Origin of the sequence: Brucella rhizosphaerae (assembly GCF_002252475.1) — a bacterium.
Lineage (GTDB): Bacteria > Pseudomonadota > Alphaproteobacteria > Rhizobiales > Rhizobiaceae > Brucella > Brucella rhizosphaerae.
The window spans coordinates 113,458-170,845 of sequence record NZ_NNRK01000029.1 but is presented as its reverse complement, the minus strand read 5'-3'; the positions used below and the strand labels follow the sequence as shown (position 1 = coordinate 170,845).

Below are 57,388 nucleotides of genomic sequence, written 5' to 3'. Positions count from 1 at the left end.
CATCACCGAGCTGAAGCCTCGCATCACCGTATTCGGTGTCGGCGGTGGCGGCGGCAACGCGGTAAACAACATGATCAATGCCGGTCTGCGCGGCGTGGATTTTGTCGTTGCCAACACCGACGCACAGGCTCTGACGATGTCGAAGTCTGAACGCATGATCCAGCTTGGCGCTGCTGTCACCGAAGGCCTCGGCGCTGGCTCCCAGCCAGAAGTAGGCCGTGCGGCTGCTGAAGAATGCATCGACGAAATCGTCGATCATCTCAATGGCACGCATATGTGCTTCGTCACTGCCGGCATGGGCGGCGGCACCGGTACTGGTGCGGCTCCTGTTGTGGCACGCGCTGCACGCGAACGCGGTATCCTCACCGTTGGCGTTGTTACTAAGCCTTTCCACTTTGAAGGTGCTCGCCGCATGAAGACGGCTGAGTACGGTATCGAAGAACTGCAGAAGAACGTCGATACTCTGATCGTCATTCCGAACCAGAACCTCTTCCGTATTGCCAACGACAAGACCACCTTCGCCGATGCATTCGCAATGGCTGATCAGGTGCTCTATTCCGGTGTTGCCTGCATCACCGATCTGATGGTCAAGGAAGGCCTCATCAACCTCGATTTCGCTGACGTTCGTTCGGTCATGCGCGAAATGGGCAAGGCAATGATGGGCACTGGTGAAGCTTCGGGCGAAGGTCGTGCGATGGCTGCTGCTGAAGCTGCGATTGCTAACCCACTGCTCGACGAAACTTCGATGCGCGGTGCAAAGGGTCTCCTGATCTCGATCACCGGTGGTCGTGACATGACCCTCTTTGAAGTCGATGAAGCTGCAACCCGTATCCGCGAAGAAGTTGATCCGGAAGCCAACATCATTCTCGGCGCGACCTTCGACGAAGGCCTCGAAGGCGTCATCCGTGTATCCGTTGTTGCGACCGGCATCGACAAGCAGATTGGAGATGCGGCCCCGGCGCCGCTGGAATTTCGCCAGCCAGTAAAGCCAGCTGCACAACAGGCAAAGCCGATGGCTCCGCATGGCGCTCTGCGTCTTCCGGTTACTGAACAGCCGCGTCAGGCTGAGACAGCTGCTCCTGCTGCTCAGTCGATCGAAAGCGAAATGCCAGCTGCCACTGCTGCTCCTGCAGCATCGGCTGCTCCGGATTTCCGTCCGCAGAGCCGCATTTTCCAGGCTCCTGCTGCTGATAGCTTTGAACGCGCACCTGTTGCCCGTCCGGCCGCTCCTCAGCCGCAGATGATCAACAATCAGGCAGCTGCTCATGCAGTGCAGCCGCAGGCATATCAGCAGCCACAGCAGATGCACGCAGAACCGGCTCCACAGCCACGTCCTGCTCCGCGTATGCCAGCGGTGTCTGACTTTCCCCCAGTCGCTCAGGCAGAAATCAATGCACGTCGTGCTGCGCCTCAGCAGCCTGTTCAGGAAGAACGCGGACCGATGAGCCTTCTCAAGCGCCTGACACATGGTCTGTCGTCGCGCCGTGAAGAAGAGCAGCCAGCAGCTCGTCTGGAGCCTGCACAGCATCGTGAGCCTTCGATGCGTCAGCCAGAACAGCGCCGCCCAATGCAGCAGGACAGCTCGATCTATGCTCCACGTCGTGGCCAGCTTGACGATCAGGGCCGCCCGCAGCCACGTGCGGCTTCGGAAGAAGATCAGCTCGAAATCCCGGCATTCCTGCGCCGTCAGTCGAACTAATCATCTGATCTGACTTTCAAACTGAGAAAGCCGTGGGGTTATTCCCACGGCTTTTTTCGTTAAAATCTGTCACGGTCTGCAAGGGCTGAGCCACTCCCTTCAAATCATTGTTTTTAAAGCGTGTTGCCGTCCGCACGCCGGTTCCTTCTTTTGCGCGAGATGTATTAGGGGTTTTCGTTATATTTTGTAAGAAAGCGTGATTTTGAACGGCTGCCGAGCATCACTATTTTCTCAAGGATTGCATGATAGCGTTTGCATAGGGATGTGAGCTGTTTTTCGTGTATTCATCGCTATTTTCGCCATATCTATCTTATTATAGAAATGCATGACGGAAGCTGGCGATTGCTGGAAGCGCACCCCGAAAAGTGTGAAACGGTTTTCGGATAGGGTGCGCGTTGAAATAAAATATTTGAGCGCCAATCTGATCGAAATGCGCTCTAACGCAGGCACTGCACGCCCGGCAGGCGCGCCTCGTGAGAGGTCCGGCTCTTGCCCCTTATGATAATGAGATTGGACTGGTTTTGAGCGTTTATCAAAAAACAATCGGTCGCGCGGTTACGCTGTCTGGCGTTGGTGTCCACGGCGGATCGCCTGCATCGGTGACGTTTCAGCCGGCTGATGCTGATGCGGGAATCATTTTCCAGCGCTCGGACCTCGGTACAGCTTCACGCGATATCCGCGCCCATGTCTCGGAAATTGGTGCGACGGATTTGTCCACAGCACTGGGACCGCAGGAAGCACGCGTCAACACTGTGGAGCACTTGATGGCAGCGGTTGCTGCTGTTGGCATCGACAATCTTATTGTTGAAGTAGATGGGCCCGAAATTCCGATTCTCGATGGAACATCTGCAAGCTTTATCGAGGCTTTCGATGAAGCTGGCATTGTGATTCAGGAAGCAAAGCGCCGCTTTATTCGAATCCTGAAGACCGTGCGCGTGGAAGCGGGCGGCTCATGGGGTGAATTCCAGCCTTATTCGGGTACGCGTTTTGAGGTCGAGATTGACTTTGAATGCCCGCTGATTGGTCGACAGAAGTTTGCTGCCGACATGTCTGAAGAAGCCTTCCGTAATGAAATATCGACGGCTCGGACTTTTGGCTTCATGAAGGATGTTGAACGCCTTTGGGCAGCCGGTCTGGCACTGGGCTCTTCGCTCGACAATTCACTTGTGATTGGCGACGATAATTCGGTGATCAATCCAGGCGGCTTACGTTTCAAGGATGAATTCGTGCGTCACAAGACGCTGGATGCAGTAGGCGACATATCGCTTGCCGGTTTGCCGTTTATTGGTTGCTTCCGTTCTTATCGCGGTGGTCACAAGCTGAATGCGGAAACCGTGAAAGCACTTCTCGCCGATAAGTCGAATTACGATATCGTTGAATCGAGTGGCGTGCGCCGCAATGCCGACAGCTCGGATTTCGTTGTTGCCCGGCCAAATATTTCCGCGCCTTGGGCACTTTGAAGTACCTACAGAATACTCGCGCGTTTATGGCCATAATTGGGCCGTGATCGCCGGGTCTTCTGCGCCTTGAGTCGGCGTATGCATTGTGGACTGACAGCCAAGCCTCTGCATTGGATGAGGAAAAGCCATTGGTTTGCATAGATATAGCTTCAGGCGAAGGTATTCATGCCTTATGCGCGCCAAATTCGGACGATTGATCAGCTAGACGATTGCCGATTTAGCCAGCATGTGGTTTATGAACTGCCAAAACAGCCTCGGCTATGTTTACCTATGCGCTGATGCTGATGTATTGGGAAGAATGGGGAAAGCCGTGAACTTGAAGAGTTCACGTTGCTCCAGACAGAAAAGACGTTGCCAGATGGCCGGAGACCGCATGACGAGTTCGAAATTCCCGGTGAAGACGAAAACCGCGCTGCTTGCCAGCGCTCTTGCCGTTTTTGTTCCGCTTGCGGGATGTGCCAGCAAAAACGACGATATCGATCTGTCCAAGTATGTAGAGACGATCGATCCGGCGGACAAGCTTTACAACGAAGGTCTTGCTAACCTCGATGCAGGCCGTCTCGGCGAAGCTGCGAAGAAGTTTGCGGCCGTTGATCGTCAGCATCCCTACACCGAATGGGCACGCAAGTCGCTTGTTATGGCTGCCTTCACGAATTACCGTCAGGGTAATTACGAAGAAGCCATCAGCATGGCCAAGCGTTATAATACGCTTTATCCGACTTCGCCTGAATCGGCTTACGCTTATTACATCATCGGACTGAGCTATTTCCGCCAGATCCCCGATGTGACCCGTGATCAGGCAGCGAGCCGTCGCGCAATTGCCGCGATGCAGGAAGTGGTCGATCGCTTCCCAACATCCGAATATGTTGACGATGCCAAGACCAAAATCCGTGTGGCTCGCGACCAGCTTGCCGGCAAGGAAATGCAGGTCGGACGTTATTATCTTGAGCGCAAGGAATATCTTGCATCGATCAAGCGCTTCCGTCTGGTTGTTGAAGAATATTCCAACACCCGTCAGGTGGAAGAAGCGCTGGCGCGTCTGGTTGAAGCCTATTATGCGCTTGGCCTGACACCAGAAGCGCAGATGGCAGCGTCGGTATTGGGTAAAAACTTCCCCGACAGCCGCTGGTATAAGGATTCTTACAAGCTCTTGCAGAGTGGTGGCCTTGAGCCACGTGAGAATGGCGGTTCGTGGCTTGCTAAGGCCTCGTCACTTATCACGGGTGGCGGCGCCTAAGCCGATACCCGCATGCTGTCGCACCTGTCGATCCGAGATATTGTCCTGATTGAAAGGCTCGACATCGAGTTCAAGACCGGCTTGTCCGTACTTACGGGCGAGACCGGCGCTGGCAAGTCAATCCTGCTTGATTCGTTGTCGCTTGCGCTTGGCGCACGCGGCGACTCTTCTCTGGTGCGTCATGGCGCAGATCAGGGGCAGGTGACTGCGGTGTTCGATGTGCCTGGCGCACATCCTGCCCGGAGCTTTCTCCGCGAAAATGGTTTTGAGGATGACGGTGACGTCATCTTGCGTCGTCTCCAGATGGGGGATGGTCGCACCCGCGTTTTCATCAACGATCAGGCTGCAAGTGTTGCGTTGCTGCGCGAGCTGGGCAAACGTCTCGTGGAAATTCACGGTCAGCATGATGATCGTGCGCTGATTGATACCGATCTTCATCGCACATTGCTGGATGCTTTTGGCGGGCTTGATGCAGAGACTGTTGTCGTTCGCGAGCGCTACAAGGCATGGCGCGACGCGGAAAACGCCTTGTCGAAACATCGTGCGCGCGTCGAACAGGCGGAACGTGAAGGGGATTACCTGCGTTCATCGGTTGCAGAACTGACCAAGCTTGATCCGCAGCCGGGCGAGGAAGAAGAGCTCGCCGAGCGCCGTGCGACGATGATGAAATCGGAAAAGATTGCAGGCGATGTGAATGAAGCTGGTGAGCTTCTGTCAGGCAATGGTTCGCCGGTGCCGACACTTGCGAGCCTTGTGCGCCGTCTGGAGCGTAAAATTCCGGAAGCACCACATCTGCTGGAGCCGGTATGTAAGGCGATTGACGAAGCGCTCAACAGTTTGGCGCTGGCGCAGGATGGCATCGACCACGCCATGCGCGAGATTGATTTTGACCCACGCGTGCTGGAACAGGTCGAAGAGCGACTTTTTGCTCTCAGAGCAGCTGCCCGCAAATATTCTGTTGCGGTTGAGGGCTTGCCTGCATTGCGCGACAAGATGGATGCTGATCTCGCCGATCTTGATGCGGGTGCGGAAAGGCTGATCCAGCTCGAGGCACAGGCAACCGAAACGCGTGCTTCTTATGATACGGCAGCGAAGGCTCTCTCTGAACGCCGTAAAGACACGGCCGATCATCTGAAAACCGCTGTCATGGCGGAGCTTCCGGCACTTAAGCTGGAACGTGCTGAATTCATCGTGGAAATGACCACCGATACCAATGCGCGGGCCGCCGAAGGCATCGATACGGTTGAATATTGGGTTCGAACCAATCCTGGCACCCGTGCAGGCCCGATGATGAAGGTTGCTTCTGGTGGCGAACTTTCACGTTTCCTGCTGGCGCTTAAAGTAGCGCTCGCTGATCGTGGCTCTGCGCCAACGCTTGTATTTGATGAAATTGATACGGGCGTGGGTGGAGCGGTTGCCGATGCGATCGGTCAGCGTCTGGCGCGGCTCTCGTCGCGGGTTCAGGTGCTGTCCGTTACCCATGCGCCGCAGGTTGCAGCGCGGGCATCGACGCATTTCCTGATTGCAAAATCAGCAACAAATGAAGACCGCATGTCGACCTCGATCCGTTCGATTGGTGTGGGTGAACGGCAGGAAGAAATCGCGCGTATGCTGGCCGGTGCCAGTATCACTGATGAAGCACGCGCCGCTGCTGAGCGTTTGCTGGCTGAGAACAGCGCATTGGCTGATTAATACGCTGTCAGCAGTCTGTGTGCTGAATGCTGTTTTCGTAGGCGCAGACCCATTTCTTGGTTATGTTGGGCGAAATTGAATCAGCAGGTTTAGCCACGCATATGTCCGATATTTCCGTTGAAAAACTGACCGACCCTGAAGCCCTCGCGGAACTTGAGCGGCTGGCGCGTGAAATTGCGCATCATGATGAGCTTTATCACGCCAATGACCGGCCAGAGATTTCGGATGCTGACTATGATGCACTGAAGCGGCGCAATGATGCCATCGAAGAGCGTTTTCCGCATTTGGTGCGCACAGATAGCCCTTCATTGCGGGTTGGTACTGCGCCAGTTTCTAAATTCGCACAGATTGTCCATGCGCGGCCAATGCTTTCACTCGGCAATGCTTTTTCGGATGATGATGTGCGTGACTTCGTGGGGAGCGTCTATCGCTTTCTTGGACAATTACCCGACAATTCCATTGCTTTCACAGCTGAGCCGAAGATCGACGGGCTTTCCATGTCGATCCGCTATGAAAATGGCGTTCTGGTGAGTGCCGCCACGCGTGGCGATGGGACGACCGGCGAAAACGTAACGGCAAATATCCGCACTATCGGCGAGATTCCGAACAAGCTTCCGGCGGGTGTTCCGGCGGTCGTGGAAGTGCGCGGCGAAGTCTATATGGCGAAGAGCGACTTTCTTGCGCTCAACGAGCAGATGCTTGCTGAAGGCAAACAGACTTACGTCAATCCGCGCAACACCGCAGCAGGATCGCTTCGTCAGTTGGACGCCAAGGTGACGGCGAGCCGCAAGCTTAAGTTCTTCGCATATGCCTGGGGTGAGATGTCAGACATGCCTGCCGATACACAATACGGCATGGTCGAGGTGTTTCGTGAGTGGGGGTTCCCAGTTAATCCCCTGACAAAGCGGTTGCAGAGTGCGGAAGAGTTGATTGAACATTATCGCGCAATTGGTCTTGAGCGTGCCAAGCTCGACTATGACATCGATGGTGTCGTCTACAAGGTAGATCGGCTTGATCTGCAAACACGGCTCGGTTTCCGTTCTCGCAGCCCGCGCTGGGCTATTGCACACAAGTTTCCCGCAGAGCAGGCGATGACGATTCTGCGTGGCATCGACATTCAGGTTGGACGCACTGGTGCGCTTACGCCTGTTGCACGTCTTGAGCCGATTACCGTTGGCGGTGTGGTTGTCACCAATGCGACGTTACATAATGAAGATTACATCAAGGGGATTGGTCTCAAAGGGGAACGTATCCGCGAGGACGAACACGATATTCGCATCGGCGATACGGTAATCGTGCAGCGTGCAGGTGATGTCATTCCGCAGATTGTCGATGTCGTGCTGGAGAAACGCCCTGTTGATGCTACGCCATTTAATTTTCCGCACGAATGTCCGGTCTGTGGCAGCCATGCAGTGCGCGAAGAAGGCGAGGCGGTTTATCGCTGTACCGGCGGTCTGACTTGTGCTGCGCAAGCCGTTGAGCGCATTCGCCATTTTGTTTCGCGCAATGCGTTTGATATCGAGGGTCTGGGCGAAAAGCAGGTCGAGTTCTTCTTCCATGCAGACGATGACAGCCTCAAGATCAAGTCGCCTGCAGATATTTTCACGCTGCAAAAGCGGCAGGCTGAATCACCCTTTAAGAAGCTTGAGAACATTGATGGCTTTGGTGCCACTTCGGTCAAGAAGCTCTATGATGCGATCAATGATCGGCGTGAAATTGCGCTACATCGCTTTCTGTTCGGGCTTGGTATCCGCCATGTTGGCGAAGTGAATGCCAAGCGCTTTGCGAAGGCTTATCTCACCTATGATAAGTTTGCTGAGGCGGCGACAACTGCTGTTCCACCGAAAGAAGGCGACCGCACCGACAAAGGCAATGATGCTTGGCAGGATCTGATTGCAGCTGAGGGCATTGGCGCGATTGTTGCGGAAGCTGTAGTCGATTTTTATGCTGAGCCACATAATATTGAGGTATTGAACGCACTTCTTGCTGAGGTAAAGCCGCTTGATGAAGTGGCGCGGGTTGCAACCGGCTCGCCAGTTGAGGGCAAGACGGTGGTATTTACCGGTAGCCTTGAACGTATGTCGCGCGACGAGGCGAAAGCCATGGCCGAGCGCTATGGTGCCAAGACGGCAGGCTCTGTTTCCAAAAAGACGGATCTGGTCGTGGCTGGACCGGGGGCTGGTTCGAAGCTTGCGAAAGCATCCGAGCTTGGCATCGAAGTGATTGATGAAGATGCGTGGCTTCAACTGGTTGGAGAAGGCTGATGGCTCCATTCAAAGGTTTCGGCGACAAGGCTATTCCCTTTCTGAAGGCGCTTGATTTTCATCAGAACCGCGAGTGGTTTGTTGAAAACAAGGACCTGTTTGAAGAGCATCTAAAGGAACCGCTTGGCGATCTGGTAGAGGAGCTGACAGCGCGGTTCGAAAAGGCGAGATTGCCGTTCAAGGGTGATCGTGTGAAAGCCCAGTTCCGTATCAAGCGGGACACACGGTTTTCCAAGGATAAAGCGCCTTATAACCGGCACTTGTCTGCATTGCTTTCAAACTCTGGCACCAAATGGGACGAGAGCGGCTGCTTCTATGTCTGCATAGGCCTGCCGGGTGTGCGTGATTGCTATGCAGGCGTGGCTTGGTGGGGGCCAAAGAAGGAAGTCCTGCAAGCCATACGCGAAGCAATTGTCGAGAAGCCGGACGAGTATCGCGCTGTCGTGGCAAAGCTCAGGAAAAGCGGTTTGCAGATCAGTGATTATGATCGGTTGAAGCGCACGCCGCGCGGTTTTGAAAGCGTGACGGAGCCGGATCTGCTCGATGCGGTTCGTAACCGGCATTTTGCCGTGCGCATGGAAATCGATCCGGAAACCATTGCCCGGGCAGACCTTTCTGATCGACTGGTGAAGTTTGCTGAGCAGTCGCGCCCACTGATAGACTGGGTGAAAAAGATCGAAGGCACGGTTCCGCAAACATCAGAATAATGCATTGATCCATCATGCATTCTTATAGGTGATGCTGAAATGCAGCTTATAACCGGCAATTTGTTGCGTGGGATTCATATAATATGATTTTTCGCGAAAACTGATTTCAACTTGGATCAAAATTTCCTAAGCACTCCCTGAGTGAGGAGTGTTTTTCGTGGATCAGGGTTTTCGGCCAGCATCGGCTTCAGTGCGCAGCGATTTTTGGGTCGGCGTCAAACGCGGCGTGCCTATTGTTGCAGCCGGTGCCCCATTCGGCTTGTTATTTGGCGCTGTAGCTCTCGATAACGGACTGTCGATCGTCGAAGCCGTGTTTATGAGTGCGATGCTCTATGCGGGCGCGAGCCAGATGGTAGGGCTTGATCTTTTCGGCCAGAACATCGCACCGTGGATGATTGTCCTATCGATCTTTGCGGTCAATTTTCGCCATGTTCTTTATTCTGCGACAGTCGGGCGGCGCATCCGCCATTTTACATTCATGCAGAAAGCGGCGGCCTTCTTTCTACTGGTTGATCCACAATATGCCGAGGTTGAAATCCGCGCCGAGGCTGGCAAGAAAATAAGCTTTGCCTGGTATATGGGCTTGGGCCTCACGATCTATGTCTGCTGGCTGCTCGAAACGCTCATTGGGGCGCTCTTTGGCAATCTGATTTCTGATCCCTATGCGCTCGGCATCGACTTTCTGCTGCCAATCTATTTTCTTGGTATGGTGATGAGCTTCCGCCATCGTGAACATTGGTGGCCAGTGGTTATCGTCAGCGCGATTTGTGCGGTCGTTGCCTATAAACTTGTTGGCTCGCCGTGGCATGTGACGCTGGGTGCCGTAGGTGGCGTTGTGCTTGCAGCCATCCTCGCAAAGCCGCAAACAGGGGAGGCTTAAAATCATGTCCACGACGATCTGGATCATTCTTGCGGGAGCGGTTTGCACCTATCTCACCCGCGTTGGCGGACACCTGATTTTATCCCGGTTTGAGCGTGTGCATTATCGCGTCGAGGCGGCATTGAATGCAGTGCCTGCGGCAGTTCTTACGGCAATCGTTGCAGCACCTGCATCGGATCACGGCTGGCGCGAACTGCTCGTGCTCGTCTTCTGTGTTTTGCTGTCATTACGTGTCGGCATGATGACGATGTTTTTTGCAGGCGCAGCGCTTTTGATCGCGCTACGCCATTTCTTTCCGGCTTAACTTTAAAGAGCAGCCGTTGCCGCCTCCAGCCACTTGGCCTGAGCACCATCGAGATGACCGATAAGCTTCTCACGCACGCTTGCGTGATAGGCGTTCAGCCAATCAAGCTCTTCCTGAGTGAGCAGTGACTTGTCGATCAGACGACGGTCGATCGGGCAGAAGGTGAGCGTTTCAAAGCTCATCATCGGCAGCTCACCGCCCGACGGCACTTCCGCTTCCTTTACGACAATCAGGTTTTCGATGCGGATACCGTAAGCGCCGGGCTTGTAATAGCCTGGCTCATTGGAAAGGATCATGCCGGGCAGAAGCTCGTGTGCGCCTTTCCTGGAAATGCTCTGTGGGCCTTCATGGACCGAGAGATAGCTGCCGACGCCATGGCCTGTGCCATGCGCATAATCAAAGCCCTGCTTCCAGAGCGCAATACGCGCCAGCACGTCGATATCCTGTCCGCGCGTGCCTTTCGGGAAGCGTGCGGTTGTGATCGCAATCATGCCCTTCAGAACAAGCGTGAAAGAACGGATGGTTTCGGGCGTAATGGTGCCGATTGCAACCGTGCGGGTGATGTCGGTGGTGCCATCGCGATATTGCGCACCGGAGTCGATCAGATAAAGCTCACCATCTTCGAGTTTGCGATTGGTGTCTGTGTTGACGCGATAATGGATGATTGCGCCGTCCGGACCCGCTCCGGAAATCGAATCGAAGGAAAGCTCTTCGAGCGGCATCTGAAAATCGCGACCAGCCTTGTCGCGGCTTGCTTCCAGCTGCTGTGCTGCCGAGATCTCATCTACCGTTCCGGGTGTCTCACCATCAATCCAGGATAGGAAATTGACCATTGCCACGCCGTCGCGCTCATGGGCGGAACGAGAGCCGTCAAGCTCTGCCTTGTTCTTGATTGCGCGGGGCAGGCGGGCTGGGTCCTTGCCATGAATCACGCTGCCACCAGCGGCTTCCACCGCAAGGCGTAGCTTTTCCGCGGCCAATGCCGGATCGAGCAGAATAGTCTCACCTTTCGCGGCACGTGCGCTCAGGTGGCCTTCGAGTTTGGCTGGTTCGCACAGTTTCGCAAGCTGGGTGAGATAGGCGCGCGGTTCGATGGCAAGCTTGCGCTCATCGATGAAGAGTTCCGGTTCGCCTTCCGCCGGGATAATCGCAAAGCTCAATGGCAGTGGCGTATTGGAGACGTCCTTGCCGCGAATGTTGAACACCCATGCGACCGACGATGGATCGGTCAGCACGGTTGCGCTTGCGCCTGTGCCTGCCACGACCTTCTGCATGTCCCTGATCTTGTCTTCGGCTTCATGACCGGCGAAGCGGGCAGGCTGAATGGTGACAGGTGCAAGAGGTGCTTCCGGCTGGTCATCCCAGATGAGGTCAACCAGATTTTGGGCGACCGGCACGAGCCTGCCTCCCTGGCTTTCCAAAGCTTCCCGCAATGCTGCCGCTTCGGAAATCGTGTGCAGCCATGGATCAAAACCAATCGTCAGGCCCTTGCCGTTTTCCGTGAGCCAGCTGGCAGGCGGATTGGTGACGAGGCTTTCATAAGAAAACACATTGCCATCGGTCTGATTGCGAACCTGCAGCTCGTACCGCCCGTCGATGAAGATGTAGGCCTGCTTTTTCATGATCAGTGCAGCGCCAGCCGAGCCCGTAAAGCCTGTGAGCCAGCTAAGGCGCTGGGCGCGCGGCGGTACATATTCGCCCTGATGTTCATCGGCGCGCGGAACGAGAAAGCCATCAAGGCTCTGCTCGGCCAGCTTCGCGCGTAGCAAAGCTACACGTGGTGCACCGTTGGCTGGATTGGTGGTTACATCAAAAGTCTGAAAAGCCATGAGCGTAACTCGCAAAAAATAAGGAAAGCAGCGTGATTTCAGATGGTTATTATTTCAGGGGGCCTCATTTGAGGTGGCCATTATTTGAGGTGGATTGTGACCCAGCCTTCGCGATGAAAGGTTTTCTCGTGGGTAAGACCCTGCGCCTGATAGGCTGCAAGCACCATATCATGCTGGCTGTCGAGGATGCCCGAAAGGATGATCGAGCCGCTTGGTGCCAGATGTGACTTGAGTGATGGTGCTAGTTCCACCAGAGGATTGGCAAGAATATTGGCGACGATCAGATCAAACGGTGTGTAAGAGCGGAAGATCGGATGGTCGAAGCCTTCTGCCGTCGCTGTGATGACGTGTTCGCTCACCTCATTGAGGACTGTGTTTTCGGCTGCAACTGTGACTGCAATCGGGTCGATATCTGTAGCGAGAACCGGGATCGGTGCAAGCTTGGCGATAGCGATTGCCAGCACTGCGCTTCCTGTTCCGAGATCAAGCGCGTTGGTTGGATGCTCGCGCTCAACCACTTCCTCAATCATTTCAAGGCAGCCGGATGTGGTGCCATGATGGCCAGTACCAAAAGCAAGTCCGGCATCGATCAAAATCGGGATTTCGTTTGGCTGCAGCTTGTCGCGATCATGCGATCCATGCACGAAGAACCGGCCTGCACGAACAGGCTTCAGACCTTCGAGCGAATGTGTAACCCAATCAATGTCCGGCAGCTCTTCAGTTTCAAACTTGCCCGCGCCGACCAGTGCATCGACGCGTGCTGCAAGCTCTTCCGCCCCATCTTCGGTATAGACGGAAACTTCAGAAATCTGACGGTCTTCATCGATTTCGGTAATCGCGATCGGAAAGCCGTCATCCTCGAACGCACGTTCGAGGATGTCATAGATTCGTTCTGCTTCCGTCTTGTCCACTGTGAAGAAGAGGCGTGATTGGGGCATGGATAAAAACTCTCTAAAAGATTCAGAGTAGTTCTTTAACCGTTTGCGCGGCCCTTTGCCAGATTCTTCAACTTTTGCAGCGCTGTATCTGCATTCTCTTGATAAGCGATGGTGCCGCGGAAGCGTCCGCCCTTGTCGAGCAGAAACACGGAAGCCGTGTGATCTACGGTATATTCGCCATCTTCGGTCGGAACCTTCTTCGCATAGATGTGGTAAGACTTCACCACTTCAGCGACGCTTTCAGGCGTTCCGGTCACACCAACGATACGATCAGACACGTTGCTGACGTAGGTTTTCATGATTTCCTGAGTATCGCGCTCCGGATCGACAGAGATGAAATAGGCTTTAATGTCAGCGGCATCCGGACCGAGCTGCTTCAGATAGCCATCCAGCTCATAAAGCGTGGTAGGGCACACATCCGGGCAATGGGTGAAGCCGAAGAAAACCAGAGAAGGGGTGGCGCGCAGATCTTTTTCAGTAAATGGCTGTCCATCCATGGCGACCAGATTAAACGATCCGCCGAAAGGCTCGTCGGCCGCATTGCGGTCACGCAGCATATTGAAGCCAGCCGCACCGACAATTACGATGATGAAGGCGAAGATGAAGATGGGCAGGAATTTTTTCATGTCCAGTCAGCCTTGAATTTTGTTTTGCGTTTATCGCACATAAGCGCGCTGATTAGAATCTACATCGATCTGCGACAGGAAAGCGCTTATATGCAAGCACTAACTCGCCGTTGCAAACGATGTTGGAACGATAAGCTTAGTCTAGCAGAGTACAAAGATTTCAGAAAGTTTTGAAATGACGCAGGGTGAAGACCTCCGTTTCCAGAATAGTGAACCGCGTATTCATTCAACAGCGCAGCTCAAAGCCTCGAAACTTGGGCGCTATGCCGACATTGGCGAGCGGGTCATTCTGCGTGAAGTTAACGTGGGAGACTTCACCTACTTCGAGCGGAATGGTGAGGGGATTTACGCCGATATTGGCAAATTCTGCTCGATTGCCGCCAATGTACGCATCAATGCGCTTGAGCATCCGATGGAACGGCTGACGACGCATAAGGTGAGTTACCGCCCGAACGAATATTTCCGCTATCTGGGTGTTGATGGCGATTTTCGCGCAAAGCGACAGGCAAAGCGTGTGACAATCGGCAATGATGTGTGGATCGGCCACGGCGCAGTCATCACACCCGGCGTGACGATTGGTCATGGCGCGGTGATCGGCGCCAATGCTGTGGTGACAAAAGACGTCGCACCTTATCATGTCGTGGGCGGGGTTCCGGCGCGTGTTATACGTAAGCGCTTCGACGAGAAAATTATCGAGAAACTGCTAATACTTTGCTGGTGGGATTGGCCTGTGGAAAAGCTTTATGAGGCGGTTCCCGATATTCAGGCGCTTGAAATCGAAGCATTTCTGGAAAAATGGGGCGATTAAGCACGTCTCCCATAAGTGGAAACCGATTTTAGGATAAAGACATGCCTGAACAACAACGAATTAAAGCATGTAGCAATATTATGATCAAACGCGATACGCTTTAAGCACGACCATCTTGCAATGCCTGATTTGCTGCTCCACTTGTCGTATGGAGATCGCTGGAGATATCAAATGTCGAAAATAAGTAAGTTTGCCGGATTGCTGGTTGCACCCATGTTGCTGCTCGGCGCCTCAGCCGCTGTCTCGGCCGAGGAGGTTGGCCAGGTCGGTGTCGACTGGCTCGGCAATGACATTGTGATCGATGCAGTGCCTGACCCGAAGGTGAAAGGCGTGACCTGTCATCTTGCGTCGTTCTCTCGCGGAATGATTGACCGTTTGCAGAAAGGCAACTGGTTTGAAGATCCGTCCAATGCGTCGATTTCCTGCGAACAGACGGGCCCCATCAGCATTGGAGATATCAAGCTAGGGAAGGGCGGAGAACGCGTCTTTTCTGAGCGCACGAGCCTGATCTGGAAGAAGCTCGTTATCACCCGCATTTATGATCAGAAGAACAACACTCTGCTCTATCTCGCACACGCTACACAGGTGCAGGACGGTTCGGCGAAGACATCGCTTTCAACTGTTCCGCTATTCAAGGGTGATGTGACGTGGGAAAAAGGAAAGCCGGAGTAATCTCCGGCCCTCCCAATTTTATAAAAACTTAAACGCGCTGTACAAAGCTGTCGAGAACACGCTTCTGGCCAGCTTTGTCGAAATCGATGGTCAGCTTGTTGCCATCGATTGTTGCGATTGTTCCATTGCCAAACTTGATGTGGAACACGCGATCACCGACAAAATAGTCTGACGGCTTGTCGGCGACCGATTTCGCAACCAGTTCACCATCAATTGTGCGGCCTTTGACAGAACCGCGACCCGCGCCAAAACCAGAATCAGTTTCGCCATAGCCGATGCGTTCGACTTTGCTGCCAGAACGCGAGCCCCAGTTATTACGCGTCGCTTCCGTGCGATTCTGTTGCGCGCGCTGCCAGCCGGGGGTCGCATATGAGTTCTGGAAGGGGTCGGCCTTGTCAAAGCGCGATTGTCCATAACCACTATTGCCGTAGCCACCGTAATTGCCTTCCATTTCGGCCACTTCCACATGCGGCTCTGGAAGCTCTTCCAGAAAACGGGAAGGAATGGTCGATTGCCACATGCCATGGATACGACGGTTGGAAACGAACCAGATATGCAGGTTCCTTTTGGCACGCGTTACGCCGACATAGGCGAGGCGGCGCTCTTCTTCCAAGCCTGAACGCCCGCCTTCATCCAGCGCGCGCTGGTGCGGAAACAACCCTTCTTCCCAACCGGGCAGGAAGACGGTTTCAAATTCGAGACCCTTGGCGGAGTGGAGCGTCATGATGTTGACGGCATCCATATCTTCGTTCTTCTCAGCATCCATGACGAGCGCAACATGCTCAAGGAAACCGCGCAGGCTCTCATATTCCTCCATGGAACGGATGAGTTCCTTAAGGTTTTCGAGACGTCCCGGTGCTTCTGCCGATTTGTCGTTCTGCCACATGGCTGTGTAGCCGGACTCATCCAGAATGTTTTCTGCCAGTTCCGTATGCGGCGTATTGTCGATGAGCGATTGCCAGCGGCGGAAATTATCGACCACTTCGCGCAGAGCTGAGCGCGGCTTGGGCTTCAGTTCTTCGGTTTCAACCAGATCACAAGCGGCGGCGAACATCGAAATATCGCGTGCGCGGGCATAGTCATGCACTTGCCGGATGGCGGCTTCACCGAGACCGCGTTTTGGTGTGTTGATGATGCGTTCAAGTGCCAGATCGTCGGCAGGTTGGGCCACAACGCGCAAATAAGCCATTGCATCGCGGATTTCGAGGCGTTCATAGAAACGCGGACCGCCGATAACCCGATAATTGAGACCAAGTGTGACAAAGCGATCTTCAAACTCGCGCATTTGGAATGATGCGCGCACGAGGATCGCCATGTGGTTGAGCAAATGGCCCTGACGCTGCGCCTGTTCGATAGCTTCGCCAACCGCACGGGCTTCTTCCTCAGAATCCCATGCGGCATGGATTTTTACGCGCGGGTCATCGGGGTTCGGGGCTTCGGTGAAAAGCGTTTTACCGAGGCGACCTTCATTGTGTGCGATCAGGTGGGCGGCTGTACCCAGAATATGTGCGGTCGAGCGGTAGTTGCGCTCAAGCTTAATGACCACAGCGCCCGGAAAATCCTTATCAAAGCGAAGGATGTTGTCTACTTCCGCACCACGCCAGCCATAAATCGACTGATCATCGTCACCCACGCAGCAAAGATTGACTTTGTTGTCGCCCGCGCCGAGTTCGTTATGTTCACCGGCTCCGCGCTGAGAAATTCCTGCGGGTGCTGGTGCCGTAGTCCTTGATTTCGGACGCTGAGCAAGCAGACGCAGCCACATATATTGGGCGGTGTTGGTATCCTGATACTCGTCCACCAGAATGTAGCGGAATTTTGCATGATATTCGCGCAGGATATCAGGATGCGCGCGGAAGATGCGGATTGGATGCAGCAGCAAATCGCCAAAATCACAGGCGTTCAGCGTGCGCAAACGTTCCTGATAGGCATGATACAGCTCGCGACCCTTGCCATTACCAAACGAACGCGCGTCGCCTTCCGGAATATCGGCAGGACCAAAGCCTTTGTTCTTCCAGCCATCGATCATGTTGGCGAAAGTACGGGCTGGCCAGCGTTTATCGTCCAGACCTTCGGCCTGAATAAGCTGCTTGATCAACCGGATCACGTCATCGGTATCGAGAATGGTGAAATCGGAAGTGAGATTTACCAGTTCCGCATGGCGGCGCAAAAGCTTCACACCGATGGAGTGGAATGTGCCGAGCCATGGCATGCCTTCAACAGCACCGCCGACCAGATGGCCGATACGCTCTTTCATTTCGCGCGCGGCCTTGTTGGTGAAGGTCACGGCAAGTATCTGGCTTGGATAGGCGAGGCCTGTCGTCAGAATATGCGCGATACGGGTGGTGAGCACGCGCGTCTTCCCGGTGCCTGCACCCGCAAGAACCAGAACCGGACCTTCGGTGGTCAGAACGGCCTGGCGCTGCTCAGGGTTCAGACCCTGTAAATAATCAGGCTCTCCGCGTTGCTGGTTGCGTGCCGCCATGGCACGCGCAGCTATACTTCCGGCGGCTGGCGCGCGGTCAGCCGGTGCTTCATCGCCGAAGAACGGCATATCATCTGGGAAATCGGACATTGCTACCGAATGTAGTGATTCGCTGATGAAAAACCAGCAAAAGCGTTAAACTATTCGAGCTGCGTGACGCGTCGGTCAGTGAAATTGAGGCGGTGCGAAGCCAGAGCTTCCACCAGACCGCGCATTTCTGGCTCACGGCTAAGCAGGTCATCAAGTTCTGTCATCTGGTTCATAGCGATCAGACGCAGAATATCATCACGGACCGTACCATCCGCGCGACGCGGCAAGTGTGCAACCGGCTGGATGAGCTCAAGCCTGGTGCCTTTGAGGCGTGCACGCAGGCTCTTTTCATCCGCATCCAGCGTTTCAACAAAAGCGTAAATACCGACGCCTTTCGCAGGGAGCGAGTAAAGCGCAAGTGCGACATCTGTCACGCGCGGATCGGATTTGAGCGCAGCCATGATGGCGGGGCCTTCATTATCGATGCGGTCCCCCGTACCTTCACCATCGGACCAATTGAAAATGCCGCGGGTGATGAAGTTATAAACTTTCTTGCCGGTTGCCAGCCAGATACGCGATGGCAGCGAGCGACGTGCAAGAATGCGCTTTTCAGTAGGCGTCATCAGATCGGCGGCAAAGGCGCGCTTCTGTTTGATGAGATGGCGAAAATCTTCATAAGCGAGCAGGCGGTAGAATGCACCGCGACGACGATGCACACTTGCGAGCTGGAAATCGATGACGGCTGCTTCGCCCTCGGGGGTCATCAGCCAGTTTTGCGGTTTCGCAAGATCATTGTGCGTTACACCAAGACGTCGCATATCACGTAGAATACGGTGCGCAGTACGATACCATTTCGGATCGGATGGGCGGCCAAGATGCAGCGGTGTACCTTCGGTCCATGATCGATAGAGGCCGTCGCGGTCAGTATAAAGAAGTTGTGGAACGCCTTCGATACCGCGCACAGTCTTTAGGCCGCGAATTTCGCGTCGCGCCAGAATCCATGCAAGTGGCTTCGACCACCAGGGGGCAGCGCTGACCACGCGGCGGATGATGCGCGTGTCGGGATCGCCTGCAAAATAACCTGCGCGGGTTTCGGAAAACACATCGCGTTTAAAGACGGCGGTTTCCACAAACTCCGGTATGCGGTCGCCTTTTGCGGGTACATCAATATTTGGGTTCTGAGCCATAAAGTTCCACTAACCGCTTGTGTGCCATCAATCAAGTTTGATGGCACTGTTCTGCTGTTGCAATCAACTGAATGAGGGCGCAAAAGAACTGATATTGAGTTTTGGAGAGAAACTGGATCATGGCGCAGAACGACGATATCAAGCAGATCATCCGGCAGGAACAGGCGCTGATTTTTACGTCTTTCAATGAAAATGACGCATTCTCTTTGGGTCAGCGGATACGCGATCTGGCTGTGAAGCAGAAGCTCGCTGTTGCCATTGATATTTCGCTTTGGGATCGTCGTTTGTTTTTTGCTGCGACAGCCGGAACCACGGTCGATAACACGGAATGGCTTCGCCGCAAGTTCAACGTTGTGCGTCGCTTTCATGCTTCGAGCTATCGCCTTGTTCTGGAACAGAACCGCGACGACAAGATGTTTGCTGCGCACAAGGCGCTGGATGTAGCTGATTATGCATTGGCAGGTGGTGGCTTCCCAATCCATGTGGCAGGAGCGGGCGTTATCGGAACGGCAATCGTTTCTGGTCTGCCGCAGCGCGAGGATCACAACCTTGTTGTGCGCGCCATTGCCGAGCAACTGGGGCAGGACCCCGTCGCGCTGGCTTTGGCTTCTGCCTAACTACCGAATACGGAGAATGAACGATGTCGCTTCAGAATGTGGTTGCCCTTCAGCGTAATGAGGAGGGCATTGCCGCCGCCGTTGCTATCCTGAAACAGCGTTTTGCCGAACGCGCTCAGACCGGGCAGGCAATCCGTGAGCAGCATGGCCACACGACGACTTATGTGCCGACACAAGCACCTGACATCGTCATTTTCGCGCAGACTACACAAGATGTGCAGGATGTGGTTCGCATCTGCGCAGAGCATAAGGTGCCGGTAATTGCATTTGGTGCCGGTTCCTCGCTTGAGGGGCAGGTGAATGCACCTGCGGGTGGTGTATCGATCGATTTGACTGGGATGAACCGGGTTCTGGCTGTTCATGCGGAAGACCTTGATTGTGTCATCGAACCCGGTATCACGCGGCGTGAGCTTAACGAATATCTGCGCGATACGGGGCTTTTCTTCCCGATTGATCCGGGTGCGAATGCAACGCTTGGTGGCATGGCATCGACGCGCGCTTCCGGCACAAATGCGGTTCGTTATGGCACTATGCGTGAAAACGTGCTGGCGCTTAAAGCAGTCATGTCCGATGGTCGGCTGATCGAAACATCCAAGCGCGTAAAAAAGACTGCTGCGGGCTACGATCTCACAAGACTTCTGATCGGCTCAGAAGGCACGCTCGGCATCATCACCGAACTTACATTGAAGTTGCAGGGTATTCCGCAGGCAGTGTCTGGCGGCATTTGCCCGTTTCCTGATGTCGCATCTGCCTGTCGCGCGGTTATTGAAACCATTCAAATGGGAATTCCTGTTGCTCGTATTGAGCTGGTCAATAAGCTTCAGATGGAAGCACTGATCCTGCATTCCAAACTGCCTTATGAAGCGCAGCCTTATCTTTTCGTAGAGTTTCACGGGACAGAAACCGGCGTTGCCGAGCAGGCCGAAATTTTTGGAGAAATCGCTGCGGAAAACGGCGGTGGTGAATTCCGCTGGACCAATGACCCGGAAGAGCGCGATAGGCTCTGGCGTGCGCGCCATGATGCCTATCTGGCGTCCTTCCTTCTGCGTCCGGGTGCAAAGGGCGTTTCTACAGATGTTTGCGTGCCGATTTCCCGCCTTGCTGATTGCATCGCAGAGACTGAAAAAGACTTGGCTGAAAGTGGATTGATCGCGCCAGTCGTTGGCCATGTCGGCGACGGCAACTTCCATCTCCTGCTTCTGCTCGATACGGATGACGCGTCAGAAATGGTGCGGGCGGAAGAGTTTATGGATCGCCTCGTCAAACGTGCTCTTGTCATGGAAGGCACCTGCACGGGCGAACACGGCATTGGACAAGGCAAGATGAAATACCTTGCCATGGAGCTTGGCGAAGCGACCGATTACATGCGCATGATCAAGAAAGCGCTTGATCCGGACAATATTATGAATCCCGGGAAAATCCTTATTTCATGATTCAAACCAGCGGCTTGGCTGATGTTTTTCAGACGTTGATTCAATCGGTTTCTTGATTCACCGCAGTGAGAGGCACGTCGCCTTGTTATCGCCGGGCTGATGTAGTTTTTGCAGAAACATGATCTGGCCCGAAAAGCATTTCACACTTTCCGGGCTCATGCTTTATGTTGCGCTGTAACGTGAGCGTGATTCACCGTTTGTTTTCGTGTAAGTCTGAAATTCGCACAATACCGGAGTTTTTTCTTGGGCCGCATATTCGTCATCGTCGGAGGGCTTTTGGTGTTGCTTTTGACAGCAGCGCTTGTTGTGCCGCCCTTTGTTGACTGGAGCGGCTACCGTGCCGATTTCGAACGTGAAGCGAGCCGGGTGCTCGGCCGTCCGGTACATGTGACGGGTGACGTGAGTGCGCGGCTGTTGCCGTTTCCATCGGTAGCGTTTTCCGATGTCCGTGTGGGCGCTGATGTCGCTGACCCGGTGATGACGGTCGATACGTTCTCGATGGACGCCGAACTGATGCCGTTTCTGCGCGGACAGCTCTTGATTTTCGATATGCGTGTTGAGCGCCCGCAGGCCATTATTTCTCTTGATAAAGACGGCAAGGTCGATTGGGCAATTCGTCCTTCCACTCCGATTGATCCATCGCATATCAAGGTCGAGCGGCTCTCAATTCTGGATGGCACAGCGACCCTCCATGACGAAGCCAGTGGACGTATTCATACGGCAACATCCATCAATGCTGTGATGTCTGCAAACAGCCTGTCCGGGCCCTGGCAGGCCAATGGCACACTGGATGTCGAAGGACAGAAGCTCGCGCTTGATCTCAACAGTGGTGAGACAAAGCCCGATGGTTCGCTGCGATTGCGGGCACGCATTTCTCCAGAGGCAATTCCTGCATCCTTTGAAACAGATGGCGACATCACGCTTACGGATGGCCGTATCAAATATGCTGGCAACTTCTCGCTTCGTTCAGCGGATGCGGTTGCACTGAATGTCAAAAATCAGAAAGCACCAACTGAGAAGCCGTTCTTTAGCGATTTGCGCCTGACCGGTAAGTTCGACGCGGACAGAAGCCGGTTTGATGCCAGCGAATTCCGTATGGAACAGGGGCCTGCCGATAACCCTTATGTGGTGAACGGAAAGGCATTCATTGATTACGGTGATACGCCGCTTTTTGATATTAGCGCCGATGGCCAACAGATTTTCTGGGGTCCGGTTGAAACCACGCAAGACCAGCAGGCTGTTGCACCTGTGCCCCTCGGTGATCGTGTAGCACTTGTGCGCCGTATGCTTGAACAATTACCGATCCCCGGAATGCCCGGCAATGTGGAGCTGCGTTTGCCTGCGGTGATTGCCGGTGGCACCACAATTCGCTCGGTGACGATCAGTGCAGGGCCAGACGGTAATGGCTGGAATATCCGCCAGTTTGCTGCTGATCTGCCGGGCCGCACGAAGGTCGAAGCAAAGGGCCGGCTTTCTGTCGGCAAGGATTTTGGCTTTGCAGGCGATATGCTCGTGGCCTCGCGCCAGCCGTCAGGACTTGCCTCATGGCTTAATGAAACCGTCGATGAATCGATCCGCAAGCTCGATAGTGTCGGCTTTTCCGGCAAAGTCGATCTGCGTGATGGCATGCAGAGCATTGACGGACTTGAAGTCGGATTGGGCCAGACATCGCTTAAAGGCAGCTTCCTGCGACAGGTTGCGGGTTCTGCTGAGCCGGCGATTACGCTGAGGCTTAATGGTGGCGCAGTCGATAGCAACGCGTTGCGAGCTTTTACCGGCTTTTTCTCCAGTGGCCACGGCATGGCTTCTCTTCAGGGGCAGGCGCTGGATATTGGTTTCAAGGCCGGACCCGTTCAGTACGAAGATATGGACGCGGGAAGTGTCGATTTGGCGGTGCGGGTGCATGGCGGGCGTTTTGATTTTGACCGCCTGATGATCAATGATGTTGCCGGGACGACTTTGACGGCAACCGGTTCTTATGAACCCTTCGCGTCAGCCCCATCGGGTACGCTGGATGCCACTCTTTTGTCGGCTGATCTATCGCATTTTCTGACGCTGGTCGCACATCGCCATCCTCAAGTCCCATTCTTTCGGTCGCTTTCAGCGCGTGCGGATAACTATCCGGGCCTGTTCGACGACACAGAAATCAATATCATCGCTAACGCTGTTGCAGCTCCAAATGGCGATACAACGTCAGTGCCTGCTGCAGGCAATAGTGCCGGTAAAGACAAGACTGCACGCACCAAAGAAGCAAGTACAAAGCCCGCCGCTAAGGGCGGTGAAGCTTCCTTCAGCCTGACCGGCAAAGCGGGCGGAATGAAGCTCGATCTCTCAGGTACCACGAGTGGTGGAAGTGCCGAGAATGATCCGATGCAAATGCAGTTGAACGGCACTGCGACATCGCAAAACGGCGAAACCGTTCTCGCTCTTCTGGGTCTGCCTTCATTACCTTTGGGGCTTGCTGGCGAGTTGACTGCTGACCTGACCATGCAGGGCGCACCGAGCGCCGGTATGCGCACGCAACTCAAGCTCACTGCCCCCGATGGAACGGCTGCTGCGGACGGCATTCTTTCGCTGGTTGGCGGTGATATCGCCGCAAGTGGTAAGGCGCAGGTGAAATCTGCCGATTTGCAACCGTTTATCGCAACAGCGGGTTACAGTCTGCCAGGATTTGGTGAGGGACTGTCCGCCGATCTTTCCAGCGACTTCCAGTTTGCCAAGGGTCTTCTTCGTTTTCCGAATTTTTCAGGAAAGCTCGGCGGCGATGACATTTCAGCGCGGATAGAGGCAAATTTTTCGGACAGTGGTCTCCCGCAGCTCAAGGGTGAAGCAAAGCTTGCTTCGATCGAATTGGGCAGTCTTGCAGCAATCATGTTGGGGCAAGACGCGATTGAGCCTGTAAAGGCATCAAAAGCAACGATATGGCCAAAGACACCATTTGCTGTGCGACCGTCCATGCCATTGCTCATTGATATGAAACTTACCGCGGCACAGGCTCATATAGATGGGTTTGGGGCTATGAGCGATTTTTCAACGCGCCTCCAGAAGGGCATGGATGAACTGACGCTTGGCGAGCTAACCGGTAACTGGGCTGGTGGCTATCTGGTTGGCAACGTATCGCTGCGCAACAATGACAAGACCGCGCTTTTGACATCGGATCTGAAATGGAGCGGCGCTGCTCTTCAGGATTTCTACCGTTTGCCGGATGGCAACAGCCCGTTCTCAGGCACGGTGAAAGCTGCCTTGTCTTTAAATGGCAGCGGTACGAACGTTGCTGATCTTGTTTCCTCGCTCGCTGGCTCAGGCAGCGCCGATGTCGAGAATTTTACGATCAATGGCCTTGATCAGAATGCTTTCTCGCCAATGCTGGCTGCGGCTGACGCGATGGGTGATCAGCCAGCGGGCGCTTCCCAGGTCGATGCAAAGCAGTTTGCTACAATTGCGGACAAGGCTGTCGGTCAGGGGCGCTTTGCTGCAGGTAACACACGGTTTGATTTCACTGTTGCCGGGGGAATTGCCCGACTGGCGCCCATCAGCCTGAGTTCTGGTGATACAGCATTGGCTGGTGATGTTCAGCTTGACCTTTCAACGCTAAGTTTGGGCGGAGAAGGCAGTTTCTCTTTCAAACAAGCTGAAGATACGCAGTCGGGCAGCGCGGCCAATCTGCGATATTCAATTGGCGGGACCTATGATGAGCCATCGGTTCAGTTTGATCGACAGCCACTGGTTCAGTTTCTGACACAGCGAGCGCTTGAGCGTGAACAGGAGCGCGTCGAGGCCATGCAGGCCAGCATCATGGAAAAGCAGCGCCTGCGTCGTCAGCTCGATTTGCTTTCGTCGGATGCGCAGGAGCGCGAACGCCAGAGACTGGAAGAAGAAGCGCGCCGCAAGGCCGAAGCTGAGGCTGAAGCGCGCGAGCAGGCTGCCAGAAACGCATTGGAGGCGCAGCCTCCTGCTGTGGGTGGCAATCCGCCAGTTCAATTGAATGGTCAGGGCGGTCAGTCATTGAATGAGTTTCTGAAAGATCTGGAGCAGACGCCAGAAACAACACCAAGCCCTCAGCTTTGAAGCTGCAGTCTCGATTTTAGCCAGTCGAGTACATAGAGGCGCAGGGCGGAAGAGAGGTTGATTGTGCGATCTCGCTGCCCGTCGATCTCGGCGATCAGAGCAGCCATAGAAACCTGCTGTTTCTGCGCGATTTCTTCAAGAACTTCGAAGAATGGCTCTTCAAGCGTATAGCTTGTGGCGTGGCCGCGTATGCTGACAGAGCGCTTTCGCAAGCGGGCTGACTGGTTCACGTGTTGTTATCCGGTTTATCGTGCGAGTCGAGCTTGTTGTTTGCAAGAAAGTTTTCAGCCTTGCGAGCTTCTTCTCGGGTGAAATCTTTTTCAGCTCTTGTTCTGCCAAACAGAACTCGATTCTGTTCGGCCTGCTTTTCCCTGGAGGCACGCGTCTTGTTCTTCTTGAACTGACGCAGATTGATGATCTCGCTCATGAATGCCTGCCGTAGTGTTGTGTCACCGGAGCTGAAAAGGCGGCGATGCCTTTATTTGCCTGGCGTTTTCGGATTGGTAAGCCACCAAATAAGTAGCGAAAGTATCACGAGCAGGAGCAGTCCGAAAGTCATCTGCCACAACGGAAAATTAGGGGCGTCCTTGGTGACAAAGAAGCCTGCGACAATGCCGCTAAACCATAAGACAATCTGAGCAATTAAACGCAGCATGATAAAGCCAATCCAGATGAGTTGCCGTCGATCCAGTTTTTACAGACTAATAGTCTACGCGCTTTGATTAAAGTCAATTATCAAGCAATTGCCAGCGATAAACTGTGATCTTTGCGGCACTGATCAATTGATTATATGAAGTCCCAAACAGCAAAACGCCGGAAGAAGATTTCTTCTACCGGCGCATTCAGTATCTTTGTGAAAAGATAAGACTTATTTTTTGCGGAAAGAATCAAGCGAAACAACATCAGCCGACGGCTTAGGTTCCGTCTCTTCGCCGTCAGCGGCTTCCTTTTCCTTGGCAGCGTCTTCTTTTTCAGCCGCAGTCTTGCGCGACCTGGATTTCGACTTCGGTGACTTCACCGGAGCTTCCTCAGAAGAAATGAGCTCAATCGAAGAAATATTGCTGCCTTCATCATTGTCGCTGGTTGGCTGGACAACGGACACGTCGAATTCCAGTTCGAAATTCACTGACGGGTCATAGAAGCCACGAACAGCAGAGAAGGGGATCGTCAGCTTTTCAGGGACATCGCCAAAGGATAGGCCGATCTCAAACAGCTGGTCTGTAACCAGCATGTCCCAGAACTGGTGCTGTAACACGACTGTCATCTGCTCAGGATATTTTTCTTTGAGACGCGATGAAATGCGTACACCAGGCGCTCCTGTGAGGAACGTGATGAAGAAGTGGTGATTTCCAGGCAAGCCAGTCGTCGCCACTTCCGCAAGAACCTTGCGAATGACGCCGCGGAGGGCTTCCTGAGCTAGAATATCATAACGGATCAGGTCCTGTACCATATTTTGCTTATCCCACGGATTCGCGGGTTGATGTCAAGTTTGTTCTCAAGTGAATTGAAAATTATATCGTGAAAAAACACAACTCCCACGATGGAGGGACTGCCATTGGATTGAATTGGACATTTGTCCCACGCTTACATACACGGGATGCAACTGTGTGAATCAGATCGCCTGAGCAATCAAAACTCAAATGGGACTGTGCCAAAAACCGAAATGCGCAGCTTATGCACGCTTGCCGAATGCCATCAGAAATGTCCGGACACCATTGATTGAACTTTGCTCAATGATGGAATCGTCGATGCTTTGACCTGTCAGGAGATGGTAATGGATATCGGCATTGATAAGTGCCAGATAATGACGGGCAGCAAGGTCCGGGTCTTCAATCACCAAATCGCCAGCAAGTGCAAGTCGCGCCAGATGGGCTGCAATTGCTGGCACACCTTGCGCGGGGCCTTTGGTGCTGCAAAGCTTGGCGCCCAGCGGAAGGGCGTCCTCGTCGGATTGAAATACTTTGCGTAGAAATGCGGTCGAGGGATCATAGACGCAATTGCGGCTCATCCTGATGGAGAACGCGACAAGATCGTCTTCAAGATTCTCGCCCGATTGCGGGAAGGTGGCGAGCACAGCAAAAAGGCTCGACATCATCCTGTCGAATGCGTCGTCCACAACCGCTGCAAGCAGCGCTTCTTTATCACGATAGTGATTATAGATCGTCTGGCGCGATACGCCGGCCTCACTGGCAATCAGATCGATGCTCGCACCCTGAAAGCCATCGCGATAAAAAACGCGGGCTGCAGAGCAAAGAATGAAGTCGCGCTTCATGCATTGCCCTGGTTTGATGACCGTAGAACCCACCCCTTTGGAAAGGGCGGCGGGTCTATCCGATAGAACGGCTATATCGAGCATGTCAGTAGGTTTCATATCCTCAACATAAGACGACTTGACGGTTTGGACAATAGTGTCTAATTTTACACTTCTGTCAAATCGGTTTTGACAATCCGTCCATTGTGGCGATTGCTATACTGTTTTTAAAGGCTGCGATAGCTGGTTTGAGGCCAGATGAACCGCAGCAACAATTAAAAATATGTAGCAGTAACATGTGGATAGAACTTCTGTTGCGATATTTGGACCAAGGCTTTCGAATCCTCCCAAGCGTGCCGCGGGCCTGAATGGGTCCAAAATCGCAACAGGCGACTCACGAAACATTGATGAAAGCGCTCCCCCCCATGACTTCTGGTCTCGTGCGCAATGCGATTATTCTCGGCCTTTTGTCCGCTATTGGTCCGTTTGCTATAGATATGTACCTGCCTGCACTACCGACAATCGCTTCAGATCTCCACGCGGAGACGAGCGCGGTGCAGATGAGTCTGCTCGCGTTCTTTCTGGCACTGGCGCTGGCGCAGCTTTTCCTTGGGCCTCTTTCCGACATGATTGGCCGGAAGCTGCCGCTTTATGGCGGTCTGGTTCTGTTTTCCGTCGGTAGTATCGGATCAGCCTTTGCATCGGACATCGATATTCTGGTGCTGTTCCGCTTCGTACAGGGCATTGGTGCTGCGTCCGGCTCCGTCATTCCACGTGCGATTGTACGTGATTTGCATACGGGTGTGGATGCTGCGCGCCTCATGTCCCTGCTGATGCTGGTTTTCTCCATCTCACCAATTCTGGCGCCACTTACCGGCTCGGTGCTGATCAGCTTCTTTGGCTGGCGCAGCGTGTTCTGGGCCGTATTTATTGCGGCGCTTATTGGAATTGTGCTTATTGGATCGCTGCTCAAAGAGACACGTGGCGCGGAAGCGCGACTTGATAGCAATATCAGCAGTGCGCTTAGCGGGTATGCGCGCCTGCTCAAGGACCGCTACTTCCTTGGTCTTGTAAGCATCGGCGGTTTTGGTATCTCGGCATTCTTCGTCTATCTGGCGAATTCATCGTTCGTGCTAATCGATCATTACGGTCTGACGCCGACCCAATATGCACTCGCGTTCTCCGTTAATGCGGTATCGTTCTTTGCCGCATCGCAGCTCAATGGCGTGCTCGGTGCACGCTTTGGGCTACGCCGCGTCGTCAAGATGGCAGTAACCGGTTTTGCCGTGTCCATGGTCGCGCTGCTCGCAGTCATTCTGCTGGGCTACCAGTCGCTCTATGTGATGGCAGCGTTCCTGTTCGTTGGTTACGGCTTTTTGGGCCTCGTCATTCCGACAACGGCAGTGCTTGCGCTTGAAGATTATGGCGAGATTGCCGGAACTGCGTCCGCGTTGATGGGAACATTGCAATTTGTCATTGGCGGTTTGGCTATTGCCGTGACGAGCGCTGTCTTCGACGGATCGCCGTTGCCTATGGTCTGTGGCATCGCTGCCTGCGCCGTACTTGCATTCGTCATCGCAATGGTTGCTCTTTCGTCACGCACGCAGACGGCGCAAATTGAGGTAATGGAAACGAAAGTCGCCGAAACCGAACCAGCTATCGTCTGATGTTTTAAAAGTATTTTGCGGAAAGGTGGGAAACTGCTTTTCCGCTAACTGCGCGCGCGAAAGCCAGGCATTACAGCGTGTCGACATCTTCCTGATGATCGGACAAGTTTTTTGGCCTGAAGACTAGCAATATAAGTGAAGAGGGAAAGTGGAGGCTTCTGTTGCCAGGTGCCTCCGAACCCCGCCTTAAGGTGCTAACCCTAAGGGCTTTAGTGTGGGTTTCCCGCACCGCCATTAGGCAGCGAGAGCGTAACCCTGAGCTTTGTTGTCATTTGCAACTACTCAATTGACCCGATAACGGTGGTATCATGCCGAGCAAAAGAGCGATCTTTACACCCTTGTCGATCCTATTTCGCCCCCGCCACAGCACAACTTGCTCTTGATGCATCTTGTGTTCTGGTGGAGGCGCCGGGTACCGCCCCCGGGTCCAATAGGTTTATTACATCGTCCATTTATCACCATAGTCAGCTTGCGCTGACACGCCGTATATAGGCGTCCTTCTGCGTGATTGGAAGAGGGTAGTTGTGATTTTACAGGTTGTTGGCCGTCGGGTGCCTTCATCTTTTGCGTTCATTTTTAATTGACAGCCAGCGTTGGCTGGTCAATCCTCTCAACACTATCGGTATACGCATGATAGGGATCGAAATTCTCCGGCTCTGACGGAGGTTTAAACGGGGCAAAGGCCCAATCGAAGGAGAGTGGATATATGAGTGAATATCTCGCGGATGTCCGTCGTTATGATGCTGGCGCTGATGAAGCCGTTGTCGGGAAGATCGTAAAGCATCTCGGCATTGCGCTGCGCAATCGCGATTCCTCTCTCGTTTCGGCGACAGACCCGGAAGAAATGAAGCGTGTTCGCGACAGCTGGGTTACGAAAAAGCTCGGTGTCGCTGATGCTGCGAAGGCGGAAGAAGTGGTCAATCACGTGGCGGAAGTCATGAAGGGTGATCGCAACAAGCACCGCGTCACCTTCTATTATCTGGTTGCAAAGCAGCTCGGTAAGCTCGGCGACCTTTAATCTTTTTACTCCCCTGTGGAGTTTGAAACCTCGGTGCCTCGTCGCGCCGAGGTTTTTCTTTATAGTGGGGTCAAAGTGAATCTGTGCGAATCGCTCCTGGAGCGTGTCGCGCTTAATCGCACCCATGGCGCTCGCTCTGGATTCTTTTAATTGTCGCATGTTCGCGAACGCTAAATGGATCCATTTGAGCGCGACATGCTTTAGAAAGTAATCCCTATGCGTACCTATCTCGACCTTCTCCAGCATGTGCTCGACAACGGTTCTGACCGTGGTGACCGTACCGGAACGGGAACGCGTTCGGTGTTCGGCTATCAGATGCGGTTCAATCTGGCTGAAGGCTTTCCGGTTCTGACGACGAAAAAGCTGCATCTGCGCTCAATCATCCATGAGCTGCTGTGGTTCCTTAAAGGTGATACCAATATCGCCTATCTTAAGGAAAACGGCGTTTCTATCTGGGATGAATGGGCGGACGAGAATGGCGATCTCGGCCCGGTCTATGGTTATCAGTGGCGTTCATGGCCTGCACCGGACGGTCGTCACATCGACCAGATCGCTGCCCTGTTGAAGACGCTGCGTGAAAATCCTAATTCGCGACGTTTGATTGTGTCGGCATGGAATCCGGCGCTGGTCGATGAAATGGCCTTGCCGCCATGCCATTGTCTGTTTCAGTTTTATGTGTCGGACGGCAAACTGTCCTGTCAGCTTTATCAGCGTTCAGCGGATATTTTTCTGGGTGTTCCGTTCAACATTGCATCTTATGCGCTGCTGACCATGATGATTGCTCAGGTTGTGGGGCTTGAGCCCGGCGACTTCGTGCATACGCTTGGTGATGCGCATATCTATTCCAACCATTTCGAGCAGGCGCGCCTGCAATTGACCCGTACACCGAAACAATTGCCAAAAATGCGCATCAATCCGAATGTGAAGGACCTGTTTGACTTCCGTTTCGAGGATTTTGAACTTGTGGGTTATGAAGCCGATCCAACGATCAAAGCTCCGATTGCGGTGTAAAACATGACAATTCGGAAGCCGATTGTATCGATTATCGTTGCTGCTGCGGAAAATGGTGTCATTGGCCGTGACAACGACATGCCATGGAAGCTGTCGACCGATCTCAAGCGGTTCAAAGCCCTGACATTGGGCAAGCCTGTGATCATGGGGCGCCGAACGTGGGAATCCATTGGTCGCCCGCTGCCAGGACGACCCAACATCGTTGTGACACGCGATCCCGCATTTAAGGCGGAAGGTGCGCAGGTCGTTGGTTCGCTTGAAGATGCAATAGATTTCGGACGCAAGCTTGCGGCTGAGATAGGTGTCGATGAAGTCTGCATTATTGGTGGTGGCAACATCTATGCTCAGGGACTACCATTGGCGGATGTTGTGCATCTCACTCGCGTACTGGCCACGATTGATGGGGATACATATTTTCCTGAAATCGATTCGGAAGTTTGGCACGCCATTTCGACCGAGAATGTGCCCGCAGGTGAAAAAGACAGCCATCCGACACGCTATATTCGGTATGAACGGCGTGTTGCGTAAATTATAACGCAGGAAATTTGCCGCCTTACGTTGAAAGCGGCCCTCGCGATGCCTATAAAACGGTAACATTAGTTGATGACGGGAGTTGGCGCTTGCTTTCCCGTCTCCCGGACGAGAGGTGAGGATGCCCTGGAGTAATCAGAACGGCGGCGGTGGCCCATGGGGTGGCGGCGGCGATAATAATAACAATAACAATAATAACGGCGGCAATGGCGGCCCATGGGGGCAGGGACCGAAAGGACCGCGCGGTGGTGGACAGAACACGCCACCTGATCTCGAAGATATTCTTCGCAAGGGCCAGGATCGTCTGAAAAAAGTTTTCCCAGGTGGCGGTGGCGGCAAGGGCGGCAGCAATCGCGGCGTGTTTTTGCTCATCGGCGCGGCGGTGCTGGGTTTCTGGCTTTTCCAGTCAGTCTATACCGTACAGCCGGACGAACTCGCAGTTGAACTGCGCTTTGGTAAGCCAAAGGCTGAAGTTTCAGAGCCGGGCTTGCATTTCCATTGGTGGCCGATCGAAACCTATGAAAAGGCACAGATCGCCGAAAAGCAGATCAATATTGGTGGACAGGGCTCGCGTAACGCCACTCAGGGCTTGATGCTGACGGGCGACCAGAATATCGTCAATGTTCAGTTCTCGGTTCTTTACCGTGTATCTGATCCACGCGCTTATCTGTTTAACGTTGATAGCCCGGACTCGATGGTTCAGCAGGTTTCCGAGAGTGCGATCCGTGAGATCGTCGGACGCAGGCCTGCTCAGGATGTTTTCCGTGACAATCGTGCAGCGATTGCTCAGAGCGTTCGCGAAATCGTTCAGGCTACGCTTGACCGGTATAATGCCGGTATTCAGGTGAATGCGGTCTCTATCGAGGATGCAGCGCCGCCACGTGAAGTGGCCGATGCCTTTGATGAAGTGCAGCGCGCTGAACAGGACGAAGATCGTTTTGTTGAAGAATCCAATCAGTACTCCAACCAGCGGCTTGGTCAGGCACGCGGTGAGGCGGCCCAGCTTCGTGAAGAAGCGTCTGCTTACAAAACCCGCGTTGTTCAGGAAGCAGAGGGTGAAGCACAGCGCTTCAGCTCGGTTCTTGGCGAGTACCTGAAAGCACCGGAAGTTACCCGTAACCGTCTCTTCCTGGAAACGATGGAGCAGGTACTGAAGAGCACGAAGAAAGTTATCGTGGAACCCGGAAAAGATGTCGTGCCTTATCTGCCTCTGAATGAACTTCTGCGTCAGCAGCCGCGCGCCGGTGCGAACGCAACCACGACCAGCGGAGGGACCCAGTAATGGCTCAGAACAGGCTTCCGATTATTGGCGGTATCATCGCCGTCATCGTTTTCTTGATCTATTCCGCAACGTTCATCGTCAATGAACGTCAGCAGGCAATCGTTCTGCGCTTCGGTCAGATCGTTGCTGTAAAGACCGAGCCGGGCATCTATTTCAAGCTGCCTTTCGGCTTCCTTGATGCAGACACCGTGCAGCTGATCGATGATCGCCTGCTGCGCTTTGACCTCGACGATATTCGTGTTCAGGTCTCAGGCGGTAAGTTCTATGACGTGGATGCTTTCCTCGTCTATCGCATCACCGATGCGCGCAAGTTCCGCGAAACGGTTTCGGGTAGCACGCTGCTCGCCGAGCAGCGCCTGCGTACACGTCTCGATGCAGCATTGCGTGGCGTTTACGGTCAGCGCGGCTTTGAAGCAGCACTTTCCGAAGAACGTGGCGACATGATGCGGGAAGTGGCCAATCAGATGCGTGCCGATGCGACTTCACTTGGTCTGACCATTGAAGATGTTCGTATTCGCCGTACGGATCTCACGGCTGAAGTTTCACAGCAAACCTATGACCGCATGAAGGCGGAGCGTCTTGCAGAAGCAGAACGCCTGCGCGCCCGTGGTCGTGAAGCAGCACAGCGTATCCGCGCTATTGCAGATCGTCAGGTTGTTGAAACATTGTCTGAAGCGCACAAGGAATCGGAAATCCTTCGCGGTGAAGGCGAAGCACAGCGCAGTGAAATCTTTGCTCAGTCTGCTACGAAAGATCCAGGCTTCTTTGCCTTCTATCGTTCGATGGCAGCGTATCGCGAAGCTTTGCAGACGCCGGACACAACGCTGGTACTTTCGCCAGATTCGGAGTTCTTCAAGTTCTTCCGTGATGCTGGCGGAAAACTCGCAACACCGTCGCAGTAAGAGAGATTATCGCAAATGAGCGATTTTCTGGCCGCCGTAGGACTTCTCTTCGTCTTTGAAGGGCTGCTCTACGGCGGCTTTCCTTTTTTTGCCAGGAAGCTTGCGCGTGATGCTTCCGAAGCACCGGAAAGCATGCTGCGGATTGCAGGGCTTTCAGCGCTGGCAATTGGTGTCTTTATCGTCTGGCTTGTCAGGGGATAAGCCGCTTCATTCATTATATTTCTGCTCACCGCTCTATGCGAGGCCGTAAACAGGCCGTATTTTGCAGCGATCTAATCTTTTCGATTTATCACCGCAGACAGAAACGGAGCAGAGCTTCATGGCAATTGCACCCAAGGCGGGATTTGCTCGCACCCTTCTAGCAACCGTAGCTCTTGGAGCCATGGGTTTTACAGGGACGGTGGCGATTGGCATGCCGCCTGCGATAGCACAGCAGGCGGGGGCACAGCAGACGCCGCCATTGCGGCAGGGGCCGGGCTCGGTCGCGGATCTTGCTGAAGGGCTTCTGGATGCGGTCGTAAATATTTCGACATCACAGACAGTTAAGGAAGATGGCGAAGGCGATGGCGGCGTACCAATGCCGCAGGTGCCGGAAGGGTCTCCTTTTCAGGAATTTTTCAACGATTTCTTCAATGACAAGGACGGCAACAAGAGCAACGATTCGCGCAAAGTTCAGTCGCTTGGCTCCGGCTTTGTGATCGATGCCGAAAAAGGCTACATCGTCACCAACAACCACGTCATTGCCGATGCTGATGAAATCGAGGTGAATTTTGTTGATGGCTCGAAGCTAAAAGCGGAACTTGTCGGCAAAGATACCAAGACTGATCTTGCTGTGCTGAAAGTCGATCCGGCCAAGCACAAGCTCACCGCTGTGCAGTTCGGCAATTCCGAAAAGGCGCGCATTGGTGACTGGGTTCTGGCGATCGGTAACCCGTTCGGCCTTGGTGGTACGGTGACGGCCGGTATTATTTCGGCTCGCAAGCGCGATATTCAGTCGGGCCCCTATGACGACTTCATCCAGACTGACGCAGCAATCAATCGTGGCAATTCCGGTGGTCCGTTGTTTGATATGGACGGCAAGGTGATCGGCATTAATACAGCGATCTATTCGCCGTCGGGTGGGTCGATTGGTATTGGCTTTGCAATTCCTGCCGAAATGGCAGTCGGTGTTATTGACCAGCTCAAGGAATTTGGTGAAGTGCGCCGCGGTTGGCTTGGCGTGCGCCTTCAGCCGGTTACCGATGATATTGCACAGAGCCTTGGTCTGAAAGACGCGAAAGGCGCGTTGATTGCTGGTTTGATCGAAGGTTCAGACGTCGACAATAAGGCGATAAAGGCGGGTGACGTTGTGATCCGCTATGACGGTAAGCCAGTCGACCGAGCGCGGGATTTGCCACGTCTTGTGGCTGAAAGTGCTGTCGGTGATGAAGTCGAAATCGTCGTCGTTCGCGATGGTGCAGAGCAAACTGTCAAGGTAAAGCTCGGTCGTCTGGTTGAAGATGACAAAAGCACAGACGCGGCCACTGAAGATCAGGCGCCTCCGCCAGATATGCAAGAAGGCGAAGACGGCGCAGAAGTTCCGGACACATCAAAGCCTGATGCTCAGAAAAAAGAGCAGCAAGATCAGGCAGGCACGACTGTGATGGGCATGAAGCTTGCGGAGATCAGCGACGATGTGCGCGGCGAGTTCGGCATTGCTGAAGATGTGGAAGGCGTAGCCGTGCTTTACGTCGCGCCAGGTTCCGCTGCTGGTGAGAAGCGCGTTGAAACAGGTGATGTGATCGTCGATATCGGACAGGTCACAGTGAAGACGCCGGCAGACGTTAAGAAGCGCATTGATGCCTTGCGCCGTGAGGGTCGCAAAAATGCGCTCCTGATGCTTGCTTCGCGTTCGGGCGAACTGCGTTTCGTGACAATCCGCATCGATTAATCTGTTGTTGCGTTAAAAACCAAAGGCGTTGCAGAATATTGCAGCGCCTTTTTTGTTTGTGTTCTGAATCGCTTACGGAAATTGGTTGTGAATGTGATTCAGTTCTTCGCAGATTTGGCGATCCGATAAACGACATGGCGCTTGAGATGTGGCGTCTCGTCTGGCACACGCGGATGATCGAAGTCGCTTGCCTCGTCACGAACCATGCCGATGCGTTGCATCACAGATGTCGAGCGGTCGTTGTTGAAGACTGCGAAGGACACGACTTCAGGAAGTTCCAGCCTGTCGAAGGCATAGCCAAGAAGCGCTTTTCCTGCTTCGGTGACATAGCCGTTACCCCAGAATGGCCGCGCGAGACGCCAGCCAATTTCTACGGTGCCATTTGGGAAATGTGGTTCCAGATCGGTTAGGGCTAATCCTGCAAAGCCGACGCATTGTCCGCTCTGCTTTTCTTCGAGAGCGTAAAAGCCCAAGCCGGTTTCTGCAATCATGGTTTGAAGAAGTTCAAACAGGGCATCCGATTCCGTACGAGTGCGACGGAACGGAAAGAAACGCATCACCTCATCATCGGAGTTGATCACGTGAAGAAGTTCACGGTCACGATCTTCCCAGTTGCGAATAACGAGGCGAGGCGTTTCCAGAATGATCATTCAACGAAATCCGATTTACGATAGCCCTGAATGTAGAGAAGGGCGGTCAGGTCGCCATGATCGATCCGTACTTTTGCTTGAGCTGCAACAGCAGGCTTTGCGTGGAGGGCAACGCCTGTGCCTGCCAGCTGGATCATGCCAAGATCATTGGCACCATCGCCCACAGCGATTGCATCTTGTGGCGTAAGGCCAAGACGGTCAGCAATTTCTATGAGTTTTTCAACTTTTGCTTCACGTCCGAGGATTGGGTCGGAAACAGTTCCGCTCAAATGTGCGCCGTCATGAAGGAGCGTGTTGGCACGATCTTCATGGAAACCGATCATTTCGGCAACGCGACGGGTGAAGGACGTGAAGCCACCTGAGACGAGCGCTGTATAAGCGCCATGCTTGCGCATGGTGCGCACCAGTTCCACGCCACCCGGCATCAGCGAGATACGGGTCGAGATAACCTTGTCGATGACTGACAGCGGGAGACCTTTAAGCAGTGCAACGCGTTCGCGAAGTGCTGGTTCAAATTCGATCTCGCCGTTCATGGCGCGGGCAGTGATCGCTGCAACATGCTCACGCAGGCCCGCTTCTTCGGCCAGCTCATCGATGCATTCCTGCTGGATCATGGTGGAATCCATATCAGCAATCAGAATTTTCTTGCGTCGGCTATCCTGTTCCTGCACCACGACATCGACAGGCGCGCCATCAAGAGAAGCACGCAGCGCGGTTTCTGCTTCTTTCTGTGTAATACCAGAGGCAAGTGGTATGTCGCAGGCAATACCGTCAGCCAGCCAGTAAAGTCCGGTTGCATTCACTGCCGCCGAGGCTTTAATCCCCAGCGATGGAACAAGTGGCGCTTTGGCTGGATTGGCGATCAGTGTAGCTATGAGGGAAACGGATCGGGACATGAGGAGCATTTCCTGCGATGAGTGAAGCGGCAAAGGATGCAGTCCTGATAGCTGGCCCGACGGCCAGCGGCAAGTCGGCTCTTGCTCTTCATATGGCCAAGAAGACTGGCGGCTTCATCGTGAATACCGATTCCATGCAGGTTTATGATGTGCTCAATTTGTTGAGTGCACGTCCGCAGCCTGATGAGTTACGCGAGGCCGGGCATTTTCTCTATGGGCACGTGGCTCCTTCTGTTTCTTATTCGACTGGCAAATGGTTCAGCGATGTTAAGGCCTTGCTGTCACGCGCTGATTTTAAAGATCGCACGCCGATCTTTGTTGGCGGTACCGGGCTTTATTTCCGGGCACTTCTGGGCGGGCTTTCTCAAATGCCGGAAGTGCCTGTCGATATACGCGATTATTGGCGTAAGCTGATGAGTGAAGAGGGGGCAGAAGCCCTTCATGTGATGCTTATGAAACGTGATCCTGAGATTGCGGCAACGCTTCGTCCAACAGACAGTCAGCGTATTGTTCGCGCATTGGAAGTGTTTGAAGGGACGGGAAAATCTCTGCTGCATTGGCAGAAGGCAACAGGTACAGCTCTGGTGGATGATGCGAGTGCATCCAAAATTGTGCTGCTGCCTGATCGCAAGTGGCTGGGCGAGCGGATTGCTCAACGCTTTACACTCATGTGGGACCACGGCGCGCTTGACGAAGTGCGTTCATTGCTGGCGCTCAAACTTGATCGGGCATTGCCCGCCATGAAGGCAATCGGGGTGCGCGAGATTTCAGCATTCTTTGCCGGTGAGATGCCGCGCGAAGAAGCTATTGAGCGCTCTGTTATTGCGACCCGCCAATATGCCAAGCGGCAATCGACATGGTTTCGTAATCAGCTTGATCAAAGCTGGAAAGTCTATTCTTCGGGGCACGATGTCTTGTCAGGGCAATAATGTTATCGAACGGGGTGCTTTGGCAGAAGAAAATATCGCGTTTCGTTCATTTATGCGTTGACGGCGCGATTTTCGGTGATTAGTCTCCCGACCATGAACAGAACAGCTCTTATTCTTGTGGTACGAACGCGCATGGGCAGGATGGTGTAACCATCCGGCGAAAGCTCCCATGCGCGAAAGACAGGCTCCCTCGGGGGCCTTTTTTGTTATCTAAACACCAACGAAATTGAATATGTAAAGCAGACGGGAAGTGACGACGATGACGGCAGCAAAAGGCGAGGCGGCGACGATCTCCGCAGGGCAACGCGAAATGACCGGCGCGGAAATGGTGATTCAGGCTATGATTGATCATGGCGTGGAACATCTTTTTGGCTATCCGGGTGGCGCTGTGCTGCCGATCTATGATGAACTTTTCCAGCAGGACAAGGTTCAGCACATTCTGGTTCGTCACGAACAGGGTGCAGGCCATGCGGCTGAAGGTTACGCCCGCTCGACCGGCAAGGTTGGCGTTATGCTGGTCACATCCGGTCCCGGCGCGACCAATGCGGTGACACCGTTGCAGGATGCGTTGATGGATTCCATCCCGCTGGTCTGCATTTCCGGTCAGGTTCCAACGTCGCTGATCGGTTCTGATGGTTTTCAGGAAGCCGATACGGTTGGCATTACACGTCCCTGCACCAAGCATAACTGGCTGGTTCGTGACGTTAACGACCTCTCGCGCGTTCTCCACGAAGCTTTCCATATCGCTTCAACTGGCCGTCCAGGTCCGGTTCTGGTTGATATTCCTAAGGATATTCAGTTTGCAACCGGCATCTATACGCCGCCGCAAACCGCCCCGCGCACCAGCTACCGCCCGACTGTTGAAGGCGACAAGACAGCAATCGCGCAGGCTGTTGAAATGCTGCTGACCGCCAAGAAGCCCGTTATCTATTCGGGCGGCGGTGTTATCAATTCGGGCCCTGCGGCAACGAAGCTGCTGCGCGAGTTGGTTGAGATCAGCAACTTCCCGATCACCTCGACCCTGATGGGGTTGGGTGCTTACCCTGCTTCGGGCAAGAACTGGCTCGGCATGCTGGGTATGCATGGCACATACGAAGCCAATATGACCATGCATGATTGTGATGTCATGCTGTGCGTTGGTGCACGTTTTGATGACCGTATCACCGGCCGCCTCAATGCTTTTGCGCCCCATTCGCGCAAGATTCACATCGATATCGATCCGTCTTCGATCAACAAGAATGTTCGCGTTGATGTTCCGATCATCGGCGATGTTGCGCATGTTCTGGAAGACATCGTTCGTCAGTTCCGTGCTTCCGAAAAGAAGCCGGAAAAAAAGGCAATTGGCGCCTGGTGGGAGCAGATTAACCGCTGGCGTGGGCGCAATTCGCTGGCTTATGCGCCAAACAAAGACGTTATCATGCCACAATATGCGCTGGAGCGTCTGAATGAACTGACCAAGGGCCGTAATACCTACATCACGACTGAAGTCGGCCAGCATCAGATGTGGGCTGCTCAGTTCATGGAATTTGATGAGCCGAACCGTTGGATGACATCTGGTGGTCTGGGCACCATGGGTTATGGCCTGCCGGCAGCGCTGGGCGTGCAGATCGCACATCCCGATGCTCTGGTTATCGATATTGCCGGTGACGCATCGATCCAGATGTGCATTCAGGAAATGTCGGCTGCAATCCAGTTTGAAGCGCCGATCAAGATCTTCATCCTGAATAACCAGTATATGGGCATGGTGCGCCAGTGGCAGCAGCTGTTGCATGGCAACCGCTTGTCGCATTCCTATACCGAGGCGATGCCTGACTTCGTGAAGCTTGCAGAAGCCTATGGCGCGCATGGCATTCGTTGTGAAAAGCCAGCTCAGCTTGATGATGCGATCATGGAAATGATCGAGATCAAGAAGCCGGTCATCTTCGATTGCCGCGTTGCCAATCTCGCCAATTGCTTCCCGATGATCCCATCCGGCAAGGCACATAATGAAATGCTGTTGCCAGACGAAGCGACTGATGAAGCCGTTGCAAACGCCATTGATGCCAAGGGCCGCGCCCTAGTCTGATCCGGAGAACAAGAAAATGAACGCACAAAATCTAGCATCCGGCTCGGCATATTTTATTGCGGCGGATACACAAACACCGGAAACGCATACGCTTTCCATTCTCGTTGACAATGAACCGGGCGTCCTTGCCCGGGTCATTGGCCTGTTTTCAGGTCGTGGCTACAACATTGAAAGCCTAACGGTTTCCGAAACCGAGCATGAGCAACACCTGTCGCGCATTACGATCGTTACGCGTGGTACACCAAATGTGCTCGATCAGATCCGTCATCAGCTTGAGCGTATCGTGCCTGTACATCGCGTCGTTGATATGACTCATCGCGCTTTGGAACTTGGTCATGAGCGTCCGATTGAGCGTGAGCTCGCACTGATCAAGGTTGCAGGCAAGGGCGAGGCCCGCGCTGAAACACTTCGTCTGACTGATGCTTTTAACGCCAAGATCGTGGACGCTACGACAGAGCATTTCATTGTCGAGATTACCGGCAAAACCGCCAAGATCGACCAGTTCATCTCGCTGATGAAGCCGCTTGGTCTGGTGGAGATTTGCCGAACCGGTGTGGCGGCGATGAACCGCGGTCCTCAGGGGCTATAATTAGCAAGCTAGATCGAGACAATATCGGCTCAAACCGGCACAATGTTTCGATTGTGCCGGTTTTTTATTGAGCTAATTTGTCTCTATAAATCAGGTTAAACCAATGTCTCTTGAAATCTTCCTCGCGCTCCTCGTCTTTGCGTTTGTCTCCTCGGTCACTCCCGGTCCCAACAATCTGATGCTTCTCGCATCTGGGGTGAATTTCGGTTTCAGGCGCACAATTCCGCATATGCTGGGAATAGGCGTGGGCTTTTTCATCCTGCTGCTGGCGGTTGGTTTTGGCCTCGGTGCGCTGATTGAAACAGTGCCTTCATTCTATACGTCGCTCAAATTTGCTGGCGGCGCTTACATGCTCTATCTCGCCTGGAAAATAGCTACGTCGCGCTCGATTGGAGAGTCCAAACGCAGCGATAGCGGCGTGCCGATGACATTTCTTCAGGCGGCGGCCTTTCAGTGGGTTAATCCAAAAGCATGGGTTATGGCGATCACGGGTATCGCCACCTATGCCAACCATGACAATTACTATGTGGCCGTACTGCTGGTGAGCGTTGCTTTTGCAATCGTAAATCTGCCGAGCGTGTCAGTTTGGGCAGGGTTTGGCACTTTGCTGCGCAACTGGCTTTCTGATCCTACCCGGCTGAAATGGTTCAACTTAACCATGGCCTTGCTGCTCGTTCTGAGCTTGTGGCCGATGTTGAAATAACGACTGAAAGCGTCGATCTGGAGAGGCTCCCGTTAAGCTGAAACGTGGGACCCGCTCTATCTGTTTGTTGTGCGAGCATCTTATCCGAAAACCGGTTCATATTTTTCGGGATGCACTTTGAAGAGGTGAAGAATGTCTATGCTTCCGACCTATGATGATGTGGTGTCCGCGGCTAAACAAATTGAAGGGCACGCGCATCGCACGCCGGTCTTCACCTCCTCAACGATAGACCGCGAAACCGGCACGGAGTTCTTTTTCAAGTGCGAGAACTTTCAGCGTATCGGTGCTTTTAAGTTTCGCGGTGCATTCAATGCTTTGTCACGGTTTAGCGATGAGCAGAAAAAGCGTGGGGTACTTGCATTTTCTTCCGGCAATCATGCACAGGCAATCGCGCTTTCTGCCAAACTGCTGGGCATTGGCGCCACAATTATCATGCCCGAAGATGCCCCGGCGGCAAAGCTGGAGGCAACGAGGAGCTATGGTGCGAAGGTTGTCACTTTTAATCGCTATACAGAGGATCGCGACGCGCTCTCGAAGTCGCTCGCCGATGAAGGTGGCTTGACGCTTATTCCACCATTCAATCATCCAGATATTATCGCCGGTCAGGGTACTGCGGCCAAGGAACTGATCGAAGAGGTCGGCCCTTTGGATGCATTGTTTATCTGTCTTGGTGGTGGTGGATTGCTAGCAGGATCTGCCTTGGCTGCAAAGGCACTCGCTCCGCAATGTGATGTTTATGGTGTTGAACCGGAAGCGGGGAACGATGGTCAGCAATCGTTCCGCTCAGGCAAAATCGTGCATATCGATGTGCCTAAAACATTGGCGGATGGTGCTCAGACCCAGGCTCTGGGGGAGATGACCTTTGCGATCATTCGTAACACAGTCCGGGATATTCTCGCCGTCAGCGATGATGAACTGGTGCAGGGAATGAAGTTCTTTGCGAGCCGGATGAAAATGGTTGTTGAACCGACAGGTTGCCTCGCCTTTGCTGGTGCACTGCAGATGGCGCCAATGCTGAAAGGCAAGCGGGTTGGTATCATTATCAGCGGCGGCAATGTCGATCTCGACAAGTTTGCTGCGCTGGTGAGCCATTAGACAAGAACAGCGGCAGGGAGAAGCCCCGACCGCTGTTCCATTTATTTCAGAAGCGCATAGCCAAAGGTGTGGCATTCATTCACGCCGCACTGAACGCCGACCGAGATGAAATTAATCACGCCAATGGCTATGACATAAAGGCTGAGCACCGTCGCAAGTACACGAAGTAACGGAAATGTCGCCAAAGGCTTCTGCTGCCATTGAACATTGCTGCCCCAGACAATCAGCTGAAAAGCCAAAGCAATCAGAAGAGCTACCGCAATAAGAACCGACCAAACCGGCATATGAAGCCCGAAGACTGCGCTGCCAATATATTCATGTCCGGGACGCGGATAGATATCAAGCAGGGTTTGACGCACTGAAACGATCAGCAGGAACAGCGAGAAAATCATGCTCAGCCCAGTATTGCGATACGAGAAGCCGCGACGGAACTGCAGGATAATACCGAAGCAGACGCCGAACATTGCAACACGCTGCAGAAGGCATAATGGACATGGTATTTCGCCATTGGCATATTGAAGTACCATAGCTGCGGTAAGAATTGCCGCGACGACTGCCATCATTCCCAGAAGATAAATATAGAGAAGTGCTGCAGGCAGGTTATTTTCCGCAGTATCATGGTCGAGTTTAAAAGTGTTCATGCCGCTTCTCCAAGCACAAGTGTGCTGTGCTCAAGGCCATATGCGAGCCTGTCCAGCGGGGATTGATCGATTACCTGTGTCTGAAGCCACGGCATCCGAAAGCCATATTCAGGGCTGTATACTTCCCAAAGGAATTGTTTCACGCCCAATGCAAGGCAAACGATAACCAGAAATATTGCGATGGATTGACGCCCAAACCACGCGAAAATCAATGAAAGTGCCAAAGCTGCAAAAACAACAAGCATCATGGCTATACTCCTTATTTGCAAATAATATCGGCTTCTAATAATTAAATTATCATGAAATTTTAAATGTAACTTTCAATTTTATCTTGTTTTACTTGTTGGCAATAAATTTATATATAATTATTAGTTTATACTAATGTAAATTGTTTTCCGTCAGGAAGAGCTATGCCAAAGTTTTGATGCTGGTTTGTTCTCCTTCGCGCTTGCTCTTGAGCGGCGAATCCTGTCTGAACAACGGATGCAGTTTTCACCGGAGCAGGATCAGGCCTTGAAGGCCGTCGGAAAATGGCTGAAGGAAGGGCGCTCCCCTATCTTCAGGTTGTTTGGCTATGCGGGTACGGGCAAGACAACGCTCGCGCGTTATTTTGCCGAGCATGTCGATGGCGATGTGCAGTTTGCAGCATTTACGGGCAAAGCAGCACAGGTTCTGCGCTCGAAGGGCGCGAATAATGCGCGCACACTTCATTCGCTGATTTATCGCCCGCGCGGTGAGGAAGCAGTGGAAGACGAAACCACCGGCAAAACCTCAATTTCACCGACCTTTTCGCTGAACCGCCAGAGTCCTGTTGCCAAGGCAGCACTTATCGTTGTGGATGAGTGTTCTATGGTTGATGAGCAACTCGGCCGCGATTTAATGACCTTCGGTACGCCTATTCTGGTGTTGGGCGATCCCGGACAGTTGCCGCCAATTTCTGGTGGCGGGTTCTTCACCGAGCATGATCCTGATTTTCTGTTGACCGAAATTCACCGTCAGGCGCGCGACAATCCGATCATTCGCATGGCGCTGGATGTGCGCGAGGGCAGGGAGCTCGATTATTGCGACGAGGGACGGGCAAAGGTCATTTCCAAGTCCGAAGTCAATCAGGATCTGGTTCTTTCTGCCGATCAGGTGCTTGTTGGCACCAATCGCACGCGCAAGCGCTATAATCAGCGGCTGCGCGAACTGAAAGGCTTTACGGCTGAATACCCGCAGGCTGGCGACAAGCTGGTTTGCCTGCGCAACGATCCCGCTAAGGGATTGTTGAACGGGTCGCTCTGGAAGGTCATGACTTCATCGAAGGAAACGGTGAAGCCTGGCATCAATCTGCTGGTTTCACCGGAAGATGAAGATCGTGGTGTTGCCAAGATCAAGCTGCTCAAAGCTCAGTTTGAAGACCCGGATGCAGAAATTCCGTGGCAGACCAAGAAGCGTTTTGACGATTTCGATTATGGTTATGCGCTAACGGTGCACAAGGCACAGGGTTCGCAGTGGGACAATGTCGTCCTTTTCGATGAAAGCTACGCTTTCCGCGATACGCGCGAGCGCTGGCTTTATACAGCTATCACCCGCGCCGCAGAGCAGTTGACTATCGTCAAGTAATCATTGTTGGGTTTGGGGTCGCATCGAGCCATTTCCAGGCTTCCTGTTCGTCTTCGGCTTCAAAGGTTCGCATTTCTATCGAGAGAAATGGCTGCATGAGCGTTACGCTGGCCTGTATCCACAATGGCCCGCCCACAATCGCGTAACGTCGCAGATGGCGTAGCGACTTAGCGCGCATGGACAGCATGCTTTCTGAAAATGCAGAGCCCCAGTCGACGCCTTCATAGCCGGTCAGTCGAATGAGGAGGTCGATTTCATCATGACCTTCATAAGCGGCATCGAGCAGACCATAAAGGTTTTCAAGGGCTGCATCATTGAGATGCCCTTCGATTGCAAAAGCAAATACATCTTCGCGGTTGGTGGGAATGCGGCGAATGACGGGAATGTCTTCATTGCGCATCGGGGACCTCCACTTCCTGAATGTTCTGTTTGACCGAACGTCATGTTTTGTTTCTGGTGTTCAAACGCTTTTGGGTGCTCAAAAGTTGCGATATCGTTGCGAAAATTACAGCGATGATAGCTGTTGGGGATTGCGTGCGGGGTGCGACCGGAAAACACTCACATTTTTTACCAGCAGGCGATATAAAGCCATATCCTGATTTGAGGGAGCGAAGCTCTATGCCTGCAAAACTGTCCGTCAATCTCAACGCCATAGCGATGTTGCGTAATCGGCGCGATCTGCCGTGGCCAAGTGTAACCGGGCTTGGGCGCGCAGCCCTTGCAGCTGGGGCCGCAGGGTTGACCGTGCACCCGCGCCCTGATCAGCGACACATCCGTTTTTCCGATCTTGGCGATCTGCGTGCTTTGATCGACGATGAATATCCGCAGGCTGAGTTTAATATTGAAGGTTTTCCAACCGAAGCCTTTCTTGAGCTCGTGGAAAAGCATCAGCCGGAGCAAGTGACATTGGTGCCCGATGATCCGATGCAGGCAACATCTGATCATGGTTGGGACTTTGAAACCAAGTCTGATTTTCTTGCTCCAATTATCCGGCGTTTGAAGTCAAACGGTATGCGTGTTTCGCTTTTCGCCGATCCGGACCCGCTTGGTTATGACAAGGCAAAGGCCATTGGTGCAGACCGGGTTGAGCTCTATACCGGCCCATACGGCGCGACCTATGATGACCCCGCCGCTGCAAAACGCGAGCTGGAACGTCTTGGCAAGGCAGCAGCTGCCGCAACCGCATTGGGGCTTGCAGTCAATGCAGGGCATGATCTGACAGTTGAAAATCTGCCAGCGCTGGTCAAACATGTGCCGCAGCTCAGTGAAGTATCCATCGGGCATGGTCTTACGGCTGATGCTTTGATGTATGGCATGCCTGTCACTGTGAGCCGCTATATCGGTGCACTTGCCGGATAAGGTAGTGCATAGAGCGCATGGCTTAGAGAGAAGCCCTGCGAATTCTGCATTTGTGCGCGGGCGTAACAAGATATAGACCGCCCGCCTGATATACATGCGCTGGGGGCGCGCTGGATTGTTTGAGGGAAGCATACATGAAGTTTTCCGCAGTTCGCGTTCCGCGTTACCACGTCGGTTCAGCTTGCTTTTCTATAAAGAGTTTAATTTTGATACTTCAGGCCTATGGGTAGTTCCCAACTGGTGTGGGAACCTTTTACAGTGATCATGTATTCCCTAACACCTACGCGCTCTGAAATTCCATCCCGATACTTACGACCTTGCGAGGTGTCTGCATATGAGCAGCGAGCAACCAGATAAGAATGCGTCAGACGCAGGAGATGCGCTGGCGGGTTCTCAGAACACGCTGCCCGTTGGCATTTCTCCTGAAAACGCGATGATTTCGGAAGAAAACGAACATTCCCAAGACAGCATGAAGACGCTCGTTCTTGGTGCGCTTGGCGTCGTCTATGGCGATATCGGCACGAGCCCGATCTACGCTTTTCGTGAAGCGTTGCATGCGGCGACCTCTGATGGGTTTCTCTCGAGAAGCGATATTCTGGGTGTTGTTTCACTTATTTTCTGGGCGCTTTTGCTTGTTGTCACGGTCAAATATGTGATCTTTGTGCTGCGCGCCGACAATAATGGCGAAGGCGGCATTCTCTCTCTGATGGCATTGGTACGGGCTGCCCTGAAGGGGCGGCCCGACATCATTCTGGCAGCCGGTATTTGTGGCGCGGCCCTGTTTTTTGGCGACGCAGTCATTACGCCAGCGATTTCTGTGCTGTCGGCCGTTGAAGGCGTGCAGATTGTTGCGCCACACATGACGCCGTTTGTGGTGCCCATCACGGTGGTTATTCTTGTTGTTCTGTTCTCTATTCAGAAGTACGGGACAGGCAAGGTTGCTATTGTCTTTGGACCGATCATGGCAGTCTGGTTTCTGGCGCTTGGTGCGTCGGGTCTTTGGCATATTTTTGACGACCCAACAGTGATGGCAGCGCTCAATCCTTATTATGCTCTGCGGTTTCTTGTGGTCAGTCCTGGTGTTGCGTTCATCACCGTAGGCGCGGTTTTCCTCGCTATGACGGGTGCCGAAGCGCTTTATGCCGACCTTGGTCATTTTGGACGCAAGCCGATTGTACGGGCGTGGTTGTGGATCGTGTTTCCATGTCTGCTGCTCAATTATTTTGGTCAGGCAGCATTCGTGCTTTCGCATGGTGAAGCCGCAGCATTGCCGTTCTTCCAGATGATGCCTGAATTTGCGCTATGGCCAATGGTGCTGCTGGCAACGGCTGCAACTGTGATCGCCAGTCAGGCCGTTATCAGTGGTGCGTTTTCCGTGGCTCGTCAGGCCGTACAGCTTAACATTTTGCCGCGTCTTGAAATCCAGCACACTTCGGAGAAACTGCACGGGCAGATTTATATTCCACGCGTCAATCTCCTGCTGGGCCTCACCGTTATCATTCTGGTGCTTGGTTTCGAGAAGTCCAACAATCTAGCGTCCGCTTATGGTATCGCGGTGACCGGCAACATGCTGGTCACGACCGGGCTTCTTTACTTCGTCATGACACGCATCTGGAACTGGCGTGTCAGCCGTGCGGCACCGTTGATCCTTGGCTTCCTCGTCATCGATATCATGTTCTTCAGCGCCAATATCATCAAGGTGCATGAAGGCGGTTGGGCATCCATCACCTTCGCGCTTATTCTGGTGATCATCATGTGGACCTGGGTGCGTGGCACGCGCCATCTCGTCCAGAAGACACGCAAGGCAGAAGTGCCGCTTGATCTCATTGTTGAACAGATGACCAAGCGTCCGCCAACCATTGTTCCGGGAACGGCAGTGTTTCTCACGGGCGATCCAAAAAGTGCGCCAACAGCACTTATGCACAGCCTCAAGCACTATAAGGTTTTGCACCAGAACAACGTGATCCTGACCGTTGTCACAGCTTCCAAGCCGTGGGTTTCGAGTGCGGATCGTGCACGTGTCTCGCAATATAACGAGCGCTTTATGCAGGTCACGCTGACCTTTGGTTACATGCAGCAGCCTAATATTCCGCGTGCGCTGGGCCTTTGCCGAAAGCTTGGCTGGAAGTTTGATATCATGACGACATCTTTCTTCCTGTCGCGCCGTTGGTTGAAGGCATCGGCACATTCTGGTTTGCCTTTATGGCAGGATAAGCTCTTTATCCTGCTTGCACGGACTGCATCCGATGCCACTGAATATTTCCAGATACCAACGGGACGCGTGGTGGAGATCGGAACACAGGTAAATCTCTAAGGTTGCGAGCTGACTATTCTTAAATTTCTGAAGGGCGTCTTCTGAGAATTTGATTCCGGAAGACGCCCTTTCTTTTTGAATTGGCTGTCTTTTTTTACGACGGTGAAGGGGATAGCTCGTGGATCATATTTCCAGATTACGTTTTGGTTCGATTCAATCAGATCGGCGCTCCGGCTTTTTATTTGAAGCATAATCTTATCGATGCTCGTTTCATTCCGTTCGGATTATCCTCTAGTTGTCACGCGCGTTCCTCCCGAAAACTATTTCACACTTTTCTGGGGCTTTTCGGAAATCTTCAAGGGCTGGAAAAAATCCTGCTTGACGGTCGCCCAAGCAAGGATTAATAAACGGAACCGTACCGTACGGTACAAGGTGGAGGGATTGATCCGTGACTGATAAAAGCGACGAATTGCAGGCTCAGAAGCAGCCGTCTTTTTCGCCGCGTCAGAACGATGTTCTGGAGCAGGCGTTGCGCCTTCTTGTCGAAGGTGGAGACCGTGCTTTGACAACGGCGAGTATTGCGCGTGCTGCCAATTGCTCCAAGGAAAGCCTCTATAAATGGTTTGGTGATCGTGATGGCCTGCTCACCGCAATGGTGCGCTGGCAGGCGTCGAAGGTTCGTGTCGTGCCGGTAGCACGCGAGAAGCTTGATGCGGAATCGCTGTTCTCCAGCCTGGAACATTTTGCGCGTGACTGGCTGCTCGTGCTGTCGGGTCCGACATCTATCGCGCTGAACCGTCTGGCTGTTAGCCACACGGCATCGGGCAAGTCGGCCTTGGGGGACATCGTTCTTGCGAACGGGCCGGTTGCAATGGCGAAGCGTCTCAAGCCGATCCTGGAAATGGGGCAGGAAGCAAAGCTTCTGGCTTTTGACGATATTGACGAAGCATTTCGTGCATTTTTCGGGCTTGTCGTCCGGGACATGCAGATCCGGTTGCTGCTTGGCGACCGGCTGGAACTGACTGACGAAGTGGTCATCCGGGACGCCCGGCGCGCTACAAAGCAGTTTTTCGCTCTCTACGGGGCATAAACCAACGGCCAACGCGAGAAGGCCACAGAGCAATCTGAAAAACAATCTGAACGAAGGGAATATGGAAATGCGCGTATATTATGATCGCGATGCAGACGTTAACCTGATCAAGGCGAAGAAGGTCGTTATCGTCGGCTATGGTAGCCAGGGTCGCGCCCATGCGCTCAATCTCAAGGATTCAGGCGCTGCCAACGTGCGCATCGCTCTTCGTGAAGGTTCGGCAACAGTCAAGAAGGCTGAAGCTGATGGCTTTGAAGTCATGAATGTTGCTGACGCTGCCAAGTGGGGCGACCTCCTGATGATGGCAACGCCTGATGAATTGCAGGCTGACATCTACAAGGAACACATTCACGACAACCTGCGTGACGGTGCAGCGATTGCATTCGCTCACGGCCTCAATGTTCATTTCGGCCTCATCGAGACCAAAAAGACCGTTGACGTTGTCATGATCGCACCAAAGGGCCCAGGTCACACGGTTCGCGGCGAATATCAGAAGGGCGGCGGCGTTCCTTGCCTGATCGCTATCCATCAGGATGCTTCGGGCAACGCACATGATCTCGCTCTGTCCTACGCTTCGGGCGTTGGTGGCGGTCGTTCGGGTGTTATCGAAACCACATTCAAGGAAGAGTGCGAAACCGATCTGTTCGGTGAGCAGGCTGTTCTTTGCGGCGGTGTTGTTGAACTCATCCGCACCGGTTTTGAAGTTCTGGTCGAAGCTGGCTACGCGCCAGAAATGGCTTACTTCGAGTGCTTGCACGAAATGAAGCTCATCGTAGACCTGATCTACGAAGGCGGCATTGCCAACATGAACTATTCGATCTCCAACACCGCTGAGTGGGGCGAGTATGTCACTGGTCCGCGCATCATCACTGCAGAAACCAAGGAAGAAATGAAGCGCGTTCTGAAGGACATTCAGACCGGCAAGTTCACTTCTGATTGGATGCAGGAATACCGCGCAGGTGCTGCTCGCTTCAAGGGTATCCGTCGCAACAACGACAGCCACCAGATCGAAGAAGTTGGCGAAAAGCTCCGCGGCATGATGCCATGGATTGCAGCGAACAAGCTCGTAGACAAGGCACGCAACTAAAAATCTGCGATATTCAGGCTCTGGCTGTCTGCAAATGGCGCTTTGTTTCTCACAAAACACCATTTTCTTATAGAAGCTCCGTGCGCCCCAAGGGGCGCACAAAGGTCGCTCTGACTTTAAGATAGATGCATCGGCCAGAGACCTGAATCTCACCAGATTTTCGATGCTCTGCGATCAAGAACACAAGGGGCGTTTCTTGCGCCCCTTTAGTACATGGCAATGACGTAACTTGATGCGGTTAGTGTCTAACGCACGAAAAGATCGTCAATGGCTTCAAGAATTTATGTTTTGTGCGCGCTTGAGCCAAAACAATTCTGAATATCTTTATTCCATCTAAGCATGGAAAGAGGTGTTCTCGTTGGTTGAAAATTGCGCTATCGCTTCACCCTTATCTGGTGAAGTTTGAGGAGGCTTCGCCTTCAAACGAATTGAGGAGATTTCCCGTGCTGGACTGGGAAACTGTATTTGCAACGCGCTCGAAACGTATGCGCGCTTCGGAAATCCGTGAACTTCTGAAATTGCTGGAGCGTCCGGATATTATTTCCTTTGCTGGTGGTATTCCCGATCCGGCGTTGTTTCCGCATGACGAATTCCAGACCGCTTATAAGGATATCTTTGGCGGACCTGAAGCGAATGCTGCTCTGCAATATTCAGTGTCGGAAGGCTATAAACCGCTGCGCACATGGTTGGTGAGCGAGCTTGCCAAGATCGGTATTCCTTGCACGGAAGATAATGTTTTTATCACTTCCGGTTCACAGCAGGCGCTCGATTATCTCGGCAAGCTGTTCATTTCACCAAATGACACGGCGCTGGTAACGGCTCCAACCTATCTTGGTGCATTGCAGGCATTCAATGCCTATGAGCCGACCTACGATATTCTTTCAATGAATGGTAATCGCACGCCTGTGTCCTATCAGCAGGTTGCTGAAAAGGCAGGCGGTCAGGTCAAGTTTGCGTATCTTTCAGCAGACTTCAGCAATCCTACCGGTGAAACCGTTGATCTTGCAGGCCGCGAGAAGCTGTTGGCCGATGCGGATGAGCTTAATGTTCCGATCATCGAAGATGCCGCTTATCAGTATCTGCGTTACAATGGCGAGGCGATTTCGCCGATCCTGTCGCTTGATATCGCGCGCAATGGTGGCGACATCGAAAAGACCCGCACCATCTATTGCGGCTCTTTCTCCAAGACGCTGGCACCGGGCCTGCGCGTTGGATATGTAGTTGCCTCGCAGTCAGTTATCCGCAAGCTGGTTTTGATGAAGCAGGCTGCTGATCTGCATTCGTCCACGATCAACCAGATTGCTATCTACCATGTGGCATCGCGCGGCTTTGACAGCCAGGTTGCGAAGCTTCATGGCGTTTATAAACATCGCCGTGACAAGATGCTCGAAGCTTTGGCCAAATATATGCCTGAAGGCACGGACTGGACCAAGCCAGAGGGTGGTATGTTTATCTGGGTTACGTTGCCCAAGGGTATGGATGGTGCAGCATTGCTCGCAGCATCGATTGAAAGCGAAAAAGTTGCTTTCGTTCCGGGCAAGGCATTTTTTGCCGATGGTACAGGCGCGAACACACTGCGTCTGAGCTATTCATGCGCTAATGATGAAATGATTGATGAAGGTATCATGCGCCTTGGTCGTCTGATCCGAACGCATTCCAAATCGGAAGCTGCGTAATAAACAAACAGAAGCCGGGCATTGCCCGGCTTTTTTGTTTTATTGGAATGGCGAATTGCAGCCTGAACGCGGTCCTGCCAGTGGCTGATAGGTGTTGTCTGAGGTGCGGTAGCTGCGATAGCGATTGGAGCACCACTGGATATGGTTGCTGCTTGGTCCGAAAGTCGTCACCGGCTTGCGGTTCGAAGGGCGGACCTGAAGCGGATCGCCGTTTTTATAGATCGGGATGCCTTCGCGCGAAATATAATTGCCACTGTCACGGCAACCCACGCCATAGCATTTGCCTGATCCGGCTTGTGGCTGATAAGACCGCGGCATTGACCCCATGATCGGCGGCTTGCTGGGCTGCAAGGATGGCAGATAGGGTGTTTTCCGCAGCTCAATCGCCGCAGCGCTGCCTACGAGGCTTGCTGCAAACAGGCCCGAGCAAAGTGCGAGACGCCAAATCTTACCCAACATCATTTCCTGTCCTCGTTGCTTCTCTTCATATGGGGATTGTTCGGCTGAAAATCACCAAGTGCACCAAATTTTGAAAAGAAGCTCTTGCCAATCATAACGCAAGTCGCGAGATTGCGCAGGCATGATCACGATAGCCACATTTAATGTCGAAAATCTGATGCGCCGGTTTGATTTCTCCGGCTTCCGCAATGAATTGCATCAGGATCGTTCGCTCAAATTATTCGAAATTGGCGATGAAACGCAATATCGTTTGCTGGAGCAGGCGCGTGCTGTCGCCCATGCGGATGATACCCGCCAGATGACGGCGCTAGCTATCGCCGAAGCCCGCGCGGACATTCTTTGTTTGCAGGAAGTCGACAATCTCGCGGCGCTGAATGCCTTTGAATATGGCTATCTTTTCAAGATGATTGGCCAGGGCTATCGCAACAAATATCTGATCGATGGCAATGATAGTCGCGGCATCGATGTGGCGGTTATGGCGCGCGATACGACTCGCGATGGTCAGCCTATCGAGATCACTCAGGTCACGAGCCACGCACACCTGACCTATAACGATCTGGGGCTCTATCAGCCAGTGCTGGCCGAGTTGGGGCTGGAGCCAAATGATCGTATCTTCAAGCGTGATTGTCTTAATCTTGATATGCGAATTGGTGGCAAGCCTTTGTCGTTGTTTGTGGTCCATCTGAAATCTATGGGCGGGGCACGCAACGGTTTTGATGGGCGCACCGCGTCTCTACCCGTACGGCAGGCCGAGACGCGCGCTATTCGACGTATTATCGAAGACAAGTTCGGGGCAGGGCAGACAGCGGATAAACGCTGGCTTATCTGTGGTGATTTTAATGATTACCGCGAACGAATCATCATCGAAGGTGACGAGTGGAACGGGTATCAGTTCAACCCATTTACCGAGGAAACCAGCGCGCTTGATACGCTGCTGAATGATGGCTTTGCCGTTAATCTGGTTGAGCGTCGCCCGGTTATGGATCGCTGGACCCTCTATCACACACGTGGGCCGCAGGAGCGCCACCTTTGCCAGCTCGATTATATTCTGGCTTCACCGTCCTTTGCGAACAAGAACGAGAGTGCCATTCCGCAGATCATTCGTCGTGGACAGCCGTGGCGCACCGTTTTCCCGCCGGGACAAGATGTTGAGCGCTATCCACGTGCCGGATGGGACCGGCCCAAGGCCAGTGACCATTGTCCCGTGGCGGTGACGTTGAACGTCGTTTGAAAATGAGGCAGCTTATGCAGCACGTGAAAGCAAACACGGTCTATCAAATTGATCGTGTCGATGTCCGGGTTCTGCCTGGCCCTCTTTCCTATACTGAAGACAACAAGCCGGCCATCGCTGCAAACTGGGAAAAGGCGATTGCTGCCAATTCAACACTTTTCGATGGCGAGATTTATCTGGCACCGGAAGCCCATCTTGATGGTCATTTGTTTCAAGCCAGTTTCAGACGTACCAGCTTTGCAACACTGATGTACTGGCGCGATGACCGTGTTTCTGAAAAGCCCTGGCACGTTTTTGGTGTCGGCATCATGGTCTCTGCCGAGGGACACCTGATTGCAGCGCGTATGAGTGCGCATAATGCTGTGGCGGGTCGTGTTTACTTCCCGGCCGGCTCTATCGATGATCACGATATTGTCGGCGACCGGGCAGACTATGATGCAGACATGGCGCGCGAGGTTTTTGAAGAGACGGGAATGGATCTTCGCGCAGCAAAGGCCGAGGCGAAAACCCATCTTGTGACGGCTGATGGCAGCATTGCGCTTTTCCGGCGCTACCATTTTGATGTGTCGACTGCTGAATTGCTCAAACGGATTGAAGATAATATTGCCAAACAGGCTGAACCGGAACTTTCCGAGATCATTCCGGTGACGCGAGCAGGGGCCATGGGCGAGGCGACGCCTTCTTATGTTCGCGCATTTGCAGACTGGCATTTTAATAATCAACATTGAGGTTGGTTCTGACAGATGACAGCGCCGCGAAATTGGCTATGCTCGCGTGCTGTTCATCGACTGATGTGAGGGAGACTTGAAAGATGACCGAAGCTGCCAGTGCCGGCCGGTATTATGAGATTTTCGACGTTTTCGCCGATAAGGCTCTGGCTGGAAATCCATTGGCTGTTGTTCACGATAGTGAAGGGCTGACGGATGCCCGCATGCAGGCCATTGCGCGCGAGTTTAATCTGTCGGAAACGGTTTTCATCTTTCCGCCCGAAAATCCGATGCACGAAGCTGCTGTGCGTATTTTCACACCTGACTACGAACTTCCGTTTGCCGGGCATCCAACGGTGGGAGCTGCCGTATCATTGGCGCGACATCGCAAAACGGGCGATGAGACGGATCGGCTTGTAACACTTGAAGAAAAGGTCGGCGTGGTTCGCTGTGGGGTCATTCTGGGCGACAATAGCGCTTTTGCCGAATTTGATCTGCCACGATTGCCGGAAAAACTCGATATCAAGATCGAGAAAGAGGAAGCCGCAGCTGCGATCGGACTGGGTACACATGAAATCGGTTTCGAGAATCATGTTCCCGCCATTTGGAGTGCAGGCACGCCCTATCTTCTGGTTCCGGTGCATAATCTGATTGCCGCGGCAAAAGTCTCGATCGATCCTGTTTATGTCAGCGAAAGCTTGCCTCATGTCGCTGAGCGTCCTTTGCCGATCTATGTTTATTGCCGCGAGACCATCTTGTTTGACAGCAATTATCATGCGCGCATGTTCGTGACAGGGGCAAATGTTTATGAAGATCCAGCGACAGGCTCAGCCGCCGCAGCCTTTGCCGGTATGATTCTGGCTAAGGACAAGCCGGTTGATGGCAGTTCGCAATGGTGGATTGAGCAGGGCATGGAGATGGGGCGCCCATCGCGTATCCGTCTTGAGCTTGATGTGTCCAAACAGGTGCTGACAGGCGCGCGCATTGGTGGCACGGCAGTCAAAATTGCCGAAGGGCGTCTATTCGTCTGATTTTCTTGTTTTGATTGCAGTCAAAGCGCAATCGCCGCCCTATAGTAGTTTAGCAGTTGAGCGCCATGCACCCTATTGGGAGCACTAAGATCGCTCTGACAGCTTAAACTATGCAGCAGCCAGCTGAATGAGGGACGTTTGCAATGATAATCAAAGAAATGTCGGAACTCGATATCCGCGATATGATCCAGCATACGCAGATTGGGCGGCTCGGCTATGTTCTCAATAACCGGCCCTTTGTTGTGCCGCTCGGTTTCCGGTTTAGTGGTGGGTCACTCTATTCATTTACGACCGACGGACAGAAGACTGAAGCAATGCGGAAGAATGCTGCCGTTTGCATTCTCTTTGACCAGATCGTTTCGCGCACCCAATGGCGCAGCGTGGTGGTGAATGGTCATTTTCGGGAAATTACCCGCGAAGAAGAGAAGACAGCTATCGTCAGGATGATGGCTGACGAGCCGACCTGGTGGGAGCCTGCCTATACCAAAACTATCACCGGTGGCGGTGAGCAGAGGAAGCTGGAGCCAGTATTTTTCCGCGTGGACATAGAAAGTACCACGGGTCACCAGACGGGCTAAGCCTCTGACGGTTCTATCTCGACTGGAGCAGCTCTGTTGGATTGAATTTAACGTTTGAATTCCGACTGACATACATGCTGTTTCAAACGCTAAATTCCCAAAATCCATTAGTTTCGTAAGCTTGTTAGTGGTCATTTAGTTTCCGACATTTGCTTAACGCCCGTCATTGAGGGATGCAAATGTCGGAATGAGACCACTAGCGCACGACCAACACAGGTACTGAGCTGCGTGTTACCACTTCATAGGTCTGACTGCCTAGCAACATGCCTTTCAATCCCCGGCGGCCATGAGACGCCATGACGATCAGATCATTGCGCAGCTCTTTGGTCGTTTCGATGATGGATGTTGCAGGATGATGCGCAACGATGTGCAAAGTCTGGATTTCGACACCTGCTTCAACTGCCAGCTCGCGCGCACGTGCGAGCGCCTTATCAGCGTAATCATTCCATTCTTCTTCAAATCGTTCGATGAAGTCGGGGCTATCCGTAAAACCACCAGGAAGTCCGGAAATTGAATAAGGAGCGGTCACCGTAATCACAGTTACCTTGCTGCCCATCGCTTTGGCCGTATCAAAACCGTGAATGAGACCGCGTTCCGCAAACTCCGAACCATCGGTGGTGATCAGGATATTCTTATACATCGTGCCCTCGCTTTGACTTTATACGAATTTAAAATAGGTAGTGAGTTGATCATATCCAACAGGATATGGCCTAACTATACGTATAGAACGGGAATTCGGTAATCCATGCCACTTGATTGCGATATGTTTCATGCGAGCTGGGTTGCAACTGTTCTTAATCTGGATTGGCCATCGCGGGCATCCGCGCTCATCGAAGATGATTCCGAACGGGTAAAGCGTCAGAAAAAAGAGCTGGTGCGGATGTTCGATGAGGCATCGGAGCATGGCATCAATGCCGTGATTTTTCAGGTTTCACCTGCTGCCGATGCGTTCTACAAATCTGAATATCTGCCGTGGTCATCTTATCTGACCGGCACGCTCGGAAAAGATCCAGGCTTCGATCCACTTCGTTTTGCAATTGCGGAAGCGCATAAGCGCGGGATCGAGTTGCATGCATGGCTCAATCCTTATCGTGTTTCGATGGATGTACGGCCAGCAACGCGGAAAGAACTGAAAAACTCTGCCAGCGATTCTCCACCAAGCGTCTATAAAACGAACCCGGGTTGGGTGGGAATATCCGCCGACCGTTATGTCCT

The 57,388-nt window shown here is 53.2% G+C and carries 53 protein-coding genes and 1 other RNA gene (2 of these 54 running past the window's edge); 37 read left to right on the top strand and 17 right to left on the bottom strand.

Going from position 1 to position 57,388, the window contains the following annotated elements:
- The 8 genes from ftsZ to CEV32_RS13505 form a co-directional block, all read left to right on the top strand.
- Nucleotides 1–1,699, top strand: partial view of a cell division protein FtsZ gene (gene ftsZ / locus CEV32_RS13540; protein WP_094577641.1) — the 3' portion only. 26 nt of this gene lie to the left of the window's left edge; the window shows 1,699 of its 1,725 coding nt (coding positions 27–1,725); the start codon falls outside the window, past its left edge; it ends in the stop codon at nt 1,697–1,699.
- Nucleotides 1,700–2,220: 521 nt separating this feature from the next.
- Nucleotides 2,221–3,159: a UDP-3-O-acyl-N-acetylglucosamine deacetylase gene (lpxC, locus tag CEV32_RS13535; RefSeq protein WP_094577872.1), complete on the top strand. Its 939-nt coding sequence runs from the start codon at nt 2,221–2,223 to the stop codon at nt 3,157–3,159.
- A 373-nt stretch (nt 3,160–3,532) separates the two neighbouring features.
- Entirely contained in the window at nt 3,533–4,396 is an 864-nt protein-coding gene (locus CEV32_RS13530) for an outer membrane protein assembly factor BamD (RefSeq protein ID WP_094577640.1), read from the top strand.
- Between the two features lie 12 nt (nt 4,397–4,408).
- On the top strand, nt 4,409–6,088 hold the full coding sequence (recN, locus tag CEV32_RS13525) for a DNA repair protein RecN (RefSeq protein ID WP_094577639.1): 1,680 nt from the start codon (nt 4,409–4,411) through the stop codon (nt 6,086–6,088).
- Between the two features lie 101 nt (nt 6,089–6,189).
- The gene (gene ligA, locus CEV32_RS13520) at nt 6,190–8,352 is read left to right on the top strand and encodes an NAD-dependent DNA ligase LigA (protein WP_094577871.1); all 2,163 of its coding nucleotides are present in this window, start codon (nt 6,190–6,192) and stop codon (nt 8,350–8,352) included.
- Nucleotides 8,352–9,059: a DUF2461 domain-containing protein gene (locus CEV32_RS13515; RefSeq protein WP_094577638.1), complete on the top strand. Its 708-nt coding sequence runs from the start codon at nt 8,352–8,354 to the stop codon at nt 9,057–9,059. Before ligA ends, CEV32_RS13515 begins: the two co-directional genes overlap by 1 nt.
- Nucleotides 9,060–9,216: 157 nt before the next feature.
- Nucleotides 9,217–9,939, top strand: coding sequence for an AzlC family ABC transporter permease (locus CEV32_RS13510; protein ID WP_094577637.1), 723 nt, complete (start codon nt 9,217–9,219; stop codon nt 9,937–9,939).
- Nucleotides 9,940–9,943: 4 nt separating this feature from the next.
- Complete coding sequence (locus CEV32_RS13505; protein WP_094577636.1) at nt 9,944–10,243, top strand: AzlD family protein; 300 nt, start codon at nt 9,944–9,946, stop codon at nt 10,241–10,243.
- A gap of 2 nt (nt 10,244–10,245) precedes the next feature.
- Here the strand turns inward: CEV32_RS13505 and CEV32_RS13500 are convergent, their stop codons facing one another.
- The 3 genes from CEV32_RS13500 to CEV32_RS13490 form a co-directional block, all read right to left on the bottom strand.
- Nucleotides 10,246–12,072, bottom strand: coding sequence for an aminopeptidase P family protein (locus CEV32_RS13500; RefSeq protein ID WP_094577635.1), 1,827 nt, complete (start codon nt 12,070–12,072; stop codon nt 10,246–10,248).
- Nucleotides 12,073–12,152: 80 nt separating this feature from the next.
- A complete protein-coding gene (locus tag CEV32_RS13495) occupies nt 12,153–13,010 on the bottom strand; it encodes a 50S ribosomal protein L11 methyltransferase (protein WP_094577634.1) in 858 nt (285 codons plus the stop codon).
- Between the two features lie 35 nt (nt 13,011–13,045).
- Nucleotides 13,046–13,636, bottom strand: a complete 591-nt coding sequence (locus CEV32_RS13490) for an SCO family protein (protein WP_094577633.1) — start codon at nt 13,634–13,636, stop codon at nt 13,046–13,048.
- A 175-nt stretch (nt 13,637–13,811) separates the two neighbouring features.
- Between CEV32_RS13490 and CEV32_RS13485 the strand changes: the two genes are divergently transcribed.
- Both CEV32_RS13485 and CEV32_RS13480 read left to right on the top strand, forming a co-directional pair.
- The gene (locus CEV32_RS13485; protein WP_094577632.1) at nt 13,812–14,444 is read left to right on the top strand and encodes a DapH/DapD/GlmU-related protein; all 633 of its coding nucleotides are present in this window, start codon (nt 13,812–13,814) and stop codon (nt 14,442–14,444) included.
- A gap of 171 nt (nt 14,445–14,615) precedes the next feature.
- Nucleotides 14,616–15,116, top strand: coding sequence for a CreA family protein (locus tag CEV32_RS13480; RefSeq protein ID WP_094577631.1), 501 nt, complete (start codon nt 14,616–14,618; stop codon nt 15,114–15,116).
- 28 nt (nt 15,117–15,144) lie between these two features.
- On the opposite strand, the gene CEV32_RS13475 is transcribed toward CEV32_RS13480, so the two are convergent.
- A complete protein-coding gene (locus CEV32_RS13475) occupies nt 15,145–17,691 on the bottom strand; it encodes an ATP-dependent helicase (protein ID WP_094577630.1) in 2,547 nt (848 codons plus the stop codon).
- A gap of 50 nt (nt 17,692–17,741) precedes the next feature.
- Entirely contained in the window at nt 17,742–18,818 is a 1,077-nt protein-coding gene (locus CEV32_RS13470) for a serine/threonine protein kinase (protein ID WP_094577629.1), read from the bottom strand.
- 119 nt (nt 18,819–18,937) lie between these two features.
- Between CEV32_RS13470 and CEV32_RS13465 the strand changes: the two genes are divergently transcribed.
- From CEV32_RS13465 to CEV32_RS13455, 3 genes are all read left to right on the top strand, one after another.
- Complete coding sequence (locus CEV32_RS13465; RefSeq protein WP_094577628.1) at nt 18,938–19,435, top strand: heme-degrading domain-containing protein; 498 nt, start codon at nt 18,938–18,940, stop codon at nt 19,433–19,435.
- Nucleotides 19,436–19,458: 23 nt separating this feature from the next.
- Entirely contained in the window at nt 19,459–20,868 is a 1,410-nt protein-coding gene (locus CEV32_RS13460; protein ID WP_094577627.1) for an FAD-binding oxidoreductase, read from the top strand.
- Nucleotides 20,869–21,111: 243 nt separating this feature from the next.
- The gene (locus tag CEV32_RS13455; RefSeq protein WP_094577626.1) at nt 21,112–24,936 is read left to right on the top strand and encodes an AsmA family protein; all 3,825 of its coding nucleotides are present in this window, start codon (nt 21,112–21,114) and stop codon (nt 24,934–24,936) included.
- Here the strand turns inward: CEV32_RS13455 and CEV32_RS13450 are convergent.
- From CEV32_RS13450 to CEV32_RS13435, 4 genes are all read right to left on the bottom strand, one after another.
- Nucleotides 24,927–25,166 (bottom strand): ribbon-helix-helix domain-containing protein, encoded by a 240-nt coding sequence (locus CEV32_RS13450; protein WP_094577625.1) that lies wholly within the window; start codon nt 25,164–25,166, stop codon nt 24,927–24,929. The two genes, CEV32_RS13455 and CEV32_RS13450, sit on opposite strands and share 10 nt — an antisense overlap.
- The gene (locus CEV32_RS13445) at nt 25,163–25,363 is read right to left on the bottom strand and encodes a DUF4169 family protein (protein ID WP_094577624.1); all 201 of its coding nucleotides are present in this window, start codon (nt 25,361–25,363) and stop codon (nt 25,163–25,165) included. Before CEV32_RS13445 ends, CEV32_RS13450 begins: the two co-directional genes overlap by 4 nt.
- Nucleotides 25,364–25,804: 441 nt before the next feature.
- Nucleotides 25,805–26,386 carry an SspB family protein gene (locus CEV32_RS13440; protein WP_094577623.1) on the bottom strand — a complete coding sequence of 194 codons (582 nt, stop codon included), beginning with the start codon at nt 26,384–26,386 and terminating at the stop codon, nt 25,805–25,807.
- 222 nt (nt 26,387–26,608) lie between these two features.
- Nucleotides 26,609–27,307 (bottom strand): TetR/AcrR family transcriptional regulator, encoded by a 699-nt coding sequence (locus CEV32_RS13435; RefSeq protein WP_094577622.1) that lies wholly within the window; start codon nt 27,305–27,307, stop codon nt 26,609–26,611.
- A gap of 305 nt (nt 27,308–27,612) precedes the next feature.
- Here CEV32_RS13435 and CEV32_RS13430 point away from each other — a divergent pair, with 305 nt between their 5' ends.
- Nucleotides 27,613–28,854 carry a multidrug effflux MFS transporter gene (locus CEV32_RS13430; RefSeq protein ID WP_094577621.1) on the top strand — a complete coding sequence of 414 codons (1,242 nt, stop codon included), beginning with the start codon at nt 27,613–27,615 and terminating at the stop codon, nt 28,852–28,854.
- A gap of 147 nt (nt 28,855–29,001) precedes the next feature.
- Here the strand turns inward: CEV32_RS13430 and ssrA are convergent.
- Nucleotides 29,002–29,372: a transfer-messenger RNA gene (ssrA, locus tag CEV32_RS13425) on the bottom strand.
- Between the two features lie 188 nt (nt 29,373–29,560).
- Between ssrA and CEV32_RS13420 the strand changes: the two genes are divergently transcribed.
- The 7 genes from CEV32_RS13420 (at nt 29,561) to CEV32_RS13390 (ending at nt 35,528) form a co-directional block, all read left to right on the top strand.
- The gene (locus CEV32_RS13420; protein WP_094577620.1) at nt 29,561–29,872 is read left to right on the top strand and encodes a DUF2853 family protein; all 312 of its coding nucleotides are present in this window, start codon (nt 29,561–29,563) and stop codon (nt 29,870–29,872) included.
- A gap of 216 nt (nt 29,873–30,088) precedes the next feature.
- Entirely contained in the window at nt 30,089–30,883 is a 795-nt protein-coding gene (locus tag CEV32_RS13415) for a thymidylate synthase (RefSeq protein WP_094577619.1), read from the top strand.
- 9 nt (nt 30,884–30,892) lie between these two features.
- A complete protein-coding gene (locus CEV32_RS13410; protein WP_208620855.1) occupies nt 30,893–31,411 on the top strand; it encodes a dihydrofolate reductase in 519 nt (172 codons plus the stop codon).
- 124 nt (nt 31,412–31,535) lie between these two features.
- A complete protein-coding gene (gene hflK / locus CEV32_RS13405) occupies nt 31,536–32,696 on the top strand; it encodes an FtsH protease activity modulator HflK (RefSeq protein ID WP_094577617.1) in 1,161 nt (386 codons plus the stop codon).
- Nucleotides 32,696–33,598 (top strand): protease modulator HflC, encoded by a 903-nt coding sequence (gene hflC / locus CEV32_RS13400; RefSeq protein WP_094577616.1) that lies wholly within the window; start codon nt 32,696–32,698, stop codon nt 33,596–33,598. The genes hflK and hflC overlap by 1 nt, the downstream gene beginning before the upstream one ends.
- 15 nt (nt 33,599–33,613) lie before the next feature.
- Nucleotides 33,614–33,799 (top strand): DUF2065 domain-containing protein, encoded by a 186-nt coding sequence (locus tag CEV32_RS13395; protein WP_094577615.1) that lies wholly within the window; start codon nt 33,614–33,616, stop codon nt 33,797–33,799.
- Between the two features lie 118 nt (nt 33,800–33,917).
- Complete coding sequence (locus CEV32_RS13390) at nt 33,918–35,528, top strand: DegQ family serine endoprotease (protein ID WP_094577614.1); 1,611 nt, start codon at nt 33,918–33,920, stop codon at nt 35,526–35,528.
- A 98-nt stretch (nt 35,529–35,626) separates the two neighbouring features.
- On the opposite strand, the gene CEV32_RS13385 is transcribed toward CEV32_RS13390, so the two are convergent.
- Together CEV32_RS13385 and serB are read right to left on the bottom strand one after the other, a co-directional pair.
- On the bottom strand, nt 35,627–36,178 hold the full coding sequence (locus CEV32_RS13385; protein WP_094577613.1) for a GNAT family N-acetyltransferase: 552 nt from the start codon (nt 36,176–36,178) through the stop codon (nt 35,627–35,629).
- Entirely contained in the window at nt 36,175–37,074 is a 900-nt protein-coding gene (gene serB / locus CEV32_RS13380; RefSeq protein WP_094577612.1) for a phosphoserine phosphatase SerB, read from the bottom strand. Before serB ends, CEV32_RS13385 begins: the two co-directional genes overlap by 4 nt.
- A gap of 17 nt (nt 37,075–37,091) precedes the next feature.
- Here serB and miaA point away from each other — a divergent pair, with 17 nt between their 5' ends.
- From miaA to CEV32_RS13350, 5 genes are all read left to right on the top strand, one after another.
- Nucleotides 37,092–38,003 carry a tRNA (adenosine(37)-N6)-dimethylallyltransferase MiaA gene (miaA, locus tag CEV32_RS13375; protein ID WP_094577611.1) on the top strand — a complete coding sequence of 304 codons (912 nt, stop codon included), beginning with the start codon at nt 37,092–37,094 and terminating at the stop codon, nt 38,001–38,003.
- Nucleotides 38,004–38,262: 259 nt separating this feature from the next.
- Nucleotides 38,263–40,068, top strand: a complete 1,806-nt coding sequence (locus CEV32_RS13365) for an acetolactate synthase 3 large subunit (RefSeq protein WP_208620850.1) — start codon at nt 38,263–38,265, stop codon at nt 40,066–40,068.
- A gap of 16 nt (nt 40,069–40,084) precedes the next feature.
- Nucleotides 40,085–40,657, top strand: a complete 573-nt coding sequence (gene ilvN / locus CEV32_RS13360; RefSeq protein ID WP_094577609.1) for an acetolactate synthase small subunit — start codon at nt 40,085–40,087, stop codon at nt 40,655–40,657.
- 103 nt (nt 40,658–40,760) lie between these two features.
- Nucleotides 40,761–41,360 carry a LysE family translocator gene (locus CEV32_RS13355; RefSeq protein WP_094577608.1) on the top strand — a complete coding sequence of 200 codons (600 nt, stop codon included), beginning with the start codon at nt 40,761–40,763 and terminating at the stop codon, nt 41,358–41,360.
- 132 nt (nt 41,361–41,492) lie between these two features.
- Nucleotides 41,493–42,455 carry a threo-3-hydroxy-L-aspartate ammonia-lyase gene (locus CEV32_RS13350; RefSeq protein ID WP_094577607.1) on the top strand — a complete coding sequence of 321 codons (963 nt, stop codon included), beginning with the start codon at nt 41,493–41,495 and terminating at the stop codon, nt 42,453–42,455.
- Nucleotides 42,456–42,496: 41 nt separating this feature from the next.
- Here the strand turns inward: CEV32_RS13350 and CEV32_RS13345 are convergent, their stop codons facing one another.
- Nucleotides 42,497–43,096, bottom strand: coding sequence for a disulfide bond formation protein B (locus CEV32_RS13345; protein WP_094577606.1), 600 nt, complete (start codon nt 43,094–43,096; stop codon nt 42,497–42,499).
- Nucleotides 43,093–43,344, bottom strand: coding sequence for a hypothetical protein (locus tag CEV32_RS13340; protein WP_094577605.1), 252 nt, complete (start codon nt 43,342–43,344; stop codon nt 43,093–43,095). Before CEV32_RS13340 ends, CEV32_RS13345 begins: the two co-directional genes overlap by 4 nt.
- 235 nt (nt 43,345–43,579) lie before the next feature.
- Here CEV32_RS13340 and CEV32_RS13335 point away from each other — a divergent pair, with 235 nt between their 5' ends.
- Nucleotides 43,580–44,701 (top strand): ATP-dependent DNA helicase, encoded by a 1,122-nt coding sequence (locus tag CEV32_RS13335; RefSeq protein ID WP_094577604.1) that lies wholly within the window; start codon nt 43,580–43,582, stop codon nt 44,699–44,701.
- Here CEV32_RS13335 and CEV32_RS13330 read toward each other — a convergent pair.
- The gene (locus tag CEV32_RS13330; RefSeq protein ID WP_094577603.1) at nt 44,694–45,101 is read right to left on the bottom strand and encodes a SpoIIAA family protein; all 408 of its coding nucleotides are present in this window, start codon (nt 45,099–45,101) and stop codon (nt 44,694–44,696) included. The genes CEV32_RS13335 and CEV32_RS13330 overlap by 8 nt on opposite strands.
- A 218-nt stretch (nt 45,102–45,319) precedes the next feature.
- On the opposite strand from CEV32_RS13330, the gene CEV32_RS13325 reads away from it, so the two are divergent.
- The 5 genes from CEV32_RS13325 (at nt 45,320) to CEV32_RS13300 (ending at nt 52,167) form a co-directional block, all read left to right on the top strand.
- On the top strand, nt 45,320–46,060 hold the full coding sequence (locus tag CEV32_RS13325; RefSeq protein WP_094577602.1) for a pyridoxine 5'-phosphate synthase: 741 nt from the start codon (nt 45,320–45,322) through the stop codon (nt 46,058–46,060).
- A gap of 433 nt (nt 46,061–46,493) precedes the next feature.
- Nucleotides 46,494–48,374 (top strand): potassium transporter Kup, encoded by a 1,881-nt coding sequence (locus CEV32_RS13320; protein WP_167382801.1) that lies wholly within the window; start codon nt 46,494–46,496, stop codon nt 48,372–48,374.
- 388 nt (nt 48,375–48,762) lie between these two features.
- On the top strand, nt 48,763–49,404 hold the full coding sequence (locus tag CEV32_RS13310; protein ID WP_007875688.1) for a TetR/AcrR family transcriptional regulator: 642 nt from the start codon (nt 48,763–48,765) through the stop codon (nt 49,402–49,404).
- 67 nt (nt 49,405–49,471) lie between these two features.
- Nucleotides 49,472–50,491: a ketol-acid reductoisomerase gene (ilvC, locus tag CEV32_RS13305; RefSeq protein WP_094577869.1), complete on the top strand. Its 1,020-nt coding sequence runs from the start codon at nt 49,472–49,474 to the stop codon at nt 50,489–50,491.
- Nucleotides 50,492–50,934: 443 nt separating this feature from the next.
- The gene (locus CEV32_RS13300; protein ID WP_094577599.1) at nt 50,935–52,167 is read left to right on the top strand and encodes an aminotransferase-like domain-containing protein; all 1,233 of its coding nucleotides are present in this window, start codon (nt 50,935–50,937) and stop codon (nt 52,165–52,167) included.
- Nucleotides 52,168–52,206: 39 nt separating this feature from the next.
- Here CEV32_RS13300 and CEV32_RS13295 read toward each other — a convergent pair whose 3' ends face one another.
- The gene (locus tag CEV32_RS13295) at nt 52,207–52,626 is read right to left on the bottom strand and encodes a BA14K family protein (protein WP_094577868.1); all 420 of its coding nucleotides are present in this window, start codon (nt 52,624–52,626) and stop codon (nt 52,207–52,209) included.
- Nucleotides 52,627–52,747: 121 nt separating this feature from the next.
- Between CEV32_RS13295 and CEV32_RS13290 the strand changes: the two genes are divergently transcribed.
- The 4 genes from CEV32_RS13290 to CEV32_RS13275 all read left to right on the top strand — a co-directional run bounded on the left by CEV32_RS13290 (nt 52,748) and on the right by CEV32_RS13275 (nt 56,173).
- A complete protein-coding gene (locus CEV32_RS13290; protein ID WP_094577598.1) occupies nt 52,748–53,857 on the top strand; it encodes an endonuclease/exonuclease/phosphatase family protein in 1,110 nt (369 codons plus the stop codon).
- A gap of 14 nt (nt 53,858–53,871) precedes the next feature.
- Nucleotides 53,872–54,585 carry an NUDIX hydrolase gene (locus CEV32_RS13285; protein WP_094577597.1) on the top strand — a complete coding sequence of 238 codons (714 nt, stop codon included), beginning with the start codon at nt 53,872–53,874 and terminating at the stop codon, nt 54,583–54,585.
- Nucleotides 54,586–54,668: 83 nt separating this feature from the next.
- Nucleotides 54,669–55,595 (top strand): PhzF family phenazine biosynthesis protein, encoded by a 927-nt coding sequence (locus CEV32_RS13280; protein ID WP_094577596.1) that lies wholly within the window; start codon nt 54,669–54,671, stop codon nt 55,593–55,595.
- 143 nt (nt 55,596–55,738) lie between these two features.
- Complete coding sequence (locus CEV32_RS13275) at nt 55,739–56,173, top strand: pyridoxamine 5'-phosphate oxidase family protein (protein ID WP_094577595.1); 435 nt, start codon at nt 55,739–55,741, stop codon at nt 56,171–56,173.
- A 196-nt stretch (nt 56,174–56,369) separates the two neighbouring features.
- Here the strand turns inward: CEV32_RS13275 and CEV32_RS13270 are convergent, their stop codons facing one another.
- Nucleotides 56,370–56,813 carry a universal stress protein gene (locus CEV32_RS13270; RefSeq protein WP_094577594.1) on the bottom strand — a complete coding sequence of 148 codons (444 nt, stop codon included), beginning with the start codon at nt 56,811–56,813 and terminating at the stop codon, nt 56,370–56,372.
- Nucleotides 56,814–56,918: 105 nt separating this feature from the next.
- Here CEV32_RS13270 and CEV32_RS13265 point away from each other — a divergent pair, with 105 nt between their 5' ends.
- Nucleotides 56,919–57,388 carry the 5' end (the start) of a glycoside hydrolase family 10 protein gene (locus tag CEV32_RS13265; RefSeq protein ID WP_094577593.1) on the top strand. Its footprint extends 724 nt past the window's final position, so only the first 470 of its 1,194 coding nucleotides appear in the window; its start codon is at nt 56,919–56,921; the stop codon falls past the right edge of the window.

What these genes read in the sequence shown, in the direction of transcription:
- CEV32_RS13440 (WP_094577623.1), bottom strand. Translation starts at nt 26,386, where the DNA reads ATGGTACAGGACCTGATCCGTTATGATATTCTAGCTCAGGAAGCCCTC.
- CEV32_RS13460 (WP_094577627.1), top strand. Translation starts at nt 19,459, where the DNA reads ATGTCGCTTCAGAATGTGGTTGCCCTTCAGCGTAATGAGGAGGGCATT.
- hflC (WP_094577616.1), top strand. Translation starts at nt 32,696, where the DNA reads ATGGCTCAGAACAGGCTTCCGATTATTGGCGGTATCATCGCCGTCATC.
- CEV32_RS13475 (WP_094577630.1), bottom strand. Translation starts at nt 17,691, where the DNA reads ATGTCCGATTTCCCAGATGATATGCCGTTCTTCGGCGATGAAGCACCG.
- CEV32_RS13270 (WP_094577594.1), bottom strand. Translation starts at nt 56,813, where the DNA reads ATGTATAAGAATATCCTGATCACCACCGATGGTTCGGAGTTTGCGGAA.
- CEV32_RS13350 (WP_094577607.1), top strand. Translation starts at nt 41,493, where the DNA reads ATGTCTATGCTTCCGACCTATGATGATGTGGTGTCCGCGGCTAAACAA.
- CEV32_RS13430 (WP_094577621.1), top strand. Translation starts at nt 27,613, where the DNA reads ATGACTTCTGGTCTCGTGCGCAATGCGATTATTCTCGGCCTTTTGTCC.
- CEV32_RS13530 (WP_094577640.1), top strand. Translation starts at nt 3,533, where the DNA reads ATGACGAGTTCGAAATTCCCGGTGAAGACGAAAACCGCGCTGCTTGCC.
- CEV32_RS13445 (WP_094577624.1), bottom strand. Translation starts at nt 25,363, where the DNA reads ATGAGCGAGATCATCAATCTGCGTCAGTTCAAGAAGAACAAGACGCGT.
- CEV32_RS13330 (WP_094577603.1), bottom strand. Translation starts at nt 45,101, where the DNA reads ATGCGCAATGAAGACATTCCCGTCATTCGCCGCATTCCCACCAACCGC.
- CEV32_RS13515 (WP_094577638.1), top strand. Translation starts at nt 8,352, where the DNA reads ATGGCTCCATTCAAAGGTTTCGGCGACAAGGCTATTCCCTTTCTGAAG.
- CEV32_RS13320 (WP_167382801.1), top strand. Translation starts at nt 46,494, where the DNA reads ATGATTTCGGAAGAAAACGAACATTCCCAAGACAGCATGAAGACGCTC.
- CEV32_RS13280 (WP_094577596.1), top strand. Translation starts at nt 54,669, where the DNA reads ATGACCGAAGCTGCCAGTGCCGGCCGGTATTATGAGATTTTCGACGTT.
- CEV32_RS13385 (WP_094577613.1), bottom strand. Translation starts at nt 36,178, where the DNA reads ATGATCATTCTGGAAACGCCTCGCCTCGTTATTCGCAACTGGGAAGAT.
- CEV32_RS13325 (WP_094577602.1), top strand. Translation starts at nt 45,320, where the DNA reads ATGCCTGCAAAACTGTCCGTCAATCTCAACGCCATAGCGATGTTGCGT.
- ligA (WP_094577871.1), top strand. Translation starts at nt 6,190, where the DNA reads ATGTCCGATATTTCCGTTGAAAAACTGACCGACCCTGAAGCCCTCGCG.
- CEV32_RS13495 (WP_094577634.1), bottom strand. Translation starts at nt 13,010, where the DNA reads ATGCCCCAATCACGCCTCTTCTTCACAGTGGACAAGACGGAAGCAGAA.
- CEV32_RS13295 (WP_094577868.1), bottom strand. Translation starts at nt 52,626, where the DNA reads ATGTTGGGTAAGATTTGGCGTCTCGCACTTTGCTCGGGCCTGTTTGCA.
- CEV32_RS13490 (WP_094577633.1), bottom strand. Translation starts at nt 13,636, where the DNA reads ATGAAAAAATTCCTGCCCATCTTCATCTTCGCCTTCATCATCGTAATT.
- CEV32_RS13285 (WP_094577597.1), top strand. Translation starts at nt 53,872, where the DNA reads ATGCAGCACGTGAAAGCAAACACGGTCTATCAAATTGATCGTGTCGAT.
- CEV32_RS13505 (WP_094577636.1), top strand. Translation starts at nt 9,944, where the DNA reads ATGTCCACGACGATCTGGATCATTCTTGCGGGAGCGGTTTGCACCTAT.
- CEV32_RS13485 (WP_094577632.1), top strand. Translation starts at nt 13,812, where the DNA reads ATGACGCAGGGTGAAGACCTCCGTTTCCAGAATAGTGAACCGCGTATT.
- hflK (WP_094577617.1), top strand. Translation starts at nt 31,536, where the DNA reads ATGCCCTGGAGTAATCAGAACGGCGGCGGTGGCCCATGGGGTGGCGGC.
- CEV32_RS13415 (WP_094577619.1), top strand. Translation starts at nt 30,089, where the DNA reads ATGCGTACCTATCTCGACCTTCTCCAGCATGTGCTCGACAACGGTTCT.
- ilvN (WP_094577609.1), top strand. Translation starts at nt 40,085, where the DNA reads ATGAACGCACAAAATCTAGCATCCGGCTCGGCATATTTTATTGCGGCG.
- CEV32_RS13335 (WP_094577604.1), top strand. Translation starts at nt 43,580, where the DNA reads ATGCAGTTTTCACCGGAGCAGGATCAGGCCTTGAAGGCCGTCGGAAAA.
- CEV32_RS13390 (WP_094577614.1), top strand. Translation starts at nt 33,918, where the DNA reads ATGGCAATTGCACCCAAGGCGGGATTTGCTCGCACCCTTCTAGCAACC.
- CEV32_RS13435 (WP_094577622.1), bottom strand. Translation starts at nt 27,307, where the DNA reads ATGAAACCTACTGACATGCTCGATATAGCCGTTCTATCGGATAGACCC.
- CEV32_RS13395 (WP_094577615.1), top strand. Translation starts at nt 33,614, where the DNA reads ATGAGCGATTTTCTGGCCGCCGTAGGACTTCTCTTCGTCTTTGAAGGG.
- CEV32_RS13340 (WP_094577605.1), bottom strand. Translation starts at nt 43,344, where the DNA reads ATGATGCTTGTTGTTTTTGCAGCTTTGGCACTTTCATTGATTTTCGCG.
- ilvC (WP_094577869.1), top strand. Translation starts at nt 49,472, where the DNA reads ATGCGCGTATATTATGATCGCGATGCAGACGTTAACCTGATCAAGGCG.
- CEV32_RS13290 (WP_094577598.1), top strand. Translation starts at nt 52,748, where the DNA reads ATGATCACGATAGCCACATTTAATGTCGAAAATCTGATGCGCCGGTTT.
- recN (WP_094577639.1), top strand. Translation starts at nt 4,409, where the DNA reads ATGCTGTCGCACCTGTCGATCCGAGATATTGTCCTGATTGAAAGGCTC.
- CEV32_RS13480 (WP_094577631.1), top strand. Translation starts at nt 14,616, where the DNA reads ATGTCGAAAATAAGTAAGTTTGCCGGATTGCTGGTTGCACCCATGTTG.
- CEV32_RS13420 (WP_094577620.1), top strand. Translation starts at nt 29,561, where the DNA reads ATGAGTGAATATCTCGCGGATGTCCGTCGTTATGATGCTGGCGCTGAT.
- CEV32_RS13500 (WP_094577635.1), bottom strand. Translation starts at nt 12,072, where the DNA reads ATGGCTTTTCAGACTTTTGATGTAACCACCAATCCAGCCAACGGTGCA.
- CEV32_RS13345 (WP_094577606.1), bottom strand. Translation starts at nt 43,096, where the DNA reads ATGAACACTTTTAAACTCGACCATGATACTGCGGAAAATAACCTGCCT.
- miaA (WP_094577611.1), top strand. Translation starts at nt 37,092, where the DNA reads ATGAGTGAAGCGGCAAAGGATGCAGTCCTGATAGCTGGCCCGACGGCC.
- CEV32_RS13470 (WP_094577629.1), bottom strand. Translation starts at nt 18,818, where the DNA reads ATGGCTCAGAACCCAAATATTGATGTACCCGCAAAAGGCGACCGCATA.
- CEV32_RS13365 (WP_208620850.1), top strand. Translation starts at nt 38,263, where the DNA reads ATGACGGCAGCAAAAGGCGAGGCGGCGACGATCTCCGCAGGGCAACGC.
- CEV32_RS13465 (WP_094577628.1), top strand. Translation starts at nt 18,938, where the DNA reads ATGGCGCAGAACGACGATATCAAGCAGATCATCCGGCAGGAACAGGCG.
- CEV32_RS13355 (WP_094577608.1), top strand. Translation starts at nt 40,761, where the DNA reads ATGTCTCTTGAAATCTTCCTCGCGCTCCTCGTCTTTGCGTTTGTCTCC.
- CEV32_RS13275 (WP_094577595.1), top strand. Translation starts at nt 55,739, where the DNA reads ATGATAATCAAAGAAATGTCGGAACTCGATATCCGCGATATGATCCAG.
- serB (WP_094577612.1), bottom strand. Translation starts at nt 37,074, where the DNA reads ATGTCCCGATCCGTTTCCCTCATAGCTACACTGATCGCCAATCCAGCC.